The sequence below is a fragment of the Methylobacillus methanolivorans genome (assembly GCF_054588515.1).
Genome location: NZ_BAAILT010000004.1, coordinates 1 through 56,458, shown reverse-complemented (window position 1 = coordinate 56,458; position 56,458 = coordinate 1). Strand labels below are relative to the sequence as shown.

General features: G+C 52.9%; 59 protein-coding genes, 1 tRNA gene and 1 pseudogene (1 of these 61 cut by a window edge). 28 read left to right on the top strand and 33 right to left on the bottom strand.

All coding sequences use genetic code 11. The annotated features are described in order from the left end of the window. Positions 1–944 carry the 5' portion of a DNA polymerase IV gene (gene dinB, locus LG202_RS10230; protein ID WP_230348347.1) on the bottom strand. It extends 214 nt beyond the left edge of the window, so only the first 944 of its 1,158 coding nucleotides appear in the window; its start codon is at positions 942–944; its stop codon lies beyond the left edge, outside the window. A 140-nt stretch (positions 945–1,084) separates the two neighbouring features. On the opposite strand from dinB, the gene LG202_RS10225 reads away from it, so the two are divergent. Both LG202_RS10225 and LG202_RS10220 read left to right on the top strand, forming a co-directional pair. Beyond that, positions 1,085–1,160, top strand: a tRNA-Glu gene (locus tag LG202_RS10225). Positions 1,161–1,233: 73 nt separating this feature from the next. Then, a complete protein-coding gene (locus tag LG202_RS10220) occupies positions 1,234–2,121 on the top strand; it encodes an alpha/beta hydrolase family protein (protein WP_268867646.1) in 888 nt (295 codons plus the stop codon). 54 nt (positions 2,122–2,175) lie between these two features. Here the strand turns inward: LG202_RS10220 and LG202_RS10215 are convergent, their stop codons facing one another. The 4 genes and pseudogenes from LG202_RS10215 to msrB all read right to left on the bottom strand — a co-directional run bounded on the left by LG202_RS10215 (position 2,176) and on the right by msrB (position 5,373). Then, positions 2,176–2,481 carry a BON domain-containing protein gene (locus tag LG202_RS10215; RefSeq protein WP_230348345.1) on the bottom strand — a complete coding sequence of 102 codons (306 nt, stop codon included), beginning with the start codon at positions 2,479–2,481 and terminating at the stop codon, positions 2,176–2,178. Positions 2,482–3,050: 569 nt separating this feature from the next. Further along, positions 3,051–4,553, bottom strand: a pseudogene (gene mqo / locus LG202_RS10210) (malate dehydrogenase (quinone)); the annotation flags it as partial. A 63-nt stretch (positions 4,554–4,616) separates the two neighbouring features. Beyond that, entirely contained in the window at positions 4,617–4,967 is a 351-nt protein-coding gene (locus tag LG202_RS10205) for a DUF4186 domain-containing protein (protein WP_230348343.1), read from the bottom strand. Positions 4,968–4,980: 13 nt separating this feature from the next. Beyond that, entirely contained in the window at positions 4,981–5,373 is a 393-nt protein-coding gene (gene msrB, locus LG202_RS10200; RefSeq protein WP_230348342.1) for a peptide-methionine (R)-S-oxide reductase MsrB, read from the bottom strand. Between the two features lie 51 nt (positions 5,374–5,424). Between msrB and LG202_RS10195 the strand changes: the two genes are divergently transcribed. Both LG202_RS10195 and LG202_RS10190 read left to right on the top strand, forming a co-directional pair. Further along, positions 5,425–5,820 carry a hypothetical protein gene (locus tag LG202_RS10195; RefSeq protein WP_230348341.1) on the top strand — a complete coding sequence of 132 codons (396 nt, stop codon included), beginning with the start codon at positions 5,425–5,427 and terminating at the stop codon, positions 5,818–5,820. Positions 5,821–5,833: 13 nt separating this feature from the next. Further along, on the top strand, positions 5,834–6,277 hold the full coding sequence (locus LG202_RS10190) for a GNAT family N-acetyltransferase (protein WP_230348340.1): 444 nt from the start codon (positions 5,834–5,836) through the stop codon (positions 6,275–6,277). Positions 6,278–6,340: 63 nt separating this feature from the next. On the opposite strand, the gene LG202_RS10185 is transcribed toward LG202_RS10190, so the two are convergent. Continuing rightward, positions 6,341–6,613 carry an HU family DNA-binding protein gene (locus LG202_RS10185; RefSeq protein WP_230342959.1) on the bottom strand — a complete coding sequence of 91 codons (273 nt, stop codon included), beginning with the start codon at positions 6,611–6,613 and terminating at the stop codon, positions 6,341–6,343. A gap of 214 nt (positions 6,614–6,827) precedes the next feature. After that, the gene (locus tag LG202_RS10180) at positions 6,828–6,974 is read right to left on the bottom strand and encodes a DUF3096 domain-containing protein (RefSeq protein WP_230348339.1); all 147 of its coding nucleotides are present in this window, start codon (positions 6,972–6,974) and stop codon (positions 6,828–6,830) included. A 283-nt stretch (positions 6,975–7,257) separates the two neighbouring features. Here LG202_RS10180 and LG202_RS10175 point away from each other — a divergent pair, with 283 nt between their 5' ends. The 4 genes from LG202_RS10175 (at position 7,258) to LG202_RS10160 (ending at position 12,768) form a co-directional block, all read left to right on the top strand. Next, positions 7,258–7,764 (top strand): sigma-70 family RNA polymerase sigma factor, encoded by a 507-nt coding sequence (locus LG202_RS10175; RefSeq protein WP_230348338.1) that lies wholly within the window; start codon positions 7,258–7,260, stop codon positions 7,762–7,764. Further along, the gene (locus LG202_RS10170) at positions 7,761–8,726 is read left to right on the top strand and encodes a FecR domain-containing protein (RefSeq protein WP_230348337.1); all 966 of its coding nucleotides are present in this window, start codon (positions 7,761–7,763) and stop codon (positions 8,724–8,726) included. Before LG202_RS10175 ends, LG202_RS10170 begins: the two co-directional genes overlap by 4 nt. Positions 8,727–8,832: 106 nt before the next feature. Further along, positions 8,833–11,286, top strand: a complete 2,454-nt coding sequence (locus LG202_RS10165) for a TonB-dependent siderophore receptor (RefSeq protein ID WP_230348336.1) — start codon at positions 8,833–8,835, stop codon at positions 11,284–11,286. Positions 11,287–11,526: 240 nt separating this feature from the next. After that, positions 11,527–12,768: a mechanosensitive ion channel family protein gene (locus LG202_RS10160; protein ID WP_230348335.1), complete on the top strand. Its 1,242-nt coding sequence runs from the start codon at positions 11,527–11,529 to the stop codon at positions 12,766–12,768. Between the two features lie 5 nt (positions 12,769–12,773). Here the strand turns inward: LG202_RS10160 and LG202_RS10155 are convergent, their stop codons facing one another. Then, positions 12,774–13,949, bottom strand: a complete 1,176-nt coding sequence (locus LG202_RS10155; protein WP_230348334.1) for an HPP family protein — start codon at positions 13,947–13,949, stop codon at positions 12,774–12,776. A 147-nt stretch (positions 13,950–14,096) separates the two neighbouring features. Here LG202_RS10155 and LG202_RS10150 point away from each other — a divergent pair, with 147 nt between their 5' ends. Then, positions 14,097–15,008 (top strand): hydrogen peroxide-inducible genes activator, encoded by a 912-nt coding sequence (locus LG202_RS10150; protein WP_230348333.1) that lies wholly within the window; start codon positions 14,097–14,099, stop codon positions 15,006–15,008. Positions 15,009–15,076: 68 nt separating this feature from the next. On the opposite strand, the gene pqqA is transcribed toward LG202_RS10150, so the two are convergent. The 9 genes from pqqA to cutA all read right to left on the bottom strand — a co-directional run bounded on the left by pqqA (position 15,077) and on the right by cutA (position 22,430). Beyond that, on the bottom strand, positions 15,077–15,148 hold the full coding sequence (pqqA, locus tag LG202_RS10145) for a pyrroloquinoline quinone precursor peptide PqqA (protein ID WP_081774944.1): 72 nt from the start codon (positions 15,146–15,148) through the stop codon (positions 15,077–15,079). A 180-nt stretch (positions 15,149–15,328) separates the two neighbouring features. Continuing rightward, positions 15,329–16,357 (bottom strand): zinc-ribbon and DUF3426 domain-containing protein, encoded by a 1,029-nt coding sequence (locus LG202_RS10140; protein ID WP_230348332.1) that lies wholly within the window; start codon positions 16,355–16,357, stop codon positions 15,329–15,331. Positions 16,358–16,366: 9 nt separating this feature from the next. Next, the gene (gene prmA, locus LG202_RS10135) at positions 16,367–17,254 is read right to left on the bottom strand and encodes a 50S ribosomal protein L11 methyltransferase (RefSeq protein ID WP_230348331.1); all 888 of its coding nucleotides are present in this window, start codon (positions 17,252–17,254) and stop codon (positions 16,367–16,369) included. Beyond that, positions 17,254–18,603 carry an acetyl-CoA carboxylase biotin carboxylase subunit gene (accC, locus tag LG202_RS10130; RefSeq protein ID WP_230348330.1) on the bottom strand — a complete coding sequence of 450 codons (1,350 nt, stop codon included), beginning with the start codon at positions 18,601–18,603 and terminating at the stop codon, positions 17,254–17,256. The genes prmA and accC overlap by 1 nt, the downstream gene beginning before the upstream one ends. Before the next feature lie 11 nt (positions 18,604–18,614). Next, complete coding sequence (gene accB, locus LG202_RS10125; protein WP_230348329.1) at positions 18,615–19,067, bottom strand: acetyl-CoA carboxylase biotin carboxyl carrier protein; 453 nt, start codon at positions 19,065–19,067, stop codon at positions 18,615–18,617. 31 nt (positions 19,068–19,098) lie between these two features. Further along, positions 19,099–19,557, bottom strand: a complete 459-nt coding sequence (aroQ, locus tag LG202_RS10120; RefSeq protein ID WP_230348328.1) for a type II 3-dehydroquinate dehydratase — start codon at positions 19,555–19,557, stop codon at positions 19,099–19,101. Between the two features lie 128 nt (positions 19,558–19,685). Then, positions 19,686–20,246, bottom strand: coding sequence for a TlpA family protein disulfide reductase (locus LG202_RS10115; protein ID WP_230348327.1), 561 nt, complete (start codon positions 20,244–20,246; stop codon positions 19,686–19,688). Beyond that, positions 20,230–22,110: a protein-disulfide reductase DsbD gene (dsbD, locus tag LG202_RS10110; RefSeq protein WP_230348326.1), complete on the bottom strand. Its 1,881-nt coding sequence runs from the start codon at positions 22,108–22,110 to the stop codon at positions 20,230–20,232. Before dsbD ends, LG202_RS10115 begins: the two co-directional genes overlap by 17 nt. After that, positions 22,083–22,430, bottom strand: coding sequence for a divalent-cation tolerance protein CutA (cutA, locus tag LG202_RS10105; RefSeq protein ID WP_230348325.1), 348 nt, complete (start codon positions 22,428–22,430; stop codon positions 22,083–22,085). Before cutA ends, dsbD begins: the two co-directional genes overlap by 28 nt. Between cutA and LG202_RS10100 the strand changes: the two genes are divergently transcribed. Together LG202_RS10100 and LG202_RS10095 are read left to right on the top strand one after the other, a co-directional pair. Next, positions 22,429–22,878: an FxsA family protein gene (locus LG202_RS10100; protein WP_230348324.1), complete on the top strand. Its 450-nt coding sequence runs from the start codon at positions 22,429–22,431 to the stop codon at positions 22,876–22,878. The two genes, cutA and LG202_RS10100, sit on opposite strands and share 2 nt — an antisense overlap. A 141-nt stretch (positions 22,879–23,019) precedes the next feature. Continuing rightward, on the top strand, positions 23,020–24,048 hold the full coding sequence (locus LG202_RS10095; protein WP_230348323.1) for a CDP-6-deoxy-delta-3,4-glucoseen reductase: 1,029 nt from the start codon (positions 23,020–23,022) through the stop codon (positions 24,046–24,048). A gap of 65 nt (positions 24,049–24,113) precedes the next feature. Here the strand turns inward: LG202_RS10095 and LG202_RS10090 are convergent, their stop codons facing one another. The 6 genes from LG202_RS10090 to LG202_RS10065 form a co-directional block, all read right to left on the bottom strand. Further along, complete coding sequence (locus LG202_RS10090; protein WP_230348322.1) at positions 24,114–25,295, bottom strand: heme biosynthesis HemY N-terminal domain-containing protein; 1,182 nt, start codon at positions 25,293–25,295, stop codon at positions 24,114–24,116. Beyond that, complete coding sequence (locus tag LG202_RS10085) at positions 25,295–26,389, bottom strand: uroporphyrinogen-III C-methyltransferase (protein WP_230348321.1); 1,095 nt, start codon at positions 26,387–26,389, stop codon at positions 25,295–25,297. Before LG202_RS10085 ends, LG202_RS10090 begins: the two co-directional genes overlap by 1 nt. Beyond that, positions 26,382–27,149, bottom strand: coding sequence for a uroporphyrinogen-III synthase (locus tag LG202_RS10080; RefSeq protein WP_230348320.1), 768 nt, complete (start codon positions 27,147–27,149; stop codon positions 26,382–26,384). Before LG202_RS10080 ends, LG202_RS10085 begins: the two co-directional genes overlap by 8 nt. Positions 27,150–27,157: 8 nt before the next feature. Further along, entirely contained in the window at positions 27,158–28,090 is a 933-nt protein-coding gene (gene hemC / locus LG202_RS10075; RefSeq protein ID WP_230348319.1) for a hydroxymethylbilane synthase, read from the bottom strand. A 96-nt stretch (positions 28,091–28,186) separates the two neighbouring features. After that, positions 28,187–28,933, bottom strand: coding sequence for a LytR/AlgR family response regulator transcription factor (locus LG202_RS10070; RefSeq protein WP_230348318.1), 747 nt, complete (start codon positions 28,931–28,933; stop codon positions 28,187–28,189). Then, positions 28,930–29,952 carry a sensor histidine kinase gene (locus LG202_RS10065; protein WP_230348317.1) on the bottom strand — a complete coding sequence of 341 codons (1,023 nt, stop codon included), beginning with the start codon at positions 29,950–29,952 and terminating at the stop codon, positions 28,930–28,932. The genes LG202_RS10070 and LG202_RS10065 overlap by 4 nt, the downstream gene beginning before the upstream one ends. Before the next feature lie 57 nt (positions 29,953–30,009). Here LG202_RS10065 and argH point away from each other — a divergent pair, with 57 nt between their 5' ends. Then, complete coding sequence (gene argH / locus LG202_RS10060; RefSeq protein ID WP_230348316.1) at positions 30,010–31,416, top strand: argininosuccinate lyase; 1,407 nt, start codon at positions 30,010–30,012, stop codon at positions 31,414–31,416. A gap of 64 nt (positions 31,417–31,480) precedes the next feature. On the opposite strand, the gene LG202_RS10055 is transcribed toward argH, so the two are convergent. The 7 genes from LG202_RS10055 to LG202_RS10025 form a co-directional block, all read right to left on the bottom strand. Then, positions 31,481–33,124 carry a GGDEF domain-containing protein gene (locus LG202_RS10055; RefSeq protein ID WP_230348315.1) on the bottom strand — a complete coding sequence of 548 codons (1,644 nt, stop codon included), beginning with the start codon at positions 33,122–33,124 and terminating at the stop codon, positions 31,481–31,483. A 91-nt stretch (positions 33,125–33,215) separates the two neighbouring features. Continuing rightward, positions 33,216–34,406, bottom strand: coding sequence for a radical SAM family heme chaperone HemW (gene hemW, locus LG202_RS10050; protein WP_459724940.1), 1,191 nt, complete (start codon positions 34,404–34,406; stop codon positions 33,216–33,218). After that, positions 34,402–34,635: a hypothetical protein gene (locus LG202_RS10045; RefSeq protein ID WP_230348314.1), complete on the bottom strand. Its 234-nt coding sequence runs from the start codon at positions 34,633–34,635 to the stop codon at positions 34,402–34,404. The genes hemW and LG202_RS10045 overlap by 5 nt, the downstream gene beginning before the upstream one ends. Next, positions 34,632–35,237 carry an RdgB/HAM1 family non-canonical purine NTP pyrophosphatase gene (rdgB, locus tag LG202_RS10040; protein ID WP_230348313.1) on the bottom strand — a complete coding sequence of 202 codons (606 nt, stop codon included), beginning with the start codon at positions 35,235–35,237 and terminating at the stop codon, positions 34,632–34,634. The genes LG202_RS10045 and rdgB overlap by 4 nt, the downstream gene beginning before the upstream one ends. A 2-nt stretch (positions 35,238–35,239) precedes the next feature. Continuing rightward, on the bottom strand, positions 35,240–35,956 hold the full coding sequence (gene rph, locus LG202_RS10035; RefSeq protein WP_230348312.1) for a ribonuclease PH: 717 nt from the start codon (positions 35,954–35,956) through the stop codon (positions 35,240–35,242). A 100-nt stretch (positions 35,957–36,056) separates the two neighbouring features. Then, entirely contained in the window at positions 36,057–36,980 is a 924-nt protein-coding gene (locus LG202_RS10030; protein ID WP_230348311.1) for a PP2C family protein-serine/threonine phosphatase, read from the bottom strand. Positions 36,981–36,994: 14 nt separating this feature from the next. Continuing rightward, positions 36,995–37,930, bottom strand: coding sequence for a serine/threonine protein kinase (locus LG202_RS10025; RefSeq protein ID WP_230348310.1), 936 nt, complete (start codon positions 37,928–37,930; stop codon positions 36,995–36,997). Positions 37,931–38,045: 115 nt separating this feature from the next. Here LG202_RS10025 and LG202_RS10020 point away from each other — a divergent pair, with 115 nt between their 5' ends. The 15 genes from LG202_RS10020 to erpA all read left to right on the top strand — a co-directional run bounded on the left by LG202_RS10020 (position 38,046) and on the right by erpA (position 50,992). Beyond that, positions 38,046–38,912: a YicC/YloC family endoribonuclease gene (locus LG202_RS10020; RefSeq protein WP_230348309.1), complete on the top strand. Its 867-nt coding sequence runs from the start codon at positions 38,046–38,048 to the stop codon at positions 38,910–38,912. A 65-nt stretch (positions 38,913–38,977) separates the two neighbouring features. Beyond that, positions 38,978–40,024: a DUF475 domain-containing protein gene (locus LG202_RS10015; RefSeq protein ID WP_230348308.1), complete on the top strand. Its 1,047-nt coding sequence runs from the start codon at positions 38,978–38,980 to the stop codon at positions 40,022–40,024. 32 nt (positions 40,025–40,056) lie between these two features. Further along, entirely contained in the window at positions 40,057–40,665 is a 609-nt protein-coding gene (gmk, locus tag LG202_RS10010) for a guanylate kinase (RefSeq protein ID WP_230348307.1), read from the top strand. 51 nt (positions 40,666–40,716) lie between these two features. Further along, positions 40,717–40,929 carry a DNA-directed RNA polymerase subunit omega gene (gene rpoZ / locus LG202_RS10005; protein ID WP_230348306.1) on the top strand — a complete coding sequence of 71 codons (213 nt, stop codon included), beginning with the start codon at positions 40,717–40,719 and terminating at the stop codon, positions 40,927–40,929. Between the two features lie 101 nt (positions 40,930–41,030). Next, on the top strand, positions 41,031–43,256 hold the full coding sequence (locus LG202_RS10000) for a RelA/SpoT family protein (protein WP_230348305.1): 2,226 nt from the start codon (positions 41,031–41,033) through the stop codon (positions 43,254–43,256). A 59-nt stretch (positions 43,257–43,315) separates the two neighbouring features. Beyond that, positions 43,316–43,702 carry a RidA family protein gene (locus LG202_RS09995; RefSeq protein ID WP_230348304.1) on the top strand — a complete coding sequence of 129 codons (387 nt, stop codon included), beginning with the start codon at positions 43,316–43,318 and terminating at the stop codon, positions 43,700–43,702. Between the two features lie 45 nt (positions 43,703–43,747). Further along, a complete protein-coding gene (gene recG, locus LG202_RS09990) occupies positions 43,748–45,808 on the top strand; it encodes an ATP-dependent DNA helicase RecG (protein ID WP_268867645.1) in 2,061 nt (686 codons plus the stop codon). Between the two features lie 12 nt (positions 45,809–45,820). Next, positions 45,821–46,405 (top strand): chorismate--pyruvate lyase family protein, encoded by a 585-nt coding sequence (locus tag LG202_RS09985; RefSeq protein WP_230348303.1) that lies wholly within the window; start codon positions 45,821–45,823, stop codon positions 46,403–46,405. After that, a complete protein-coding gene (gene ubiA / locus LG202_RS09980; RefSeq protein ID WP_230348302.1) occupies positions 46,406–47,275 on the top strand; it encodes a 4-hydroxybenzoate octaprenyltransferase in 870 nt (289 codons plus the stop codon). A gap of 118 nt (positions 47,276–47,393) precedes the next feature. Continuing rightward, positions 47,394–47,834, top strand: a complete 441-nt coding sequence (gene rplM / locus LG202_RS09975; RefSeq protein ID WP_230348301.1) for a 50S ribosomal protein L13 — start codon at positions 47,394–47,396, stop codon at positions 47,832–47,834. A gap of 12 nt (positions 47,835–47,846) precedes the next feature. After that, a complete protein-coding gene (rpsI, locus tag LG202_RS09970; protein ID WP_230348300.1) occupies positions 47,847–48,239 on the top strand; it encodes a 30S ribosomal protein S9 in 393 nt (130 codons plus the stop codon). Positions 48,240–48,377: 138 nt separating this feature from the next. Beyond that, a complete protein-coding gene (gene argC / locus LG202_RS09965) occupies positions 48,378–49,430 on the top strand; it encodes an N-acetyl-gamma-glutamyl-phosphate reductase (protein WP_230348762.1) in 1,053 nt (350 codons plus the stop codon). A gap of 7 nt (positions 49,431–49,437) precedes the next feature. Next, the gene (locus LG202_RS09960; protein ID WP_230348299.1) at positions 49,438–50,142 is read left to right on the top strand and encodes a DUF6776 family protein; all 705 of its coding nucleotides are present in this window, start codon (positions 49,438–49,440) and stop codon (positions 50,140–50,142) included. A gap of 36 nt (positions 50,143–50,178) precedes the next feature. Then, positions 50,179–50,583: a bactofilin family protein gene (locus tag LG202_RS09955; protein ID WP_230348298.1), complete on the top strand. Its 405-nt coding sequence runs from the start codon at positions 50,179–50,181 to the stop codon at positions 50,581–50,583. Positions 50,584–50,638: 55 nt separating this feature from the next. Then, positions 50,639–50,992, top strand: coding sequence for an iron-sulfur cluster insertion protein ErpA (gene erpA / locus LG202_RS09950; protein WP_230348297.1), 354 nt, complete (start codon positions 50,639–50,641; stop codon positions 50,990–50,992). 71 nt (positions 50,993–51,063) lie between these two features. On the opposite strand, the gene gltA is transcribed toward erpA, so the two are convergent. Genes gltA through LG202_RS09935 form a run of 3 tightly spaced genes read right to left on the bottom strand, consistent with a single transcriptional unit; the run spans position 51,064 to position 54,845 of the window. Further along, positions 51,064–52,359, bottom strand: coding sequence for a citrate synthase (gene gltA, locus LG202_RS09945; protein WP_400881964.1), 1,296 nt, complete (start codon positions 52,357–52,359; stop codon positions 51,064–51,066). A gap of 30 nt (positions 52,360–52,389) precedes the next feature. After that, complete coding sequence (locus tag LG202_RS09940; RefSeq protein ID WP_230348296.1) at positions 52,390–53,496, bottom strand: anhydro-N-acetylmuramic acid kinase; 1,107 nt, start codon at positions 53,494–53,496, stop codon at positions 52,390–52,392. 2 nt (positions 53,497–53,498) lie between these two features. Beyond that, positions 53,499–54,845, bottom strand: a complete 1,347-nt coding sequence (locus LG202_RS09935) for a peptidoglycan DD-metalloendopeptidase family protein (protein WP_230348295.1) — start codon at positions 54,843–54,845, stop codon at positions 53,499–53,501. A gap of 107 nt (positions 54,846–54,952) precedes the next feature. Here LG202_RS09935 and tyrS point away from each other — a divergent pair, with 107 nt between their 5' ends. Further along, a complete protein-coding gene (gene tyrS / locus LG202_RS09930) occupies positions 54,953–56,152 on the top strand; it encodes a tyrosine--tRNA ligase (RefSeq protein WP_230348294.1) in 1,200 nt (399 codons plus the stop codon). Positions 56,153–56,458 lie beyond the last annotated feature (306 nt).

Below are 56,458 nucleotides of genomic sequence, written 5' to 3'. Positions count from 1 at the left end.
TTGATGCCGACAGTGTGGCCCTGATAGCGTTTCTGTTGCAGGTCTTGCGCTACACGTTCGCATAATGCGGTGAATGCGCGGCTGAGATAGTGCTTGTCCTGGTGTGCGTGCATGTCACGCTCAAACGTGGTTTCTCGGCTCATGGATTTGGGCGTAGAGCTAGTGACAACCACCCTGTCGTCTTGCCCCTGGGCGACACGCATCAGCCAATGGGCATAACTTTGGCCAAAATGCTGCAACAGGATATCCGCCTTCGCAGAGGCGAGGTCTGCAATCGTGCGGATATCCAGTTTCTCCAGCTTCAATGCGGCCTTGGGGCCTATACCGTTGATCTTCTTGGCCGCCAGCGGCAGGATGCGCTCCTGAAAAGCCTGGCGATCGATGATGGTGAGTCCATCAGGTTTGTCGAGGTCTGAAGCTATCTTGGCGAGCAATTTATTAGCGGCAATGCCAATCGAGCAGGATAGGCCTGTGGCATCGAACACGGCAGTTTTCAGGCGCTGGGCCAGGGCATCCGTGTCTTCCTCAATGGTACTGAGATCAATATATATCTCATCAATCCCTCTATTCTCGATATCAGGGGCGATTGACATGACAGCTGCCTTGAACAAGCGCGAATAGTGACGGTATGACTCAAAGTCTGCTGGGAGCAAAATGGCATCCGGTGCCAGTTGTGCGGATTTCATCAAGCCCATGGCAGAAAAGACGCCCAGCGCCCGGGCTTCATAGGTGGAGGTGGTGACGACTCCGCGGCCATTGTATTCCCCCAGGCGTGCAAATTGATGGCGGCCATTGGCAAGTCTGCGTGGCTGCGGGGTAGAGCGACCACCAACCACCAGGGCCTGCCCGCGCAACTCAGGGTAGCGTAGCAACTCCACTCCGGCAAAGAACATATCCATGTCGAGATGGGCAATACGGCGGTCTGGGAAACGAACATCTTTCATCTGGTCGCTATGCTAACAATGATCAGGCAAGACCGCATCACCTCTGGAATGATGCAGTGTGGAATATTTTTTCAAAATAAGCTGGCGTTCGTCAGGGTTTTTGGTTAGAATTCGCACCCTCTAGAAACATTATGTTTCATGTCCCCATCGTCTAGAGGCCTAGGACATCGCCCTTTCACGGCGGTAACCGGGGTTCGAATCCCCGTGGGGACGCCAATTCCAATAAAAGCAGACCATAAAAAGTCTGCTTTTATTTTGTCTGTATATTTATCAACTAATTGATTTTAATATGTTTGTTGGTGTGAAAGAACTGAAGCTGCAAGATGAAGCGCACGGACTTTCGTTTCCTGCGCTGGTCATGTATCCGACTCAGCAGAAGCCAACCAGCCACGCATTTGGCCCTTATGTGATGGATGTTAGCCTTGATGCTCCCGTCGCACCCGGGCAATATCCCCTGATCTTGGTCTCTCATGGTAGCGGCGGTTCACATCTGTTGTACCGGAGTATGACGACTTATCTTGCCCAGCACGGTTATATCGTCGCAATGGTTGAGCATCCGGGCAACAACCGCGTTGATAATCAATTCATGGGCAAAGTGGAAAACCTGCAATACCGTCCACGCCATCTTCGGCTCACGGCAGATGCCCTCCATGAGGATGCTAGCTTGGGCCCGCATTTACAGTCGCGACAGCTTGGCGTCATTGGGCATTCGATGGGAGGATATGCTGCGCTTGCACTTGCAGGGGGTAAACCATGGTATCCGCCAGAGGCATTTAAGCCTGATTATGCTGGGCCAGCACCTAACAATGTGGAAGTGGAACATGACGACAGGGTTCAGGCACTGGTGTTATTGGCACCGGCAACAATATGGTTCATTCCGGAAGACGCTCTCAAACATGTCGATGTGCCTATCTTGATGTTGAGTGCGGAGCATGACCCTTATACGCCAGGTTGGCATAACGAGATTGTGCTGAAGGGTGTGCCAGACATCACCAAGGTGACCAGCCGCTGCGTGAAGAATGCTGGGCATTTCTCTTTTCTTAGTCCGTTTCCCCCCAAGATCAAGCAGGGCGGGGCATTGCCAACGACAGATCCCGAAGGGTTTGATCGTGAAGGCTTTCACGAACAGCTCAAACAGGAAATCCTGGTTTATCTGAATCATCGTTTCAAATCATGACAGGCATAAAAAAATGGGGCAAAAGCCCCATTTTTATTCATGGATCTTAATGGCTTAAGGTGCAATGATGTCGTTCTTCACAGCAGTAACGCCCTTGACGCTTTTGGCAATTTTCACAGCCCGTTCAGCTTCTGCCTTGCTCTTGGCGGTTCCGCTCAGTTGAACCAAGCCATCGCTATCGGTTTCCACCTTGATGTCGGTAGCGCTCACAAGCTTATCCTTGGCAAAAGCAGCCTTTACCTTGGTGGTCACCACGGAGTCGCTCAGCTTGGTTTCAATGCTATCGCCCTCTGCCGCAAAGCTGGCTACTGGCATCATCAACGCACCGATCAGAACAAGGCTTTTAAAATTCGCTTTCATTTAAGACTCCTTTTTGGATTTAATTATCGAGAACACGAGTTCATTCTATAAAGCCATGTTAGAGCGATTAATCAGCAAGTTACTGAAAGCAATGTAGGAATGAGCTTACTGGGCGCACCAGCCTAAGTTTAGGTCAATAAAGAGGTAAATGTTGCTGAGGCAAAGATATGGAGATGCTATTGGGAGTGGAAGAGAAGGTTGTTGAAGCAGCCTGTGCTGGCATTTGCCTGGGAGATTTCACATGCTCAAGGCATTTTTCTATGAAATCGCCCGGATCAGCATAATGAGGGGGACGGACAGTCGCTAATCCTGACAAATGCCAGCGGCTCGCAAAACTGGCAGGGCTTAACCGAATATAAAGCCCAATGCAATCGGGCCAAACATGACGGTGACGAGCACCAGATTCAATAAGGCATGCATAATGGATTCCTTTATGTATGTTGCTTAAGAATGTGGGGCTACTATAGCGTTGGTGTCAGGGACGTGTTATCTGGAAAATTCTGATATCCGTGTAGGACAAACGGAAGTGGCTGAGCATGAGGCTCAGCCAAAAGCAATGGAATGGTGTGTTAAGCCAGTTTCAGGCGAGTCAAAGTACGTTGTCTCACTGTGTGTAGCAACGTAGCGTCATCAAGCAGGGATTGGCCATAGGAAGGCACCATTTCGCGCATGCGCTGTTGCCATGTTGTACTTTGTAAGGATTTGCCAAAGCAGCGTTGCAAGACATCCAGCATTGCGGGCACTGAGGTAGAGGCACCAGGCGATGCACCCAGCAAGGCTGCCAGGCTACCATCTTCCGCGGAGACAATCTCGGTGCCAAATTCCAGCTTGCCACCTTTCTCGTCACAGCCCTTGATAATCTGTACTCGCTGGCCTGCCGAAATAAGTGACCATTCACTTTCTTTGGCGGCTGGGTAGAAATGCTTCAAGGCTGCCACACGTTGTTTATGGCTTTGGAACACCTCTCCAACCAAGTAACGGGTGAGGTCCATGTTATGCCGCCCTGCGCCCAGCATTGATTTCAGGTTGCCTCGCTTGACCGAGCTGACTAGGTCAAGCAATGAACCTTGCTTGAGGAAGCGAGTGGTAAAGCCGGCAAACGGGCCAAACAGCAACGCAGGCTTACCGTTGATGATGCGGGTATCCAGATGGGGGACTGACATGGGCGGCGCGCCTATAGGGGCCTTGCCGTAGACCTTGGCGTGGTGTTGCTCAATCACATCCTGATTGTGACACACCAGCCATTGCCCGCTGACCGGGAAGCCGCCATAGCCTTTAGCCTCTTTGATGGCGGATTTTTGTAGCAAGGGCAGGGCTGCACCGCCAGCTCCGAGAAAAACGAAATCAGCATGGATGGTGATCGGCTTGCCTTTGGCCAGGTCTGCCACTTTCACTGTCCAGCGGCCTTGTTCCTGCTTGAGGTCGGTCACTGCATGGCGGGTAAGCAGCTTGAAGTCTGGTAGGGTTTGCAGGTGTTGTACCAGTTGACGGGTAAGAGAGCCGAAATCGACGTCGCTGCCATAGGCAACGCGTGTTGCGGCGACTGGGGCATCCATGTTGCGGGTTGCCATGACCAGGGGCATCCATTGCTGCAACACGGTCGGATCCTCACTATATTCCATGTCAGCGAACAGGTGGTGCGCGCTTAATGCCTGGTGGCGGTTGCGCAGGAAAGCTACATCCTTTTCCCCCCAGACGAAACTGGCATGGGGCGTGGGATTGATAAAGCTGGCGGGTTCTTTCAGTATGCCCTGCTCAACCAGCCAGGCCCAGAATTGCAGGGACTCTTCAAAGGCTGCATTGATCCTAAGTGCGCGCGCAATGGAGACGCTGCCATCTGAATTTTGCGGCGTGTAATTAAGTTCACAATACCCGGCATGGCCTGTCCCGGCGTTGTTCCAGCCATCGCTGCTTTCCGTCGCGACTTCAGCCTGTTGTTCCACCAGTGTGATACGCAGGTCTGGATTGAGCTGATGTAACAAGGTGCCGAGGGTGGCACTCATGATGCCGCCGCCAACCAGCAGGATATTGGTGTCTAAGGAAGTGGTCATGTCAGGCCGGGAATTGTTCGTTACTGTAGTCTTGGGTCGCCATGATAGGCATAAGCCGTGCTTCTGTAAAACCCTGTTTTCATGTCAATAAACCTTTTCCAGCCAGTGCATCAGTACTTGCAAGACATATTCCTGCTCATCTGTGCGCAAGGCACGTCCGGCAGGAATCAGGTGCCACTTCTGCAGGCAGCCCCGACAACAGCAAGCGGTGGCGTGCTGTGCCACGAATACTGGATGGCCTCGAAAAGGGGTTTGCTTGCCGTCGTTTGCGATCAGCGCAGGTGCCAGGCGCTTGGTAATGAAATCTCGCGCATGATCCTGTATGACTGGTAAGCCTTTGGCATGCAGGTAAGTATTATCGTGCGCATTGAGCTGGAACGAACTGCGAAAGCGGGAACGTCCCAGGGCCGCAAACAGTTCGTCCAGTTCTCGCATGTGGAATATGTGTCTAGCGTGGCTCGAAGCGCAACGAAGCGGAGTTGATGCAGTAACGTAGCCCGGTCGGAGGAGGGCCATCAGGGAATACATGCCCCAGGTGTGCATCGCAGACATTGCAGATCACCTCTGTGCGTACCATGCCGTAAGAGGTATCTTCTTCTTCGCGGACATTATCCGGGTCCAGAGCTGCAAAGTAGCTTGGCCAGCCGCATCCAGCGTCAAACTTGGTATCAGAAGCAAACAAGGGCGTATCGCAACAGACGCAATAATAGATGCCATGCTCGAAATGCTGGTCATATTCTCCAGTGCCTGCGCGTTCGGTTGCGGCGTGGCGCGTGACTTCATACTGTATCGGACTAAGTTGGTGACGCCATTCGGCATCGCTTTTTACCACTTTGGTCATGACTTCCTCCTCATGAGTTGATGCGTTATTTGTCTGTGTAAAACCAGTACAATGCTGGATTTAGTCAGTAAGGACACTGTAGTGACGCAACAGGGTAAAGCCATCAGCATCCAAGGGGTCAACGTCATTTTGTTTGACATCGATTACGGCGAATCGCGTGACAATGACGCTGCAATCCCCCATTTTAATATCAGATTCGATCTTGAGTTGGGCCAGCAGCAGTTTTCACTTGTCTATAGCAAGCCAGTGGGCAGCGACGACCACTTCGGCGTATCAGGTGACGATTACGAGCCATTATTACAGGCTTTGGAAATCGACCCTGCTTTGACCGCACAGCAACAATATAGTGTCATCACCGAGCAAGCCCTGCACGAAGCGTTGCTACCTATCGCAGAATCGGTATATGAAGATATTGAGTTCCACTCTCCCGACCAGGATGAGGAATAAGCCTCACGATGGAATGATTGTCGAAGTCTGCCAGATGGCAGATGACGATATGCAGGCACTATTGGCCAGGCTGGAGCACGAGCTTTATCAGCTCTATCCTGCCATGCCCAAGCCAAGCATACTGCAGCCAGCACTGACATTGATCGCACGGGATAATAGCCAGCCGGTGGGATGCGTTGCCTTGATGGTGCTAGACGAGGATATTGCTGAAATCAAGCGACTATTTGTTGTATCAGCAGCCCGTGGCTGCGGCGTGGCCAAGAAATTAATGGCTGTGTTGGAACAATGGGCAAGGCAGCAGGGAATCAAGCGCATCCTGGTGGAAACCGGGAATCTGCAATCGCCTGCCATGTCCTTGTATCAAGGCTTAGGCTATCAAGCAATTGCGCCATTTGGGCCTTATATCGGCAACCCGGTGAGTTGCTGCTTTGAAAAGCGCTTGTTGCCGCAACAATAACAATAAAAAACGCCAGCATGGGCTGGCGTTTTCGCTCAATTGAATCAGTCTTGATTCAACGTCTTAGTTCAAAGCATCCTTCAGAGCCTTGCCAGCCTTGAAGCTAGGAGCCTTGCGAGCAGCAATCTTGATTTCCTTACCGGTTTGAGGATTGCGACCAGTGCGAGCAGCACGCTCGGAAACGCCAAAAGTACCGAAGCCGATCAGTGTTACTGTATCGCCACCCTTCAGGGCTGCAGTTACGGATGCAGTGAATGCATCAACAGCTTTACCAGCAGCAGCCTTGGAAATTCCTGCTTCCTTGGCGATTTCTTCGATCAGTTCTGTCTTGTTCATAAGTTATCCAGTCCTTGTGTATATTGGGTTATCAATCTAGTTTTGGTAAGGCTGATACTTCGCCTCGTTACCAGGTTAAATAGTAACAGGGGAGAAAATATCACAACCTGCGCCCGATGAAACCCCTTTTCGCTACAAACTGGCTAAATTTTTCACCTCAGAAGCCCGTAGTGACGCCGTTTTGCGACAAGTCGTCGTGGATTTTCCCTGGAATTTACAAACTGGGTGGGCCAAACAAGCCAATCAGGCCGATAATGATCAGGTACAAAGCCACGATGTAATTGAGCAATCGTGGGATCGCCAGGATCAATATTCCGGCAATCAGGGAAATAAGCGGGGTCAAGCTGACATGGATATCCATCGTATTATCTCCAGGTAATCGTGGATGAGCGCTTTAAGCCTTGCGCAGATACGATTTCGCAATGCGTTTGACAACAAAAGTCACGAGGGCAGCCTTGATCAGAAACTTCATGATGATTCTCCTGTGCAATTTGAAGCACCATCATCGCCCAGCCTCAGCCTTAGCAATATCGGGTAACTACTGATGTTAGTGTAGGACAACACCGCATGCCACCCACTGGATGAAGATTGCAGCACCTGATTCCGGGCTGGTATGATGAGAATAGTTCTCAGTATTGAAAATCATGACCGTTTACGATCCCTCCTTAACGCAGCTTTATCAGCACCACCATGGCTGGCTGTATCAACTTCTGCGCCGAAAACTCGGTGATGCCGAGTATGCTGCTGATCTGGCCCAGGATACGTTCATGCGAGTGTTGCATGCGGATAGCCTGGTGGAGATTCGTGAGCCGCGCGCTTATCTCAGCACGATTGCACGTGGCTTGATGGCAGACATGTTTCGTCGTCGCGCGCTGGAGCAGGCTTATTTGGATGCGTTGGTCGCGTTTCCTGAGCCGTTGACTATTTCTCCCGAGCAGCGCTTGCTGGTACTGGAAACCTTGATGGAAATAGATCGCATGCTTGATGGTCTAGGGCCACGTACACGCGATATATTCCTGTTAGCGCAGCTGGAAGGCTTGACCTATCCTGCCATTGGCCAACAACTTGGCGTCTCAATCACCACGGTCAAGAAACACATGGTGCGTGCCATGACCCACTGCCTCATATTGCTGGATGACGCGCCGGAATGAGTACAACACTGAGCCCAGCATTGCTAGAAGTGGCTGCGGAATGGTATGTACGTCTGCATGAGGAGATGCAGGCAGAAGCTGCCCAGCAGCAAAGGTTGTTATTTAACGATTGGCTAGAGGCCGATCCTCTGCACCGCCAAGCTTGGGCGCGGGTGGAAAAGCTTGAACAGCGCTTTGGCATGGTGCCCGCCGATATCGCAATACCTACATTGCGCGATGCTGCTGCCAAGCGGCGTGCTGTACTGAAAACTCTGGCTTTACTGAGCATCACTGCACCGGCGGGTTGGGGTGCCTATGAATACCTGCCGTGGTGGATGGTAGCGGCAGATTACCGCACCGCGACCGGCGAGCAAAAAACAATCAACCTGCCAGATGGCAGTATCTTGGTGTTAAATACTGCGACAGCCGTGGATGTAGATTACCGCGCTGAGAAACGCTTAATTCACTTGCATGAGGGCGAAATCTGCATTACTACCGCAGCCGATAGGGCGCAGCGTCCATTCGTCGTGCAAACCATCCATGGTGAAATCCGTGCCCTAGGTACGCGGTTTACGGTGCAAAGCGATACCCAAGCTGCACAGGTGGCTGTGCTGGAACATGCAGTGAAAATCCGCTTGGCGGATCAACAACACGAAAGCCTGCTGCTAGAGGCTGGCCACCAAGTGCAGTTTAATCGTGGTCATGCAGGCCAGGTAAGCGATGTGAGTGCTTATCAGGATGCCTGGATACGCGGCATCATGGTGGTGGAAAACCAAGCTTTAGCAGAGTTCATCAAAGCGTTGTCACGTTATCGCCCTGGCATATTGCGATGCGACTCGGCCGCTGCCGATATCCGTATATCAGGCGCTTTCCGGGTGCAGGATACTGACGAAGTGCTCTCCAATATTGCCAACACGCTGCCTATCAAGGTGGTATATCGCACCCGCTACTGGGTCAGCGTTACTTTGCGTGAGCAAGTATAAAAAAACTTTCATTTAGGGTTGCTGTTTCTGATTCTCATTCGGCTTAACAGATGGAGCGTTGTTTTCTACGCTTAATCCAATCTATCAAGAACGAAAGGGAGTCTTCATGTCGCAGCGTAATAAGCGCTCGTCTCATCCATCACAAGGGGAGGATTTGTTCAAGACCAAACCTCTGGTGCAAGTCATTGCCCGGGCTGTTTTCGGCATGTCCATGTTTGCGCTATCTGCACAAGTGACAATACCTAGCCTAGTAATTGCCGCAGAAGTTTCCCCAGCCCGGCAATATCAGATTGCCTCCGGCCCATTGGGTGCTGCACTCAGTGAGTTCGCTGCTGCTGCAGGCGTTACACTTTCATTCGATCCCTCCCTGGTGGCGGGGCTGCACTCACCAGGCCTGCAAGGCAACGTGAGCATCAAACAAGGCTTTGACCGGATTACGGCAGGCAGTGGCTTCGAGGCCGTGGCACAAACTGAAACCAGCTATTTGCTGCGTAAGATTCCGGTGCAGAACCTTACGCCACGGGATGCTGCTGTTTCTGTACTGCCTGAGCTGGCAGTCAGTATTTCCGGCAAGGCACCGGGCTCAACAACAGAAGGTACAGGTTCTTACACCACTTGGTCGACCAGTAGCTCGACACGGCTTAATCTGACCCCGCAGGAAACGCCACAAGCAGTTACTGTGATAACACGGCAGCGCATGGACGATCAAAAGCTCCACACACTGGTCGATGTGCTGGATGCCACACCGGGTATTATTGTTCAGCGGCCCATGGTGGGTGAGGGCATAGACGGTACAGATATCTACGCGCGTGGTTCCCGTCTGCGCAACTACCAGATCGAAGGTGTGCCGACATCGCTTGCGGTTGGCCCTCTGCTATCCAATACGGCGGCCTATGACCGCATAGAAGTGGTGCGAGGAGCCACCGGTATTATGAACGGACTAGGCACGCCAGCCGCGACGATCAACTTGATCCGCAAACGCCCGACCGCCACGCCACAGCAATCTGTTAATGTTCAGACTGGCAATTGGGATCGCTACGGCATTGGCATGGATATCTCCAACCCGCTGAACGAAAGTGGTACTGCACGTGCCCGCCTAGTAGCTAACTATGGCAATGAGGGTGCCTGGGCAAAGCGCTTCGACCAGAGGAACCTTGCGCTTTACGGCATTGCTGAGTTTGAGCTGGGCGACCATACCCTGCTCACGGCCGGTTTCAATCATCTGGACCAGAAGACAGATTCGACCATCCTGGGACGCCCGTTATTTTTCACCAATGGCCAGCGTATCAAGCTTTCGCCATCGAACGATGACACTCCTTCGTGGAGCTATTACAACCACGAGTCGAACAATGTTTTTGCCTCGCTCGAACACCGCTTCGGGGCACACTGGATCGGCAAAGTTGAGTACAGTCAGACGCGCTACGACGACGATGCCATTACAGTGGGAATTGGGCAGAGGATTGATGCTGCAACTGGAAATGGTGCGGAGATCTCACCGTATCGCTGGAATAGCAAAACCCGTCAGAACAACCTCGATGCTTACGTAAGCGGTGTGTTCTCGTTGTTCGGGAGGGATCACGAGCTGATTGGTGGGGTTACGTTGTCGCGCAGTCGTTCTTCTACTACGCTTTACGATTACGACTGGGCAAACTACCCGACTGATTTCAATATCTTCGACTGGACTAGTACCGCACCAGCTCCCGCCTTTTTCAAGGCAGGCAGGGGGAGCTTTCAAGAGCGGCAGTACAGCGGCTATTTGAACGCACGCTTCCAGCTCAGTGACGCCACTAGTTTCTTGCTCGGCGCCCGTAGTACTCACTGGCAGCTGGATGAAGGCTTGAGCAAGCGCGAGGAAAATGTCTTCGTACCCTATGTAGGCCTTGTCCATGCACTCAACGATACTTGGTCGGTATATGGCAGCTACACCAAAATCTTCCAGCCGCAAGAGGGTGTCGTATTTTTGTATGGCCGCCCAGGTGCTTCGCCGGATCCAGAGCAGGGTGAAGGTTATGAGGCGGGTGTCAAAGCCAGCCTGAATGGCGGCAAGCTGACCGCCAACCTGTCACTATTCCAGATGGACGTTGAAAACTTGGCCTTCTGGAACCCGAATGTGCGTTTTTACGAAGTGCAAGGTGAAACTCGCACGCGCGGTGTGGAGCTGGAACTCAATGGCGCCCTGACCGAAGGCTGGCAAGCTGGGGCCGGCTATGCTTACGCGCGTACTGAAAACGAGAATGGCGAACGCACCTTGACCCGTTTACCGTTGAATAGCCTGAAGTTGTTTACCACCTATCGACTGCCAGGCGCGTGGAACAAGCTGACGCTGGGCGGTGGCGTAAATTGGCAAAGCGCCATTCACAGCGGCAGTACCATTGATTACAGGCAGAGCAGCATGGCGTTGGTTAACTTGATGGCGCGTTATGAGGTGAGCAGCCATCTATCCCTTGCCCTGAATGTGAACAATGCGCTGGATAAAGAACACTATTCGACGGTAGCCGGAAATTACGGCACTTTTGGCGCTCCGCGTAATTTCATGGCGTCAATGAAATATACTTTTTAGCGACGGTTCAAAAGATAGGTGCCGGTTCAAGTCCGGCACCTTGTTGAGTTAAGTGAGTCCATATTTTTCTGAACCTATCCAATCTCCTGCGTACTAACAGGCTGTTCCCTAACTCATCCATTGGCTGCCAATCCTTGCTGTGCAAGGCTGTTGGCGTTTTTGCTTTTGTGTTGCGGGAACCTCCGACGTGGCTGGCTATGTTTCAGTCACACGTGTTGTAACAGGTAGGAAAGATAAAAAATGACAGAAGATTGGAATGGTGTATTGGCGTGGCTACAGGGCCATCGCGAAGTGTTCAGCTTGGTGTGTGTCACACTCTTGTTGTTGGGGGCATGGATCGCCAACTGGGTGGTCAAGCATATCTTGGTGCGCGGTTTGCACAAGATTTTACGTTCAGCTACTGTGGGGCAATCGATTGCGCGAAACCGCGTAGTGGCAAGGCTTTCAAATATTGTGCCTGCCTTGATTATTTCAGTTGGCATTGCCTGGATCCCTGAGTTGCCAGAGGCCGTGGTCACGGTGGTGCGCAACGTGGCGCATGGCTTTATCGTCCTGACGATAGGTTTGGCGATTGCAGGTGCGCTGGATGTGATCAATGATGTGTGGCAGCAGCGGCCTGATGCACACCGCAAGCCGATCAAGGGTTACGTGCAGGTGGTGAAGCTGGTGATTTACATCTTGGCGGCTATCCTGGTAGTGGCAACGCTGATGGATCGCTCGCCAGTGATTCTGTTGTCTGGGATCGGCGCGATGGCGGCGGTGCTCATGTTGATTTTCCAGGATACCTTGCTCTCGCTGGTGGCGAGTGTGCAGATCAGCTCCAATGACATTATCCGTGTGGGAGATTGGGTGGAAATGCCGCAATTGAACGCTGATGGCGATGTGATCGACATTGCGTTGCATACGGTCAAGGTGCAGAACTGGGACAAGACCATTACGACAATCCCCACCAAGCGTTTCATCACTGATTCATTCAAGAATTGGCGTGGCATGTTCGAGTCTGGTGGTCGCCGCATCAAGCGCAGTATCTTCATCGACCAGAACAGCATCCACTTCCTAACGCCGGAAGAGTTGCAACATCTTCAGGAGTTCAGCCTGTTGGATGATTACCTGAAGAAAAAACAGGGCGAGCTGGAGGAGTGGAACAAGGCCTTGGGGGAAAGGGGCAAGCGGCCAATCAATACGCGCCGCGTAACGAATATTGGGACATTCCGTGCGTATGTGGAGCAATATTTGAAAACGCATCCACGAGTGAACCAGAACATGACCATGGTGGTGCGCCAGCAGAACCTTTCTGCAGAAGGTATTCCGATTGAAATATGGTGTTTCACTAACACGACGGTCTGGGTGCAGTACGAAGCGATCCAGTCAGATATCTTCGATCATCTGCTCGCGATACTGCCTGAATTTGGCCTACGTGTATTCCAAAACCCAAGTGGAGCCGATTTTCAGGCGTTGCGTCCGGTAGCTCAAAGCGCTTGAACTGGTTAACCGGTAGCCTGGCTGCCGGTTTCCTCAAGCCGTCCACGATAGAGTGCGGCGATCAAATCGGTCTGGGTTACGATGCCCACCAAGCGGCGTTCGTGATCTAGTACCGGGATATGGTGAATCCCATGTTCAGACAGCAATGGTACCAACTGCACGATATGGGTATCGGTGTTGGTAGTGAGCACTTTGCTGGTCATGATTTGGCCGACCACTTCCGGGTGATCGGTTTCTACCCGGAAGGTACGCCGTACAAACTTCCGCAATTTTTCTTCCAGGCCTGGATAAGCATCAAGATTGGCGTGCTTGAGAAAGTCAAAGCGCGTGACGATGCCGATAACACGTTGTGCTCGGTCAACAACAGGCAATGCCTTGATGTGATGGTTGAGCAATAAGGGCCACGCTTCTTCCAGCAGTGTGCCGTATTCCACGCTGACGACATCGCGCGACATGATATCGCCACAGGTGATTGTCCCAAAGCGGCGCTTATATGCCTGCATCTCGGTTTGTAGGAAAAGATTTTCCAGGTCGTCCCGTGCAACATCCAGTACCTGATTGTATTCCTTGAGGACAGCATCCAGATCGGCAGTGGTGAATCCTACCCGGTGCCCTGGACTGATGTCATGGGTTTTATGCAGGTGTGTTTCAGTTCTTGCCTGGTGGGGATAACGGCGTTTAGTGACATTGTTGTAAAGCAAAGCTACCAGGAGCAGAAGTCCCGAGTTGATCGCGACCAGTGCTAGGAAATAAGCGCTGTGCTCTAGCGCCAACGGGCCGGATAGCACGGCGGTCAATGCCACGGCGCCGCCGGGCGGGTGCAGGCAACGTAATGCAAACATGAGGCCGATGGATAGCGCAACTGCAATCGCAGCTGCTACTGGGATACTGGCAATCCAGTGCAGGCAGAGGATACCGACGAGCGCCGATACCATATTGCCTCCCATGATAGACCATGGCTGTGCCAGTGGGCTGGCAGGTACGGCGTAGAGTAGCACTGCGGAAGCGCCTAATGGCGCAATCAGGAAGGGCAGGCTTTCTACGCCCAGTAACCAAGCGCTCATAAGCCCACTGATCAGGATGCCAAGCAAGGCACCCAGGCACGCGCGCAATTTCTCTTGGTGATTGACTGGGCTTTGCTGTGGCTTCCAGCCCTTGAACCAATTCAGTACCCCAGACACAGGTGTAACCTTAATATTTGCAAAGGGTGCAATCTATCATCAATGCCTACCCTTGGCGATGCTTGGGAATATGGGTTTTTTTGATAAGATATATTTAACGCTTATTAATATATATCATTTGATTGATATTAGTTATCATTACCCAATATGACACTCAGTGAACTTAAATTTATTGTTGCGGTGGCGCGCGAGCGTAATTTTCGACGCGCAGCGGAAAAATGCTTTGTCAGCCAGCCAGCGCTGAGCTTGGCGGTGAAAAAGCTGGAAGAAGAGCTGGGTGTGACGCTTTTTGAGCGTAGCCACAAGGATGTAGCGATGACGCCGATTGGAGAGCAGATTATTGCCCAGGCAAGCCGCACCCTAGAGGAGTCCAACCGCATCAAGGAAATCGCGCGTATGGGCAATAATCAGTTGGCGGGCCCTTTCAAGCTGGGTGTGATTTATTCTACTGGTCCTTATCTGTTGCCGGAGATTATCCCCGCCTTGCGTCAATTGGCACCAGACATGCCCTTGGAAGTAGAGGAAAACCTGACGGCTAATCTGGAAACTCAGTTACGCAACCGTGTGATTGATGCGGCTATCATCGCCTTGCCATTTGATGTACCTGGCATACGTTGCGAGCCTTTGTATGACGAGAGTTTTGTGGTGGCGGTGCCAGATATTCATCCTTGGGCTGGTCGCAAGGAGATTCATGCCGAAGAGTTAGCTGATGAAAAGGTGCTTTTACTGAATAGTGGACATTGTTTCAGCAACCAAGTGGTCCTAGCTTGCCCGGAGCTTTCCCGTCATGGCGAGGTGTTGCAGGGAAACTCGCTAGAAACGATCCGCAATATGGTGGCTTCCAATCTGGGCATTACTGTATTGCCTTGTAGCGCCGCGGTGGAGCGCTACCAGAACCCACTGATCAAGACTATTCCATTTACTCACCCTGTCCCCACAAGGCGTATGGCGTTGGCTTGGCGCAAGGGCTACACGCGCGAAAAAGCGATTGCATGTTTGGTAGAGGCGATACGTGCGCTCAAGTCACCGTGTTTGCACGCGATCATAGAGGTTGAATAAACGCGATCAAAGGAAAAGCGAAAGGGGCCTGGCGGCCCCTTTTACGTACGGAGATGAGCAACAAATGATTAACGGTTGCAAACGTACATGGTTACTTCAAAACCAAAACGCATTTCAGTCACTTCTGGCTTGGTCCACATGATGAATCTCCTTTAAGTTTGGGGTAGAGGGTGCGTGGTAATCACTCTTAACCGCGCAATCCATGATTCACATCATATAGATCAAAATTAGGGATGCCATGCGTAGCATCATGATCTGTGGCTCATGATTTTCATGAGAGTGGTGTAAGACTATATTGTTGTGGTCAGCGGTTTGTAGCTCTAGTACGTAACGAATACGCGATAGCCTGATACAGTTTCGCCGCTGGTGGAAAATGCCAGATTGATCTGGATTTCCTCACCCGCAGGTAAGCCTGCCTGAAGATCGGTACCTGCGGGCAGGTATTCCTCGGGTGCGAAGATACGGCGCAGCTTGGGCTTGTCGTCTTCATCTGTCAGTGTCAATTCCAGCATGGGATAGGCTTGCGTATAGCTGGCATTATTGAGCAGCTTGGTAGCGAGCTGGATGACATCTGGATGCTCAAAATCTTCCTGTAGGTCAGAGTCGTCCAGGGCGAGTAATTCAGCATTACGAGGCAAAGGCACTGTGCATCCGAACCATTGGCAGGTAGCGCTGAGAGCGGGTCTGCTGGCTGGCCAATAACCCGCGATCTGGCTGCGGAATAGATAAGCGGCTTGGGCGAGTAGGACCAACACGAGCAGCAGGCTCAGCGGGATGGTCAGCCAGGGAGTAAATCGACGTTTACGACTGGGCTGCTCCGGTGCAAGGAAACTACTGGTAACGGGCGGCTCTATTGGTTCTTCCGCAATCTTTGCCCTTGGCATATCCAGAGATTGGTCGTCTGTATCTGTATCAACAGCCAAGACCGGTTCGGCTTCCGCCTCGGTATCTACAGACTCTCCCTGATTGATATTCAAAATCCTTGCCAGGGCGGCATCAATATCGGCAATGGCGTCAGCATCATCGGCTGATGCAGGTGGAGTAGTGCTTGCTGGTGTTGAGTCAACGACGAATGCGCTATCGTCCTGAATAGTCTCTGCGTGCAGGGGAGAGACTTCATCGAAAGTTTCAGTAGACGATGCATCTGGTGCAATGGCCACATCGTTTGTGATGTGGTGCTCAGGTAGTGGAACCAGGCTTTGTGGTGGCAGAACTTCATACAGTCTGGCGCCTGCATTGAAGACATGCTGACATTGACCGCAGCGCAGGTCGCCAGCATGGGCTGCCAGTTGTTCCGGCTTGACGTGAAATCGGGTGTCGCACGCTGGGCAGGAGGTCACTAGCTGCATATCAGTAGGTCACCTTCTGCTTCCCGTGAGCAACACCCAGCTATCCATGAATGTCGGTGTGTTCATGTCGAACCATTCCTGGTAAATGGCGCTGACCTGTTCAGCTTGTTCACGCAGGATGCCTGACAGCGCAATCTTGCCACCAGGGCTGGTGGCGCGTGCCAATGCCGGTGCAAGCACCGATAAAGCGCTGGAGAGGATATTCGCAACGACCATGTCAAACTGCCCGCTAGGCAAGTCATTGGCGAGATAGAAGCTGGCATCCGTCTGGTTTTGTTCGGCGTTATAGACGCTGGACTGAATGGCCTGGGCATCAATATCCACGCCGATGACCTTACCAGCACCTAGCTTACGTGCAGCAATCGCCAAGATGCCAGAGCCGCAGCCATAATCAAGCACGCTGATATCAGGTGTGACGGTGTTGGCAAGCCAGCTCAGGCACAAGTGCGTGGTCGGGTGGCTGCCGGTACCAAAGGCCAGGCCTGGGTCCAGCACGATATTAAGTGCATCGGGATTGGGCGCATCGTGCCAGGAAGGGACGATCCAGAGATCATCGCGGATACGGATAGGCTCAAACTGGGATTGTGTTGCACGTACCCAATCCTGTTCAGCGATGGTTTCGGTGCTATAGCGGAAATCCGCAATACCCGTCGCGGCACTGAGCTCATGTAATAGAGCAGCCACGTCGGCATCTTCATCCAGCAATGCACTGACAACATTTTGTTGCCAGATGCCCGGCGGTGGATCACCGGGTTCGCCGAAGATGGGTTGCTCGTCCGGGGTTTCGGCGTTGGCGTCCTCAATACTGGCAGAGAGGGCGCCAAGTTCCATCAGGCTATCGCTCAAGAGCTCGGCGTTATTGTCCTGAGCCTCGATTTTGAGTGAAATCCAGCCCATTACTTGCTTGCAATGCCTAGTTTATGTTCCAGGTAGTGGATGCTGGTGCCACCTTGATGGAAGGCTGCATCCGCGAGCAATTCCTTGTGCAAGGCTACATTAGTCTTGATTCCCTCAATCACCATTTCCGACAGAGCGATCTGCATGCGGGCAATCGCTTGCTCACGTGTATCGCCATAGGCAATCAGCTTGCCGATCATGGAGTCATAGTTGGGCGGTACCATGTAACCTTGGTAGGCATGGGTATCAACACGGATACCAGGGCCACCAGGCATGTGGAATGTGGTGATACGGCCTGGAGAAGGCACGAAGTTGAACGGGTCTTCGGCATTGATACGACACTCAATCGAATGCCCGGCCAGCTTGACATCTTTCTGCTTGATACTGAGTTTTTCGTTAGCTGCAATCAGGATCTGTTGTTGCACGATATCGATGCCCGTGACCATTTCTGTGACGGGATGCTCTACCTGCACGCGGGTGTTCATCTCAATAAAGTAAAACTCGCCATTTTCGTAGAGGAACTCGAAAGTACCGGCGCCACGATAGTTGATACGTTTGCAGGCCTCGGCACATGCTGTGCCGATTTTTTCGCGCAAGGCCAGGCTAATGCCGGGTGCTGGGGCTTCTTCCAGCACTTTTTGGTGGCGGCGCTGCATGGAGCAATCGCGTTCACCTAGGTAAATAGCATTGCCATGCTGATCAGCCAGCACCTGGATCTCAATGTGGCGAGGCTGTTCAAGGAACTTTTCCATGTAAACCATGGGGTTGCCAAAAGCGGCTTGGGCCTCGGCCTTGGTCATGCTGATGGCATTCAGCAATGCGGCTTCGGTATGCACCACGCGCATGCCGCGACCGCCACCACCGCCAGCGGCCTTGATGATGACCGGGTAGCCAATACCTTTGGCAATGCGCAGGTTTTCATCTGCATCATCGGTGAGTGCGCCATCTGAGCCTGGTACGCAAGGTACTCCAGCTGCCTTCATGGTGTCCTTGGCGCTGACCTTGTCGCCCATGAGGCGGATAGTCTCAGCACGTGGGCCGATAAAGGTAAAGCCGCTTTGCTCGACACGCTCGGCAAAATCAGCGTTTTCTGAGAGGAAGCCATAACCAGGGTGGATAGCTTCAGCATCGGTGACTTCTGCCGCACTGATGACTGCGGGAATATTCAGGTAACTTTGGCCAGAGGGAGCAGGGCCGATGCAGACAGATTCATCGGCGAGCTTGACGTACTTGGCTTCACGGTCAGCTTCGGAATGCACCGCAACTGTCTTGATGCCGAGTTCGCGGCAAGCGCGTTGAATGCGCAGGGCGATTTCCCCTCGATTGGCAATGAGGACTTTATCAAACATGAGGATATTTCCTAGCCAATGATGAACAGGGGTTCACCATATTCCACGGGCTGGCCATTCTCGACCAGGATTGCCTTGATCACGCCACTCTTGTCGGCTTCGATCTCGTTCAGCAGCTTCATGGCTTCGATAATGCAGAGAGTATCGCCAGCACTGACGCTGCTACCTACATCAACGAATGTCTTGGCATCAGGGGAAGGTGCGCGGTAAAAAGTGCCTACCATCGGGGATTTCACAACGTGGCCTTCGATCGCAGGGGCTGCATTTTCAGCCGCTGCTACGGGTGCCGCAGCTTGAGGTGCGGCAGGGGCAGCGATATAAGGTTGTGCAAATTGAACGGGTGCCTGGCTGTTGGGCAGGTGGCGAGAAATGCGCACCTTTTCTTCGCCTTCGGTGAGTTCTAGCTCGGAGATGCCAGACTCTTCGACCAGGTCGATCAGTTTCTTCAGTTTGCGTAAATCCATGGTTAACCTCTAGATGTATATGAGGTGCCGATCAGGCACGGGTAATGTTATTGATGGCGTAGTCCAGCGCCAGTGCATATCCACGTGCGCCCAAGCCACTGATCACGCCGACCGCAAGATCGGAGAAATACGAGTGGTGACGGAAGGACTCGCGCGCATAGATATTGGAAAGATGGACTTCAATAAAGGGAATCTTCACTGCGGACAATGCATCACGCAAGGCCACTGAAGTATGGGTAAAAGCTGCGGGGTTGATGATGATGAAATCGACAGGCGTATGTGCCAATGTGTGAATTTTCTCTATCAACACGGCTTCATCGTTACTCTGGAAGGCTTCAATATCAATGCCAGCGGCATCAGCCTGTTGCTTGAGCTGAGCATTGATACTTTCCAGGGTGTCCGAGCCGTAATGGTTGGGTTCACGTAATCCCAGCAGGTTCAGGTTGGGTCCGTGCAATACCAGTACGGTTTTGGAGGATGGTTGGGCCATGAATAGGGGCGGTTTGACCGCCAATGCAACTTTAATGGCTGCAAGTTTGCCGTAATTTGGGGTATTTTGTCTAGAGAATTGACGAAATTTAGCGAACTTGCCTGATATTGTCCTGCATGAGGGAAAGTTCAGGAGTTAAGCGCTGGTTGCAGGGTTTGCAGCAATAGTGGCTTGGTAATACGACCAAAGTAACTTTTGAGGATTTTACCATCGGAATCGATGATCACGGTATGTGGCACCACACTATTCAGGTTGCCTAATGATGCACTCAACTTCATACCTTCGATATCCGCTGATAGCAATGGGTATGGCATTGGTGTCTGCTGGGCAAAAGCCTGCATTTTTTCTGCATCATCCAGCGAAATGCCAAGTACGGTGACTTTTCCCGCGAGTTCTTGTGACAAAGCTGCCAGCTCTGGCATTTCTTCGCGGCAGGGGGCGCACCAGGTCGCCCAGAAGTTCACGACCAGTAATTGCCCCTGCCATTGTGACAGCGCTTGTTCAGTATGCTGGAGATCGGTGGCATGAGCGGCAAAAAATGCGGCGGTCGAGGCAAATGTTTCGACTGGCTGCGCTATCCGGGGCGAGCTGCCGTATTGTTGAAGCAATAATATGGCGGCAGCAAATATCAATGCCAGCAAGGCAAAGCGGCCTTTGCTCACGCTAGTTTTGTTATTGGGTGTTGTCATGAGTGGCTTTTACTGAATTCAGGCTGGCGAGGAATTGCTGGCTGTCTTGATAGCCGATCACCCTGTGTTGCTGCAATTCCTGGCCTTGATGATCAAAGAAGATAATGCCGGGAGGACCAAACAGACCAAAGTGCTTTAGCAGTACCTGGTCGTCAGCATCGTTGGCAGTGACGTCGGCCTGTAACAGGATAAAATCCTGCAAGTTGGCGCGTACTTCGGTGTTGGTGAAGGTAAAGTGCTCCATTTCCTTGCAAGATGCACACCAATCGGCATAAAAATCCAGCATGGCCAGCTTACCAGGGTTTTGCGCCAATATTTGCTCCAAGTCAGCGAGGCGTTTGATGCGTTGGAAAGGCAGGCTGGCACTTGCCTGCGATATTGTCAGGCCTTCCAGTGGACGTAAGGCCGACTTGGCGCCTGATGCTGCACCAACGACTAGGGTAGTACCTGCCAGTAGCATAAGGATGGCGATGCCTTTCCAGAAGCGCTGCCAAGCCGTGGCGGTATCCGGGAGCCTGTCCAGTGCTCGCATGAAGACGGCGGGTACGATGAGCAGCGCGGCCCAGAGCAATAGTTGCAGACTGGTTGGCAGCAATGGCGATACGATCCAGAGGGCGACAGCTAGCATGAATACGCCAAACGCTTGGCGGATAGCCACCATCCATGGCCCTGCCTTGGGAAGCAAAGAGCCCGCAGAAGCACCTATTAACAGTAAGGGAACGCCCATGCCGATAGACAAGGCAAACAAGGCGGTTGCACCCAGCATGACGTCCTGTGTTTGGCCGATATAAATCAAGGCGCCCGCGAGCGGAGCTGCGACGCAGGGGCTAACGATCAGCGCAGAGAGTGCCCCCATGACAAAGACGCCCAGCAAATGTCCACCTGGCAAGCGATTGCTGGCATTCACTAAGCGGTTTTCGAGGGCAGAGGGTAATTTTAGTTCATAGAAACCGAACATCGATAGCGCCAGCAGCACAAAAACCAATGCGCTGCTGCTGAGTACCCAGGCATTTTGCAGGGCCGCGCTCAGTAGCTGGCCGGAAAGCCCAGCCGCTACGCCTGCTGCGGTGTAACTCAATGCCATGCCCAAGGTATAAGCCAGTGACAGCCAGAAAGCGTGCAAGCGGCTTTTGCGCTGGCTGCCAACGATGATGCCGGAAAGAATCGGGATCATCGGAAGCACGCAAGGGGTAAATGAGAGTAGCAAGCCAAAGCCGAAGAAGCCGACAATAATGAGCCAGAGCTTGCCGCTGGCGAGCAGGTTGCTAGCGCGGTCGTGTTCGGCCTGGGTCGGTTTGGTGGAGGAACCTGCGCTGTTGCTTGTGGTCGCATGCAGGGAGCCTAAAGCAATGGTTTGGTGTGTGGGGGGGTAGCACAGGCCCTTTTCGCTACAGCCCTGATAAGTGGCCTTGAGTGTGAGGTTGCCTGCTGAAGTGGAAGCGAGTGCCAGCCTTAGTTCGGCAATGAAGTCGCGGTGAAATACTTCAGTGCGGCCAAATGTGGGGTCTTGTTTCCAGTCACCAGCGGGCAGCAGGATTTCACGGACGCCATGTGCTGCCGGTTCAAGCTCGAACTTGATTCTGTCTTTGTAGAGGTAGTGCCCTGGGGCTATTTTGAACGCTGCTTGCAGGTGGTCGGCATCAATTAATTCGACCTGGAGCTTGAAAGCTTGCTCAGGCGGCAGAATATTGTCGTTGTTGTCCCCGAGAAAAGCATTCCGTCCCTGGTTCAGCCATTCGCCAAATTGGCTATTGCCAGCAGCCAGCGCCATATTGGTGCTGAACAGTAAAGTGCAGAGCAACAGGATGAATGTGAAACAGCGCTGTAATGCAGAGTTCAAGCCTGGGTTTCCTGGTGTAGCCATGTAAGATAGGCTGGTAGCCCGCCCGTGACTGAGACACGAATAATCTCGGGAAGTTCGTAAGGATGCAGCTCGTGGATGGCTTGCTCAAGTTCAGGATAGCGCAGGCTGGTGGTCTTGATGAGCATGGGCGTTTCCGTTGCGGTTTCCAGTTTGCCCTGCCACTGGTAAAACGATTGGCAAGGAGCGAGCAGGTTGACGCAAGCTGCCAGCTTTCTGCTGACCAAGGTGCGGGCCATGGTTTCTGCGCTGTCTTGATCTGGCATATTGGTCAATACCAAGACAGCCTCAATGTTTTCTAATGATGGAGATTGAAGTTTCATGCGTTTTCTTTTCCTCTTGCTGATTTTACTCGCTTTCCCTCTCGCTGAGATATGGGTGCTGGTGGAGTTGGCTGCAAGATATGGCTGGTTGGTGCTGGCTTATCTGATTTTGATTGGTATCCTGGGCTGGCGTTTGATCCAGGATGAAAAGCTGTTGATGGTGGGGCGTATGGCACAAACCCTGCAAGCAGGTGGAACGCCTCTGCGAGCCGTGTTTGGTAGTGCCAAGAACTTGTTGGCGGGCATCCTGCTGCTGATACCCGGTGTAATCAGTGATGTATTTGCCGTGATCCTGTTGCTGTTGCCTGGAGGTGGCAAGCTACCGCAAGCTGCCAATGACGATGATGTCGTTTCACGTGAAACCAATCAGCGTGAATATCAACAAGAAACTACTCGCTCGCCATCCGCTGGCGATGTGATTGAGGGTGAGTACCGCCGTGAAGACTAGCGCTATGCTAGACTTGCAAGCTTTTTCTGGCCTGTTGATCGCCTGTTTATTTTCTTTAGTATCGCCTAGATGTTGAGACTTCAAACTAAAGAACAGTGTGGTACAGGGACATGGCCAAGCGCATAGGTTCAGGATTCCTTCATGTCTTTTCAAGTCATCATTAAGCCCAGCGACCGTGTTTTTACGGTGGATGAGGGCGATACCGTATTGGATGCTGCGATTGATGCAGGGATTAACCTGCCTTATGGCTGTCGCAATGGTACCTGTGGTGCCTGCAAAGGCCAGGTGTTGGCAGGAGAGGTGAGTGATGGCGAGTATTTTGATAGTGCGCTGAGCGAGGATGAGAGGAAAACAGGCAAAGCCTTGTTTTGCTGTGCCCAGCCTTTGTCTGACCTGGTGATTGAGTGCCGGGAAGTTGCGGGCGAAGGCATTCCACCGCGGATTATGCCGGTACGTGTAGAAAAGCTGGAAAAACTCTCCCACGATGTCATGGGAATGACGCTCAAGTTACCTAGCAATGAACGTATGCAGTTCATGGCCGGGCAATATATCGAATTCCTGCTCAAGGATGGTCGTCGCAGGGCATTCTCGCTGGCCAATGCCCCGCATCATGATCGCTTCCTGGAATTGCATATGCGTTTGGTGCCCGGCGGTCAATTTACCCAATATGTATTCAATGAAATGCAGGAAAAAACCATCCTGCGTATTGAAGGGCCTTTTGGCACATTCTTTCTGCGCGAAGACAGTACATGCCCGGTGATCCTGGTCGCTGGGGGAACTGGATTTGCGCCGGTCAAAGGTATAGTCGAGCATGCTCTGCAGTTGGGCATCAAGCGCCCGATAACGCTGTATTGGGGTGCCAGAACGCGCGAAGACCTTTACCTCGATGACCTGCCGCAACGGTGGCAGGCAGAAAACCCCTCATTCCGCTATATCCCGGTACTGTCTGACCCTGCACCTGACGATGCCTGGCAAGGGCGTACTGGATTGGTTCACCAGGCCGTGCTGGAGGATCATCCGGATATGCAGGGTTATCAGGTTTATTGTTGCGGTGCGCCGCAAATGGTGGAGGTGGCTCACCGTGATTTCCAGAGCCATGGTTTGCCTGAAGAGGAGTTTTTCTCCGATGCGTTTACCTTTGCCAATCCGGTAGCAAAGGTGACCGTCTAGATTGACCTGCGATAGCGAGTGAGTAAGTGCTGGCAAACACCTTGTTCGCCAGCACTGGTAAGCTGCTATTTATCTTCGCGGCAGAATTGCACGCTCAAGCGGTAATGCTGGTTGGCGGCATCGCTTTCGCCACGGCTTTCCAGCAATCGCGCCAAGGTGAGGTGGGCTTCGGCAGAAGGTTGCACACTGATACTGGCCTCCAGGTAACTTTGCGCCTTGCCCCACAGGCTGAGGCGAATACACATCTTACCCAGCGATAGCAGCAGGTTTGCATCCTGCTCATGACTCAGCAACCAGTGCTCTGCTTGTTGCAACTGTTTGTGTGGATTGGTGCTGCTGCAATCGCCCAGCTTGCCAGCAAGCTCGCTGTCCCAAGTCTTGGTCAGGCTCATTTCCAATACCTCCTGAGCCTGGTTGCCTGCGTTCAAGGCAATAAAGGCATCAGCGGCCATGCTGGCAATACGCGAATTGAGCTTGTCATCCTCCGGCACTTTTTTCCAGTAGGCCATTAGCGTGTTCAAGTCCTTGCCGTGACGCTCAATCAAGTATTGGTGCGCTTGATGACGGATTTCCCTGGCTTGCCAGCTTTCCATGCCATCATGTTTTTCCAGCTGTTGCAACAGCACCAGGACTTGCTCCCAGTTGTTGAGGCGTATCTGCACTTTCAGCTCAAGCCGCATGCCAGGGACAAATTTCGACTCTAGTTTCTCGATCTTGTGCAGCACATCCAAGGCCTGGCTATACAAGCGGTCATCAACCAGTAGCTCTGCTTGCAGCAAGAGGCGTGCGACGGCGGCCTCGGGTGCCAGGCGTTCTGCCTCAGCGAGGTAATAATCACGCTGGCCTTTTTGCTTGAGCTTGTGTGAGGCGCGCGCGGCCAGCAGTGCAGTCAAGCTGGGGTCTTCACCGTAATCAAGTGCTTTTGAGGCGGCTTTTTGTGCCGCCTGATAGCGGCCTTGGCTCATGGCATGCAAGGCCTCCAGCAAGGCGGCATGACCCAGGCGAATGCGGCGGTTTTCCTTGTAGGCGCGCACGTTAGCGGGCAAGTCACGGGCATAATGGATAAAGCGCAACAGCAGATGCAGCGAGGCAAATGCCAGCACGACCAAGATAAGCAGCAGGTTGAGTGACAGCTCCAGGCGGTAGGGTGGCCGAACAATCAGCACATAGCCTTCGTTATTTCCCGCTAGTAGTGAAACACCGATAGCGAGCGCCAGTATCAGCAGGATCCAGATCAATACGCGCACTATTCACCTCGTTCCAGGTTGACGCGGTCATTGGTTCGCTCAGAGTTGTTAGCGCGCTCCAGGGTCAGCTTGTATTTGCTTGCCAGGCCCAGGGTCTCGGAAATGTCCGGTAATTGGATCACGATGCTGCTGGCGGAAAGCTGCTTCAATGTATCAAGGGCTGCAATGGTACTTTGTTCACGCAGGTCGAAATAATTGCGTATCCAGTGTTCAGCCTGGTGTAGATCGGCGCGGTAAGAGCTTTCATCATGCTGTAGCAAGGCTGTTCTGGCGGTGAGCAGGTGCAGCTTGAGGTTTTCGCGCAGGAAGAAGGTCTGGTCTGGTGCCAGTAATGGCGGCTCTGGCCGGTCAACTCGCTCAAGGCGGATCATGTGTTTGAGATCGTCCCAGATTTCGCGGAGTAGCCTGCGAAACTGGTTTTCTTCAGCCATGGTGGCTTCGGCAATCGTGGCTTTCGGGTGGCGGTCACTGACCAAAGGCAATTTGTTGATGCCTTCAATGAGGTTTTCCAGCTTGAGGCTGATGCCGATGGTATCGATCTGCGGCAGCTCTTGCAGACGTTGAATATCCTTGGCAATCGCTTTGCGTAACTGCACAGCGGGTACGCTATCCATTTGCTGCAAGCGCGAATCCGCTGTTTGCAGTGCTAGCAGCGCAGGTTTGATATTGCCTGCGAGCTGTAGTTGTTGGTTTGCGATGACCAATAATTGCTCTACTTCGGCAATCACGCGTTCGTCGTGATTGTTGACCAGCTCCAGGTATAGTGTTTGTAGGGCTTCCTGCTGGTCGCGTGATTCTGCCAGTTGTTGCTCTAGGCGGATGATGCGGCTGGTGGCCTCCGTGCTACGCTCGTCAGCGTTTTTGGCCAAGGCCAGGCTTTGTTGATTGCTGCCGTTGAACTGTTCCAGACGTTGCGTTAATGACTGTTCCAGGCCATTGAGGCGCTGGCGCGTATGCAGCGCTTGCCAAGAAATAAAGGCAATGGCACCAAGAGCCAATAGCAGGGCGATCCAGGCAAGCGAAGAGGGCTTGCGCGATATCTGGACCGGCGCAGGTGATGGTGTCTGGGTATCAGGCGATTGTTGTTCAGTCATGGTTTACTTCACTTATACATTGCAGCATGGCGTCATCCCCGGGTGCTGTCGCAACCCGTACACGCAGGCCCAGGCTAGCTGGCAGTTCGGCGATGCGGGCATGGTTGACGCAGATTGTGGTGCCACGCAGCCACTCTGCGCTGCCATTGCTGGTTAAGGCAAGCAGGTGGCGCATGGCTTCGCTACTGGTTACCACGATGGTATCCAAGTGCCCATTGTGCCATAGCGTTTGCAATTTTCCTGCATCTGTTTGCGGGTTGATACGGCGATAGCATTCGGCAAAGCGCACTTCGGCACCGCGGCTGCGCAAGGTGTCGGCCATCAGTTCGCGACCACCGATACCGCGCACGATCATCATGCGTTGTCCCTGCACTGCTTGCATGTCCGGCAGGGCAAGCAGGGATTCGCTGTCAAAGCGGTGCTCGGGTTGCAGAACATTTGTCACGCCATATTGCATCAGTTCAGCCGCCGTTACCGGGCCTATAGCGGCAAAACGCGGTTTTCGGGTGCATGGCTCAAGCCTGGCCTGGATGCTGGGCATGCCGTATTGCACGGCATTGGAGCTGATGAAAATCAGCCAGTCTTGCGCAGCCACGTTATCCAGGGCGTGGATAAAGGCGCTGTTATCTTCTAATGCAGTAATGGCGATCAGCGGAAAGCTGGTGGTATCACCGCCAGCGGTAGCTATCATGCGGCTCAGGCGCGTGGCCTGGTCCAGCGGCCGCGTAATCGCAATATGGCGGCCTGTTAAATCAATCATGAGGGCAATCAGTCATGGGCAAGTGCGGCAAGAATACGGTCTGCACCGCGTGCCACCAATTGCGCAGCCAGCGCCTGGCCCAGTGCTTCGGGTTGATTGGCACGGCCTTGGGCAGACTCACGTAATAGCTCCTTGCCGTCGATGCTGGCGACAAAGCCGGTCATATGCAGCGTATCGCCTTGTTGCTGTGCAAACGCACCTAGCGGCACCTGGCAACTGCCCGCCAGTGCGCGGCTCATACCGCGTTCCGCCTCCACACAGGCGGCGGTCTCGGCATGGTTGAGTGGTGCCAGAATATCCAGCAGATCATGGCGTTCGGCATTGATTTCGATGCCCAGTGCGCCTTGCCCGACTGCGGGTATGCTCTGGTCAGGGTCAATGGCTTCGCGAATACGGTCTTCCAGCCCCAGGCGCTTAAGGCCGGCAGCGGCGAGGATGATGGCAGCATATTGGCCTTCATCCAGCTTGCGCAAGCGGGTTTGCAGGTTACCACGCAGGGATTCGACTTTCAGGGCAGGAAAACGCGCCTGTAGCTGGCTCTGGCGGCGCAGGCTCGAGGTGCCGACGATACTGCCTGCGGGCAACGATTCTAGGTTGGGGTAATTGTTGGATACAAAAGCATCACGCGGGTCTTCACGCTCGCCAATCGCTGCCAAGGCAAAGCCTGGCGGCAAGTGCATCGGGACATCCTTCATGGAGTGTACTGCCAAGTCGGCCCGACCATCTGCCAATGCCTGCTCCAGCTCCTTGACGAACAAGCCCTTGCCGCCAATTCGGGCAAGCGGGGAATCGAGAATCTGGTCGCCGGTGGTGGTCATGCCGAGGATAGTGACTTGAGTGTCTGGGTATAGGGCCTGCAGGCGGGCCTGTATATGTTCTGCCTGCCACATGGCCAATGCGCTTTCACGCGAGGCGATCACCAGTTTCTTGGGAGCATTCATCAGTGAGTGGGGCTGGTGGGCGATGCGCTTACAGCCAAGTTGTTATTGAAAGCGCCATTTTAGCATAGGGCCTGAGAGGCTTAGCGCTGCGGGTTGCTAGTGGGCAGCCAGTTTGCGCAACAGGTGATATTGCCGTCGGCTGACAGCGATGGTGTCCGGAATGTCCCTGAGGATGGCGTGCCAGCCGCTTTCGCCATTGAGCTCACGTTTTTCATAGCCGCTGATGCTGGATTGTGCCACCAGGCAATTGCGGTGTAGGCGCAGGAACAGGTGCCCCAGTTCCTGTTCCAGTTGAGTGAGGGACTCTTCGATCAGGTATTCCTGCTCCTTGGTGCGCAACGTGACATATTTAAGCTCGGCGCGCAGGTAAATCACTTGATGCACCGGGATGAGCAGGATGCGGCCATGATGGTTGACGCTGAAATGGGTACGTGTACGCTGCAAGGGTTTGAGTGCTTCAACCTGGGCTGGCAACAATACGCGCGCCTTGTGCAGCGCCGCTCCCAGACGTTCTTGTCGAATGGGCTTGAGCAGGTAATCGACTGCATTCATCTCGAATGCCTGGATGGCATAGCCATCAAACGCCGTGGTGAAAATGATGGCAGGCGGCTGAGGGAGTTTTTGTGCATGTGCGGCTGCTTCAATGCCATCCATGTTGGGCATGCGGATATCCAGTAGTAACACGTGCGGCTTGAGCTGTTGTGCAAGCTCCAGTGCCTCATTGCCATGTCTGGCCTCGCCTACCAGTGTGACACCGGGAATCTCAGTCAGCAGTTCGCGCAGGCGGTTGCGCGCAGGCGGCTCATCGTCGGCGATGACGATATTGAGCGGGGCATGCATCATGCGGCTGCCCTGTGGCGATATGGGATAATGATATGCACGGCGTAATGTCCATTATCCTGGCGGATATTAAGGCTGGCCTCGACATCAAAGTGGAGCTGCAGGCGCTCGCGGATATTGCTGAGCGCCATGCGATTGCCCTGATGATGGGTTGAGCCAGGCTGGTAAGGATTGCGTAACTGAATATGCAATTCGTTGCGTGTGCTGTGTAGCTGGATGCTGATGGTGCCACCATCAGCCAGCGGTTCTATGCCATGGTACACCGCATTTTCCAGCAAGGGTTGCAGGATGAGCGGTGGAATCAGGGCGTCTTGCGGCATGTTGTCGACCTGCCAGTTGAGATTGAGCCGGTGTTCCAGGCGCAGTTTCTCCAGCGCCAAGTATTGCCGACAGAGCGCCAGCTCCTGCGCCAGCGGTACCAGTTCACGATTATCCGCCATCAAGACACGAAACAGGTCGGCCATGTCCATGAGCGCGGTTTCTGCCTGCTTGCTATCGCTACGTACGATCGAGAGCACGGCATTGATGCTGTTGAAGAGAAAGTGCGGGCGTATCCTGGCTTGCAGCGCCTGTAGACGCGCCTCGGCAATCGCCGGGGTAAGGGCGCGCTGACGTAGCTGCAAATAAAGCAGGGTGATGGCCGTGATGCTGGCGGTGAGGGTGAGCGTGCGCAACAAGCTGCTGGCGAGATCAATGTGCAATATCTCGCTCGCAACGACATGGGCTAACAGGCTGAAGGTGACCGGTATCAACAGGGCAATAGGGTAGGCGATGTAGCCATGTAGCTTTGCCAGCCAGGGTTGGATGGCATATACAGCGAGCAGGCTGAGCAGAAGTACAGGCTGCATGAGGGCGCTCCAGCGGGTAAAGCCTGGTAACCATTCTGTCAGGTTGTTACTAGCTGCCAGCGAGGCAAACAAGCCCAACAGGTTGGCGACGACCAATATGCGCAGACAGATGCCGAGATTGCGGAAGTCTGGCAACTTCAAGGAATGAATGGCGTTTTGCTTTATAATAGCCATGGTTTATCGCACTATTTTCACATTCTAATCAGCATCGTGAGTTCATCACGCGACATCATGACAGAAAAGTCCAATCACTTGAATCAACCCTCTTCCAAAACCTGGTCTGGCCGGTTTAACGAGCCTGTGGCCGAACTGGTCAAGCAATATACCGCATCTGTAGGATTTGACTATCGCCTTGCTGAATACGATATCCAGGGGTCGCTGGCACATGCACGCATGCTGGGTGCACAAGGCATCATCAGCCAGGAAGATGTCGCCAAGATAGAGCAGGGCCTGGGCGAGATCATGCGCGAGATACACGATGGCCAATTTACCTGGTTGCTTGACCTGGAAGATGTGCACCTGAATATTGAAAAACGCCTGACTGACAAGATAGGCGATGCAGGTAAGCGCCTACACACTGGTCGCTCCCGTAACGACCAGGTGGCAACTGATATTCGCCTGTGGCTACGCGCAATGGTAGATGATGTTGTAGCCCGCATTCGCAAATTGCAGGCCTCATTGGTGGATCTGGCTGAGCAGCATGCAGATACCGTCATGCCCGGCTTTACCCACTTGCAGGTGGCGCAGCCCGTGACTTTCGGACACCACCTGTTGGCTTATTTCGAGATGCTGCAGCGGGATGCAGAGCGCTTGATGGATGCGCGTAAGCGTATCAACCGCCTGCCACTGGGTGCGGCAGCTCTGGCTGGTACCAGCTACCCTATTGATCGTGAGCGTGTGGCGCGTGATCTGGGCTTTGAGGCTGTGTGCGAAAACTCGCTGGATGCAGTATCTGACCGTGATTTTGCCATTGAATTTACTGCGGCGGCATCATTGATCATGACGCATTTGTCTCGTCTGTCAGAGGAGTTGATTCTCTGGTCCAGCCCACGTTTCGCGTTTGTTGATATTGCTGATCGCTTCTGTACTGGCTCTTCCATCATGCCGCAGAAGAAAAACCCGGATGTGCCTGAGCTTGTGCGCGGCAAGACTGGGCGCGTCAATGGACACCTGGTGGCGTTGCTGACGCTGATGAAGAGCCAGCCTCTGGCTTACAACAAGGATAACCAGGAAGACAAGGAGCCACTGTTCGATACCGTGGATACCTTGCTGGTGACGCTGGAAATCTATGCTGACATGTTGCGCGGCATCAAGGTGAACAAGGACGCCATGCGCCTGGCTGCGGCAGAGGGTTTTGCCACGGCGACAGACCTGGCAGACTACCTGGTGAAGAAAGGCATGCCTTTCCGCGACGCGCATGAAGTTGTTGCACTGGCCGTGCGCCATGCCGTGGAGCAGGGCTGCGACTTGTCTGATCTCTCCTTGCCGCAGCTGCAGCAATTCAGCCCGCAGATTGCAGAGGATGTATACCAAGTATTGACGCTGGAAGGTTCGCTGGCAAGCCGTAACCATCGTGGTGGCACTGCACCAGCCCAGGTGCGGGAAGCACTTAAGCGGGCTAAAGCTCTGCTGGCTTAAATGTACTCAACAATAAGTGTTTGATGGAAAAAGCCCCGCAATCGCGGGGCTTTTTTGTTGTCTTCTACTGGGGGGGAATGGGTTTGTCGAGATTGCTGGCACCGATGACGCGATTGCGCCCACTGTTCTTTGCCTGGTACAAGGCTTTGTCTGTACGCCCGATAATCGAGTCGGCTGCCTCATTTTCCTGACGCTGGGCAACGCCTGCGCTAAATGTGATCAACACATGGCTGTCATTGTGCAGGAAAATATTGCGAGTCAATTCGCGTTGAGCACGTGTAATGACGCTGATGGCATCTTGTTCCGTTGTGCCTGGCAGCAAAATGATGAATTCCTCGCCGCCATAACGCGCAATCACATCGGTCGTGCGCAAGGCCTCCTTGATGACGGAGGCTAGGTGAGCTAATGCCTGGTCGCCGGTGGCATGGCCCATATTGTCGTTAATCTGCTTGAAGTGATCGATATCCATCATGGCAATACTCAAAGGCATGCCAAAACGGTCTGCGCGATTGAACTCCCTGAGCAAGGCCTCATCCATGCCTCGACGGTTCAGTGTTCCGGTCAGGTAGTCCTCGTGTGCAATTTCGTTGATATGATCGAGTTGCAATGTCAGTTCGTAAATTTGCTTTTCAGCCTCTCGCACCTTGTTTTGCGCATCTAGTATCTCGTTGCGGGAATTTTGCGTGATCGTGCTGATGGCCTGGGTGTCTTCCAACAGACAATGTAATACGTGGTTAAGATCTTGTATCTCATCGCTATGGCTGATTTCCTCGCGATAGCCTTGCAACTTGGTTTGGTACTCATCCGTGGCCACGGTAATCTCGGACAGTTGCGTGACAAAAATCTCTGCCATCTTTTTTAAGGTTTTCTTGGCTTCGATCAATCCAGGCCTGAGCTGGCCTTGCATGAAGATAAGGTCTTTAAGCGTATCTTCTGCCTTGGCTAGAGAGTCGACATTCAATGGCTGAGTGAGGATGTCGCGAATCGCCGTCGTCGGGCCTTGTAGCCAGCGCTCTTCCAGCACGAGTGCTTCCATGCTGACCAAGAGCAGGCGCAATAGCTGCAACAGGCGTAGTTGCAGCTGGCTCTGGCTATCTAAGTGCATTTCCAGATTGAAGAGAATGTTCTTCAATGCATCTTCCAGCGCAAGAATTTCATCACGGTGCTGAGCCCTCTGCGTCGCTTCCAGCAAGGCAGTTGCTCGAGACTGAGCCTCAGGAAGCTCCTTGAGCTGTGGGATGATGACTAAGTCCAGCGTCCTGATCAGCATATTGCGCCAGAGCGTCATGATGTCGCTGATGTCATGCTGGGTGGACGGTGTCTGAAAATGTGAATGGCTGCTGTCTGGAGAGGGTAGGTGTGCCAATAACTGGCGCAATGCAGTGTCCAGGCTCCGCCAGTTTTGGCCTTCAAGCTGGCTCAGGATGTGGTGAATGCTGGTTGCATAGTGAGGTTGTTGTGTACTGACCTCTTTTAGCACGTTGCCCAGAAGCTGACCTATGGTGGATGTGCTATCGGCGACGGTTTCGCCATTAATGGCGGTATAAACTTTGCGATAGTTGTCCGGTGTCGGCGCTATCCGGCTTTTTGCAAGCTGGATAAGGGTTTGTCGTGCAGTTTCAACGGATTTTTTATGTTGATCCATAGCTGACTCGAATTGTGTCGGTGTCCCTGAGAGTTCTGGGTGTGCGGCAACTTTTATCCCCATGATTGTTGCTCTCTACTTCCAGAATCGCTGTATTGTAATACAGGGAATCTCTTACAAAGCAATTCTTAAATATGGAAGCATCGGGTTGATATCAATCAAGGAATAGTTGCAGCAACTCGTTGAGGAACCGTTGTCCTAGAGGTGTGGGTGCGATACGGGTTGGACTGAGGTCTAATAGTCCTTTTGCAACAGCATGTTGCAAGATGGGGGAGATGTGTTCCAATGGCAGTCCAGTGCGTATCTTGAACAATGCAGGATCCACGCCATCAGTTAATCGTAAGGCATTCATCATGAACTCAAAAGGCAACTCATCCCTGGCAATCTGCCATTGTTGCTCTACGGCATGGCCTTGACCCGCATGCTCCAAATAGCGTTTGGGGTGCTTGTGGCGGCTTTCGCGCGTGATGCGGTCATGAAAGCTTAATTTGCTGTGCGCTCCTGCGCCTATGCCAAGATAATCGCCAAACTGCCAGTAGTTGCGGTTATGACGACATTGCTTGCCTGGTTGAGCAAACGCCGAGGTTTCATAATGTGTGTAACCATGTTGGCCCAATAAGTCTTCAATGGCTTCCTGCATGCTGGCGCTGGTGTCATCGTCCGGCAAGGCTGGCGGGGTGCGGTGAAATGGGGTGTTGGGTTCCAGCGTCAGGTGATAGAAAGATAGGTGCGCGGGGCCAAGGTCGCAGGCGCGTTGCGCATCTGCCAAGGCGTCTCTCAGGCTTTGGCCGGGCAGGGCATACATCACATCGAGATTCACTGAGTCGAAGGTGCTAAGTGCCAGTTCTGCTGCGGCGACTGCCTGGGTTTCATCGTGGATGCGGCCAAGCTTGTGCAGGTAATCACTATCAAAACTCTGGATACCGAGCGAGAGGCGGTTGACGCCTGCCGCGCGATAACCGCGGAAATGCGCAGCATCGACGGTGCCAGGGTTGGCTTCCAGCGTGATTTCGCAATCCACGCTCAAGGGCACCAATGCCCGTACATTACTGAGTATGCGATCAATTGCTTCGGGAGAGAACAGGCTGGGTGTGCCACCGCCGAAGAAAATGCTGTGTACGCGCCGTCCCCAGATGCGGGGTACTGATTGCTCGAGATCGGCAATCAGGGCATCGACATAAGCTGCTTCAGGAATCTCCGTGCGCGATTCATGCGAATTGAAATCGCAATACGGGCATTTACGCACGCACCAAGGGATATGGATATAAAGCGATAGCGGCGGTGGCTCGGTCGGGGCAGATGGCAGTGTTTCTTGCTTACCCCCCTGGCCAGGAAGATCGCTAATCGCCTTGATTTCGATGGGTGTGCTGATAGGGGTTCACCAATTCGTCAATCAGGCGATGCAGGGCATCGCGCATTTGTGCTTCAGAGACTTCCATCAACAGGCCGTCTTCCAGGGCATCCTGGGCAATCTGTTTGAGTTCGTCGAAGTTCTCGGTCATCACCTTGACTTTTTCCGTGCAGGAGACGACGCTGCCGTCGTCACGCAACCATTTCGGCCAGTTTCCGCTCATAGCGCCAGCCTTTCCAATTGTTGCACCAGTTTAGTCAGGGCATGGCCACGATGGCTGATGCGATTCTTGATCTCGGCGGGCAACTCGGCAGCGGTCTGGCCGGTCTTGGCATCCAGGAACAAAGGGTCGTAGCCGAAGCCTCCCTCACCGCGCGCTGCGGTCAGGATTTCTCCCTGCCAGGCGCCTTCTGCAATCAGTGGTTGCGGGTCATCGGCATGGCGTACCAGCACCATGACACAATAATAGTAAGCGTGCCTGTCATGCAGGCCATCCAGGCTTTGTAGCAGCTTGTCATTATTGCGCTGATCGGATTTGGGTTCACCAGCATAGCGCGCAGAGTAAACGCCAGGGGCCCCTTGCAGGGCATTGACGCATATACCCGAATCATCGGCCAGTGCAGGCAGGCCGGTATGGCGACTGGCATGGCGGGCCTTGGCTAGTGCGTTTTCGACAAAGGTCACAAATGGCTCTTCTGCCTCTGGCACATTGAGTGCAGATTGCGGCAGTACCTCGACCGATAGCGGCGCAAGCAAGGCCTGGATTTCCTTGAGCTTGCCTTGGTTGTTGCTAGCAATGACGAGTTTCTGGAACGGCATCGCCATATTTATAGCCCCAGCGCTTCTTTCTGTTTGAGCAATAGGGTGCGGATGCCACTCTCGGCCAGTTCCAGCATGCGGTTCATGGCATCACGCTGGAATGGCTCACCTTCGGCAGTGCCCTGGATTTCGACAAAGCCGCCGCTTCCGGTCATGACGACGTTCATGTCGGTATCGCAGGCGGAATCTTCGATGTAATCCAGATCCAGCACGGGGTTGCCTTGATAAACGCCGACAGAGATAGCGGCTACTGCGTCACGCAGTGGCGATTCCTGGATCAGTCCCTTGTTCAGCAAAAAGCTGATGGCATCATGCAAGGCGACATAAGCGCCGGTGATGCTGGCAGTGCGCGTCCCGCCGTCAGCCTGGATGACGTCGCAATCCAGGTGGATGGTGCGCTCGCCGAGCTTTTCGAGGTCAATCACGGCGCGCAGGCTGCGGCCAATCAAGCGCTGGATTTCCTGGGTGCGGCCGGATTGCTTGCCGCGCGCGGCTTCGCGGTCCATGCGGCTGCCAGTGGAGCGGGGCAGCATGCCGTATTCGGCGGTGGTCCAGCCTTGGTTCTTGCCACGCAGGAAAGGCGGGACTTTTTCTTCGACACTTGCGGTACACAGCACATGCGTATCACCGAACTTAACCAGCACAGAGCCTTCCGCATGTTTGGTGTAGTGGCGGATGATCTCGACGTGACGTAATTGGTCTGGGGCACGGTTGCTGGGACGCATGGTGTTTCCTGAATTTTCAAAGCGCATATTATAGCGCGATGCCTATGACTTAAGTGACGCTCGACGGCGGCGTTGCGCGAGGGCGCGGCCAAGCAAGGCCTTAAGGCAACTTGCTGCGTTTGATGGCAGCGTTGATTTCGGCAATGGCACGCTCTATATCTTCTTCATCAAGGTCTGCAGCCGTTGCGGGAATACTGTGCTCATCAGGCTCTGTTAGCCCGAGGATAGTGTGTGACTGAGCGAGTGACATCTCCAAGGTGGAAATCGTCAGTGACTGTTCAGACTTGCTCTCCCACTGCACGCCGACGGCACTCAGGTTGTCCATGTTTTTTCCGCCCAGTTTTTCTGCCGTGTCCAGCAGGCTAGGCACCGAATGTGCGACACCAAGACCTGTGTGGAGGATATCCTGTATCCGTTCATCGCTGAGTTGTGACCATAGGCCATCGCTGCATAGCAATATTTGGTCGCCGGCTTGGAGCAGGCGAGGCGGGGCGATCTCGATGGTGGGTGGGAGTTCGCTACCCAGGCAATTGTAGATCTTGTGTCGGTCAGGGTGGTGTATGACGGAAGCTGCATCCAGCTTGCCTTGTTTCAACATCATTTGCACGATGGAGTGGTCTTCAGTACGGAACAGGCGTTTGCCGTGACGGAAGTGATACAGGCGTGAGTCGCCTACATGAGCGCAGTACAGAGTATTGTTTTGCAGGATACCCACCACCAGTGTGGTCTTGGGCGTTTCATCCAGGCCACGGTTTTCCGCCAGTTGATGAATGGCCTCATGCAGTTTCACGATCTCGGTTTGCAGGAAGACTGTGACATCGTCCAAGTCCGGCTTGGCAGCTCGCTGGAATGCACCTGTCAACATCTTGACGGCCAGTTGCGCCGCGACTTCGCCATGGTGATGCCCACCCATACCGTCGGCGAGCACCAGCAGTACGGCGTTCTTGCTGTAGGAGTAGGCAACTCGATCCTGATTGACCGGGCGTCCGCCGCTGCGGCTACTTTGGTGAATCGTGAATTTCATGGATGAAACCCCTCTTAATCCTGGGTGAACAGCGAGGTAATCTTGTGCAGCCAGCCGTGGCGTGCGGGCAATGGCACAGCTTCCAGCAATGATTTCTGCAAGGCAAACACACTAGGCGGGCGTTCCATATAATCCAGAGCCATGCAACTATCAATAATCCCCAGCAGATTGCGGGAGTATTTTCCCTTGCCTAGTTTGCTGGCAGGAATCAACAAATCCTTGTTAACGCGCTGATCAGCGGCCTGGGGCGCTGCTTGCAGCAAGCAGGCATACATGCTGGCGCCGATGCTATAGACATCGCTCCAGGGGCCAAGTTGCTTGCGGTCGCCATATTGTTCGGGAGAGGCAAAGCCAGGGGTGTAGCTGGGTGGTAGCTTGTTGGATGCCTCGTTGAGTGCCATGCGGGCAGAGCCGAAATCGAGTAATACTGGTGAGCCATCCAGGCGGATATAAATATTGGCGGGCTTGATGTCGAGATGCAGTAGCTTTTGTGCATGTACTTCACGCAGGCCATTCAGCAATTGGCTGAAAATACTGCGCAGCATGGTTTCGGGGAGGGCGCTATCGCGCGCGAGTACATATTCCTGCAGGGATTTCCCGCGCTCGTAGCGCATTACCATATACACCGTATCATTGGCGCGGAAGAAGTTTTGCACGCGCACGATATTCTTGTGCTCAATGTTCGCCAGCGCCCGGCCTTCCTCGAAAAAACATTTCAGGCCAAAACGGAACCCTGCTGCCGCTTCATTGGTTGGGATGCGTACTTGATCGCCCTCCTTGCGCAAGGCGAGCATATTGGGAAGATATTCCTTAATGGCGACAGTGCTGTCGTTTTCCAGGTCGCGGGCAATATAGACGAAGCTGAATCCACCGGCACTGAGAAGCTTTTTGATTTCATAGCCCTGCAATTGATAGCCTGGCGGCAGGGCAAGATTCTGGTTGGCATGCATGGGTGGCTGACTAAGTAAGCGGCAAGGGTAAAACCTATAATTTGCAGGCTATTCTGTCATGAAACGCTCGGGATTTGATACCATGGGCCAAATTTAATCAGGAATGTGCATCAACATGATTTTCAGCATGACCGGATATGCTTCGCTGGAGCAAGAGATTAACCATGGTGTTCTGGTGCTCGAGTTGCGCTCGGTCAATCATCGTTACCTGGAGCTGCAACTCAAGCTGGATGACAATGTGCGCATGTTCGAGCCGCAGGTGCGTGAGCTGATTAGCAGCCGCCTTAAGCGCGGCAAGGTGGAATGTCGCATTAGCCTGGTACACCGGGCAGCTGAACAGCGTCAGGTGCAATTGGATGACACGGTCTTGCAGCAATTGGCGCAGATGACCGTCAGTGTACAACGCCACTTTCCGGAAAGCCGTCCATTGAGCGTTGCCGATATCCTGCGCTGGCCTGGTGTGATATTAGGCGAGGGCACAGACCATGAAGCGCTGGCGGCGGCGATACAGGATAGCTTGCTGAAGCTGGTACAGAAAATGACAGAGGCACGTGCTCGCGAGGGCATCAAGCTCAAGGCCATCATCCTTGAACGCCTGGCGGAAATGGAAGGCCTGGTTGCCAAGGTACGTCCCTTGTTGCCCGAACAGGTGAAAATCTACCAGGAACGCCTGACAGCCAAACTCAAGGAAGCTTTAGGCGCGACAGATGAAGAGCGCGTGCGCCAGGAGCTCACCATCTTTGCCCAGCGCATTGATGTAGACGAAGAACTGAGCCGCCTTGGGGCGCACATTGAGGAAGTCAAACGCATACTGGAGGCAGGTAGCCCAGCAGGCAAGCAACTGGACTTTCTCATGCAGGAGTTGAACCGTGAAGCCAATACACTGGCCTCCAAGTCCGTGTCCACAGAAGTATCCCAGGTTGCCATGGCGCTCAAGCTGCTGATTGAGCAAATGCGCGAACAAGTGCAGAACATCGAATAATCATCCCGACGGCTTCAGCTTGTGGTGTCAGGCCGTGAACATCATTAGATCCGGAACTTAAAGCAATGCGCGATTTCAGATATTCTTTTTTTGTCACTTTTCTATGTTTAGGGCTGGCTGCGCTCTGGGGCTATGAGCTCAAGGGCGGGGTGGCTGGTATTTGGCCAGCGTTAAGTGTGGCATTGATCCTGGGTATCATGGAAGTTAGCCTGTCTTTTGATAATGCCGTGGTCAATGCCTCTATCCTCAAGGAAATGGATGAAAAATGGCGGCATATTTTCCTGACGGTAGGCATATTGATTGCGGTATTCGGCGTGCGCTTGCTGTTTCCTTTATTGCTGGTGGCGGTGGCGACCGATCAAGGGTTGATGGAGGTCGCGAACATGGCGATCAACAACCCAGTGTTGTATGCGGATTACCTAGATGACGGCCACGATGCGATTGCAGCGTTTGGCGGCTCTTTCCTGTTCCTGGTATTTCTCAGTTTCCTGTTTGATCCCGACAAAGAGTTGCATTGGTTAGGCCGCCTGGAAGCCGTGTTTGGCAAGCTGGGCAGTATGGAATCTATCAAGATCATCGTGATTTTATTGATCTTGCTAGGTTTGCAGAATTTCCTGCCCATTTCTCAGGCTGAGCGCCTGACTATCCTGCTAGCAGGCCTGAGCGGGGTGGTCTTGTATGTTGTGATTGATAGCCTGAGCGGATTTTTCTCCTCGCAGGCCGAAGGCGATGCTTTTGCCAAGACGGCAAAGCGTAATGGCGCAATGGGTTTTCTCTATCTTGAAATCCTCGACGCCTCGTTCTCATTTGATGGTGTGATCGGTGCATTCGCGATTACACGCGATGTGGTCATCATCATGCTGGGCCTGACCATAGGCGCAATGTTCGTTCGCTCCATGACCGTGCGGCTGGTATACAAGGGTACGCTCGACAACTATGTTTATCTGGAACACGGGGCGCATTATGCGATTGGGGTTCTGGGGCTGATCATGTTCTATACCATCTACCGGCCCGTGCCTGAAGTGGTGACTGGGCTCATCGGCGTGGTATTCATCATGGCGGCTTTCTTGTCATCTATTTTCTACAAGCGCAGACTGGCGCAACGGGTCTAATTTTTTAAGTTTGCACGACGGAACACAAGGCTATGAAAGGCAATCTATTTATCATCACTGCTCCATCGGGTGCCGGGAAAACTTCGCTAGTGCGTGCCCTGCTTGATGGTGACGAGCATATCAAGCTCTCGGTATCCCACACGACTCGTCAGCCACGGCCTGGCGAGGAAGATGGCGTGCATTACCACTTCGTTGAGGAGTCGCGGTTTGTGGAATTGCTCAACCATGGTGACTTCCTGGAAAGTGCCCAGGTGCACGGTGCGTATTACGGCACCTCGCAGTCTACGGTGAATTCTGTGCTGGCAGCGGGATATGACTTGATCCTGGAAATCGATTGGCAAGGTGCCCAGCAGGTACGCAACCAATATGCCGAAGCGATCAGTATCTTTATCTTGCCGCCTTCGATGGAGGCGCTGGAGCAACGCCTGAACAATCGTGCGCAGGATAGTGCCGAGGTGATTGTCCGCCGGCTTGCTGCCGCGCGGGATGAGATGCGCCACGTGGCAGAATTCGACTATGTTACAATTAACGACAGATTCGAACATGCGCTGGAAGATCTGCGTGCGATTATTCGCAGCCAGAGATTACGGCGTGAAAAGCAGCTTGTCCGTTACCAAGATGTAGTGCAAAAACTACTTTGAGCTGCCGACTGTGCATGGCAATGATGACAAAATTCAGGAGATATTCGTAACATGGCCCGTATTACCGTTGATGACTGTCTGGAAAAGATTCCTAATCGTTTCCAGTTGACCCTTGTAGCCGCTTACCGTGCACGTCAGCTTGCGAATGGCTCCGAGCCGTTGGTGAATGCGCATGGTAGCAAGGACAAGCCTACTGTATTGGCCCTGCGTGAAATCGCAGCCTCCAAGGTGGGTCTGGAAGTATTGAATCGCGGACAGGCCTAACGCCAACCGTGTAGTGATGCGAGCTGGTGATGCAACCGGGATGGTGCCAGCGCATGATCCCGGGTTTGCGACGATGTAGCATTAAGTAATTACTGGAATTTATGCCCAAAACCGCAGCCAAAAGACCAGCCGAACCAGTTATACCCCCACCTTTGCTGCCAGCCGACAGCGAAGACTCCCAACTCACCCTGCGCCTGCGGGAATACCTCAAGCAAGATGACATCGACCATATCTGGGATGCCTACCGGTTCAGCGCTGCTGCGCATGAAGGTCAGGTACGCCGCAGTGGTGAGCCTTATGTGATTCATCCTGTCAGTGTCGCTGGCATTCTGGCGGAATTGCATCTTGACCCTCCCACATTGATCGCCGCTTTGCTCCATGATGTAGTAGAGGATACCGGCGTTACCAAGCAGGAAATTGGCGAGAAGTTCGGCAAGCAGGTGGCCGACTTGGTGGATGGCTTGTCCAAGCTGGACAAGATCGAGTTCCAGAGCGCAACCCAGGCGCAAGCGGAGAATTTCCGCAAAATGTTGCTGGCCATGTCGCAGGATGTGCGCGTGATTTTGGTCAAGCTGGCTGATCGCCTGCATAACATGAGCACGCTGGATGTCATGAAGCCGGAAAAACAGCGGCGCATTGCGCGTGAAACGCTGGATATCTACGCGCCGATTGCCAACCGTCTTGGGCTCAACGAGATTTACCAGACGCTGGAAGACTTGAGTTTCAAGTATCTTTACCCCATGCGTCATCGCGTCATTTCCAAGGCCGTCATGGCGGCGCGCGGCAACCGCAAGGAAGTGGTCGGCAAGATACTCGATGCCATCAATCAGCGCCTGAAAGATCAGCATATCGACGCCGAGGTAACTGGGCGCGAGAAACATTTGTACAGTATCTACAAGAAGATGACCGGCAAGACCGTCACCTTCTCGCAAATCTACGATATTTATGGCTTCCGCGTCATTGTACGCGATTTGCCTACCTGTTATGCCGCACTTGGCGTGCTACACGGCTTGTACAAGCCGATTCCTGGCAAGTTCAAGGATTACATTGCTATTCCTAAAGCTAACGGTTACCAGTCATTGCATACGACTTTGTTCGGCCCGTTCGGCACGCCGATAGAAATCCAGATCCGTAGCCGCGAAATGCACAATATCGCCGATGCCGGTGTGGCGGCGCATTGGCTTTACAAGACTACTGATGCCCATTTGACGGCCTTGCAGCAGCAGACGCACCAATGGTTGCAGCGTTTGCTGGACATCCAGAACGAGAGCTCGGATTCGCTGGAGTTTCTTGAGCACTTCAAGGTGGACCTGTTCCCGGACGAGGTATACGTCTTTACGCCCAAGGGCACCATCATGGCCTTACCCAAGGGGGCGACAGCCGTGGATTTTGCCTATGCGGTTCATACCGACATCGGCAACCGCTGTGTGGCCGTGAAAATCAACCAGGAGCTGGCGCCGCTGCGTACCGAACTACACAATGGCGACCACGTCGAGATCATTACCGCAGCTCACGCGCATCCCAATCCAGCATGGCTAAATTATGTGCTGACAGGCAAGGCGCGTGCGCATATCCGCCATTATCTCAAGTCCATGCAGTCCACCGAGTCGGCATTGCTGGGTGAGCGCATGTTGAATCAGGCGCTACGCGCACTGCATGCTAACCCGGCGACGATAGACGATGCTGCCTGGCAACGACTGGTGCGCGACTATGGCGCCAAGAGCAAGGATGAAATCCTTGCAGATATTGGCATGGGGAAACGTCTCAATGTGATGGTGGCACACCAATTGATGGCACAGGCGGGTCAGCAGGAAGTTGTGACCGAGCAACAGCAGAAAGTGTCTGCCAAGGTGCTGGATACCATTACCATCCGTGGTTCCGAAGGGATGGCAGTACAATTTGCACAATGCTGCCGCCCCATCCCTGGTGATCCTATCCTGGGTTTCATCAACAAAGACAAGGGACTGGTGATCCATACCCATGATTGTCCGGCTATCCGTAAATTCCGCCTTGACCCCGATAAGTGGCTGGATGTGGAGTGGGACCCGCAAGGACACAGGCTATACAAGGTAAGCCTCAAGCTGGTGGTAGCAAACCGCCGCGGCATGCTGGCAAAGATTGCCTCCGGCATTGCCGAGGCCGGCTCAAATATTGACAATGTGAGCATGGAAGAGGCAGACAACAGCACTTATACCAATATGAACTTCACCGTGCAGGTGGAGAATCGCGTGCATCTGGCCGAACTCATGCGGCGCTTGCGCAAGATTCCCGATGTCGTCCGCATCAACCGCGTCAAGGGGTCGGGTGCGGAACAGCGTGTGCAGTAGTGCTCACTTACGTCGCAATTCAACAATTTCAATAAACTTAAGCAATTCAGGAGAGATTCATGGCAAAGCAAATCATCCATACCGATGGCGCACCACAGGCAATCGGTACCTATTCCCAGGCAGTCAAGGTCAACGGCAGCACAGTATATCTGTCCGGCCAGATCGGTCTTGATCCCGCTACGATGGAAATGGTGGATGGTATTGAGGCGCAGGTGCATCGCGTATTCAAGAACCTTAAGGCAGTGGCAGAGGCCGCTGGTGGCTCGCTGGCCGATGTGGTCAAGCTCAACATCTTCCTGACAGATCTTGGCCATTTTGCCTTGGTAAATACCATCATGGCAGAGTATTTCACCCAGCCTTACCCTGCACGTGCCGCTGTTGGTGTGGCGCAGTTGCCACGCAATGCCTTGGTTGAGGCAGATGGCGTGCTGGAGATTGGTGCTTAATCACCGGCAATAAATCACGCCAGGATCAGCCCTTTCCCCAAGATCATGGCGCCCACATTACCCGCCAATAGCAAGCTTGATGGTATCAAAGGCATGACGCCTGCATTGCAGGGGCGTCTTGCTAAACTCGGCATTGTGAATGTGCAGGGTTTATTGCTGCACTTGCCGTTACGCTATCTTGATGAAACCCGCATTACGCCCATTCGTGAACTGCGTGCTGGCGAGCAAGCTCAGGTGCAGGGCGAGATCGTACATGCCGAAGTCCAGTATCGTCCGCGCAAGGCCTTGATTTGCCGATTGCGCGATGATACCGGCCAGCTGGTGCTGCGATTCCTGCATTTTTACCCCAGCCAGGTCGCCAGCCTGAAGGAGGGTAAACATATTCGCGCCTTCGGTGAGGTCCGCGGTGGTTTCTTCGGTTGGGAGATGGTGCATCCGCAATGTAAACAGGCCGAAGAGGATGCACCGGTTGCCGAGGCATTGACGCCTTTGTATCCGACAACGGCTGGCCTGAGCCAGGCGACACTGCGTAAATGGATAAGCTGGGCATTGCAGCAGGCAGATACCGCAGAAATCCTGCCTCCTGCCATTTATCAACCGCTAGGCTTACCTGCTTTTGCAGATAGCCTGCGGCAACTGCATCATCCTGAGCCGGGTGTTGATCTGGGGAGTATAGAGTCACGTGATCATGTAGCCTGGCGCAGGCTAGCCTTTGATGAGTTGTTGGCACAACAGCTTTCTATGCTGAAGCATCATGCTCGGCGTAGACATCAAGGTGCGCCAGCATTGGCCCAATCCAAAAGCTTGGTGACTGCACTATTGCGTAGCTTGCCTTTTGCCTTGACCCAGGCCCAGCAACATGTGGCAGTGGAAATCAGCTGCGACTTGCAACAGCCACATCCCATGCAGCGATTATTGCAAGGCGATGTAGGCAGTGGCAAAACGATCGTCGCTGCCATGGCGGCTTTACAAGCGATTGAGAATGGTTGGCAGGCTGCCATCATGGCACCTACCGAAATCCTGGCCGAACAGCATTACCAGAAAATGCAGGGCTGGCTGGCACCGCTAGGTATCCAAGTGGCTTGGCTCTCTGGCAGCCAGGGCAAGAAGGAGCGGCGGGAAATGATGGCCGCAGTGGAGAAAGGTGAGGCGCAGCTGGTGATCGGCACTCACGCCTTGTTTCAGGATCAGGTCGTATTCCAGCGGCTGGCGTTGGCGATCGTCGACGAACAGCATCGGTTTGGTGTGCAGCAGCGGCTTTCCTTGCGGCAGAAGGGTGTGCAGCCACATCAGTTGATGATGAGTGCTACGCCTATCCCACGTACCTTGTCCATGAGCTACTTTGCCGATTTGGATGTCTCGGTGATTGATGAATTACCGCCAGGGCGTACGCCTATCGTCACCCGCTTGGTGTCGGATGCACGGCGCGACGAAGTGCTGGAGCGAGTGCAGCAGGCTTGCATGGAAGGGCGGCAAGCCTATTGGGTATGCCCCTTGATTGAAGAGTCCGAGGCGCTGCAATTGCAAACCGTGACCGATACCTATGAGAGCTTGCGCGAGACTTTTCCGCAATTGCGTGTGGGCCTAGTGCATGGTCGCATGAAGCCTGCCGAGAAACAGGCTGTGATGGCAGCCTTCAGTGCAGGTGAAACCCAATTGCTGGTGGCGACTACTGTCATTGAAGTAGGCGTGGATGTGCCTAATGCCAGTTTGATGGTGATCGAGCATGCCGAGCGCATGGGGCTTGCACAGTTGCACCAGTTGCGTGGCCGTGTCGGGCGTGGCGCCGCCAAGAGTAGTTGCATCTTGCTGTATCAGGATGGCAAGCTCTCCGAAACTGCGCGGGCGCGCCTTAGGATCATCTATGAATCCAGTGATGGTTTCGCTATCGCACAGGCTGACTTGGCGCTACGTGGTCCTGGAGAGTTCATGGGGGTGCGGCAGAGCGGAGTGCCCATGTTGAAGATTGCCGACTTGGAGCGTGACCAGGATTTGCTCGAAGTTGCTCGTGATATCGCAGCAGAATTGCTGGAGCAAGCGCCACAGGCGGCAGAGGTGCATCTGGCTCGCTGGCTTGGCCATGCGGAAGAATTGGTTAAAGTCTGAGATAATCACTCGGTGAAAGTCTTTGCCCATTTCCCGCAGATGCGAGACCGCTGGCTCAAAAAGCCGATTGGATCGCAGCATTATCGTCACTGGCTGAGTGAGCGCGGTTCACTAACGCTGCGTTTGCAGCGACATAGTCGCAAGTTTGCTGTACAGCCTGTGCGGCAGGCAAGGGCAAAACCACCTTTCCATGAGGCGCAGATGCTGTATGCGCTGCCTAGGCAGCATAGCCTGTTGCGGGATGTTATCTTGCGCTGTGATGGGGAGGCAGTTGTCTTTGCCCACAGTGTATTGCCCAGGCAGGCGATGCGTGGTGCCTGGCGCGGCTTGGGGCGACTTGGCAACCACTCATTGGGCAGTGCCTTATTTGCTGATCCATGCATGTGCCGTGACGAATTGCAATACAAGAAGCTTTCTCCCCGGCATTTTCTCTACCGCCTGGCCGCTGCGCATATTCCACAGCTCTATGGGCCAGTGTGGGCCAGGCGCTCAGTTTTTAGGTTGCATCAAGGTGCAGTGCTGGTGACCGAGCTATTTTTGCCTGCTGTGTTGACGCTACCTGAAGCAGATAACAAAGCCCTACAACCATCTAAATAAATGAATCTCTCACCTTTGCAACGAAAGCTGAATGCTTATTACCGCCTGACCCGGCTGGATAAGCCTATCGGCATCCTGTTATTACTCTGGCCGACATTGTGGGGCATATGGCTCGCCAGTCCCGCCTGGCCGGATAGCTTGGTATTGTTTGTCTTTATCATCGGTACGATATTGATGCGCTCGGCTGGCTGCGTCATGAACGACCTGGCTGACCGCAATTTTGACGGTCATGTGGAGCGTACACGCCAACGCCCCTTAGTGACCGGAGATGTGACGACGAGGGAGGCAATTGGGCTCGCAATGGGCTTGAGTCTGGTTGCGTTTGCATTGGTGTTGCAGTTGAATACCTTGGTGGTGGCGTTGTCATTCCCAGCCTTGTTCCTTGCCGCTAGTTATCCATTGACCAAGCGCTTCCTTTCCATTCCTCAGGCTTATCTTGGCATAGCATTCGGTTTTGGCATCCCGATGGCATTTGCTGCCATCACTGGTCAATTGCCGCTGGAGGCCTGGGTGCTGCTATTGGCGAATATATTCTGGGCTATTGCCTATGACACCGAGTACGCCATGGTCGATCGCAACGATGACCTCAAGATAGGCATCAGGTCTTCCGCTATTTTCTTTGGGCGGCTGGATATTGCTGCCGTCATGTCGTGCTACATCGTGTTCTTGGGACTGATGGCGTGGGTTGGGGTGCGCTTGCTGCAATCCTGGCCGTATTTCGCCGGATTGGTGGTTGCAGTATTCATTGCGCTATATCATTACACCTTGATCCGTGAGCGTGATCGCATGTCCTGCTTCAAGGCTTTTTTGCATAACAACTGGCTGGGTGCCGTGGTCTTTGCGGGCGTGCTAGCAAGCGATTATCTTTAAGCATGCATTTTAAGTATCTATGCAGATTGAAAAATCTAGCTCATAAATGTTTGACAAAGCGTGAAGCCTTGACTTACAATCCGCCTCTTAATTTTTTCAGCGAATATTGGTTTGTCCGATGAAGACCTTTTCTGCAAAAGCGCATGAAGTAAAGCGCGACTGGTTCGTAGTTGATGCTACGGATTTGGTGCTGGGCCGTTTGGCGAGTGAAATTGCGCACCGCCTGCGTGGTAAGCACAAGACTATTTACACACCGCACGTAGATACGGGCGATTATATTGTTGTGATCAATGCCGACAAGATCAAGGTAACTGGCAACAAGGCGCTGGACAAGAAGTACCACCGCCACAGTGGTTACCCAGGCGGTATTTCCACAACCACTTTTGGCAAGATGCAAGAGCGTTTCCCAGGCCGTGCCCTGGAAAAAGCTGTCAAGGGTATGCTGCCTAAGGGTCCATTGGGTTATGCGATGTTCCGCAAGCTCAAGGTCTACGCTGGCGAGAAGCATGACCATGCTGCACAACAGCCGCAACCATTGGTACTCCAAAGTCAAGCGTAAGGATAAGCAGCGATGATTGGTAAATATAACTACGGTACTGGCCGCCGCAAGAGTTCGGTAGCTCGTGTATTCCTGAAGTCCGGTAGCGGTAACATCGTTGTTAACGACAAGCCTGCTGACGAGTATTTCTCCCGCGTGACATCACGCATGATCCTGCGTCAACCATTGGCTTTGACAGAAAACGAAGCGAGCTTCGACATTCTGGTGAACGTCACTGGTGGTGGCGAGTCCGGTCAAGCTGGTGCAGTGCGTCACGGTATCACCCGTGCACTGATCGATTACGATGCTGCTCTGAAGAGCGCCCTGTCCAAGGCAGGTTTCGTCACTCGTGATGCACGTGAAGTTGAACGTAAGAAAGTCGGCCTGCGTAAAGCGCGTCGTCGTAAGCAGTTCTCCAAGCGCTAAGCTTTACTGCCGTATCATCAAAAAAGCCGCACTTGTTGCGGCTTTTTTGTTTTGGCTGTTTTCAAAATGTCTTGGGGTTTTGTTACTATAGATTTCCTGTGGATATGCCATGGGGCATGCGGAAGGTAAGTTCAAGTGATGCAAAGCAAAAAGATAAAGGTTGGCATTGTTGGCGGTACTGGATATACCGGTGTCGAGTTGTTGCGACTCTTGGCCCTACATCCGGATGTAGAGTTGAGTGTGATTACTTCACGCGGCGAAGCGGGCCTGCCAGTGGCGGATATGTTCCCCAGCTTACGTGGGCGTGTGAATCTTGCGTTTACTGATCCGGCACAAGCTGATCTGACTTTGTGTGACGTTGTGTTTTTCGCGACACCGCATGGTGTTGCTATGAGTCAGGCCAAGGCACTAGTGGCTGCGGGAGTAAAAGTCATTGATTTGGCTGCGGACTTCCGCTTGCAGGATACGGCAGTATTTGAGCAATGGTATAAGCTGTCCCATAGTTGCCCGGAGCTTTTGGCAGATGCCGCCTATGGTATTCCTGAGCTATATCGTGACAAAGTGCGCGCTGCACAAGTAATTGGCAATCCAGGATGCTACCCGACCACCGTATTGCTGGGGCTGGCTCCTCTATTGGAGCAAGGGTTGATCGATCTATCCGTCCCTATCATCTCCGATTCCAAGTCTGGCGTATCTGGCGCAGGTAGAAAGGCAGAAGTTGCCACCTTGTTTGCAGAGTCCAGCGATAATATGAAGGCTTATGGTGTTGCGGGACACCGGCATCATCCTGAAATTCATGCGCAGCTGCAGCAACTTGCAGGTGCGCAGGTGCAGTTTATTTTTGTGCCGCATTTAATCCCGATGATCCGCGGTATGTTGTCCACTATGTATGTCAAACTTTCGGCATCGGGTTTGAACACTGATATTCAGGCGTTGTATGAAGCGCGTTATCAGGGAGAGGCGTTTGTCGATGTATTGCCTCCAGGTAGCTTGCCTGAGACGCGATCAGTGCGTGGGGCTAATCAATTGCGTTTAGCGCTCTATCCCCAAGCAGATAGCGGTTATCTCACGATTATCGTAGTGCAGGATAACTTGGTGAAGGGAGCCGCAGGGCAGGCAGTGCAGAACATGAATATCATGTTTGATCTGGATGAGCAGGCCGGGTTGAATATTGTGCCGTTGCTACCTTGAGCGTTAGATGAAGCGACTTTCACGCCGCGTTAAGCGTCATTTTCATAAGCCAACTAAGCCGGTAGCCATCAAGTCTCACCGTGCCTGGTATTGGCGCTGGATCATGATCGTGGGGCTCGTCATCGTGGGTTATCTGCTGGCTTATTGGCGCTTGAGTGTCACTGGTACCCTAGGCATGGTGGATGCAAACGAGCCGAGCAAGCAGGAGCTGATAAGTCGTGCTGTCATGGCGGAGCGGCAATTGCAGGTACAACGGGCAGCTCAGGACAAGCTGGCAAATGATTTCGAGCAGGTACAAGATGAATTAATCAAACTCAAGGAAGACTTAGCGTTTTATAAAAGCATGCAAAATGGTGATGCTGTTGCTAAGTCGGTGAAATTGACTCGCTTGTTCGTCGAGAAGGCCAAGGAGCCCGGGCATTACCAATATCACTTGGTGCTATCCCAGCAAGGCAATTCCAGCAAGCCGGTGCAGGGTAATTTAAGTTTTATCGTGCAGGGCCATAACCAGCAAGGGCAAGTGGTCAAGCTTCCGCTGATATTACAGCCTGCCAATAGCAACCAGGCAAAAGTAAATTTCCGTTATTACCAACGCATGGATGGCAGCTTCGCCTTGCCAGACAACATCACGGCTGAAGAGGTTGAACTCAGCTTTCTTGAAACCGGGGCGACACAGCCCAATATTAGCCAGAAGGTAGAATTACCTGGATGAGGCTGATATGCATCACTTCTGGAAAAAGGTAGACGCATGTTCTTCAAGAGCAAGAATAAACCACAAAGCCGCATCGATACCTTGATCAGTACCGATACACGCATTGAGGGCAATATTACATTCAATGGCGGCTTGCGTGTGGATGGTCAAATCAAGGGAGATGTGAGTGAGTCTTCTGGTACTCCCAGTACGCTGGTATTAAGTGAGCAAGGACGCATAGAAGGCGCTGTGACTGTGGCTCGCATAGTATTGAATGGTGAAGTGCAAGGGCCGGTACGCTCAAGCCATTATCTGGAGTTGCTCGCGAAATCCAGAATTAGCGGGGATGTGTATTACAAATCTCTGGAAATCCACACCGGTGCCATTATTGAGGGCAAGCTGGTTTATTTGGGGGATGCTGCCAAAGCAGAAAGCCCTATTGTGCCCGAGGGCAAAGATTGACCGCGCGAGCCGCGCGCAGGATAATGAATTCAATTAGTTTAAGGAGTTACCTATCATGAATGCTGTTACAGAAGAAATCCCAAGCCCATTAGTCTTTACCGACAATGCGGCACGCAAGGTAAAAGAGTTGATTGATGAAGAAGGGTCGCCGGATCTTAAGTTGCGCGTATTTGTGAGCGGCGGTGGTTGTTCTGGCTTCCAGTACGGCTTTACTTTTGAGGAAATCGTTAACGACGATGATACGACCGTTGACAAGGATGGTGTCACATTGTTGATCGACCCCATGAGCCTGCAATACTTGGTAGGTGCTGAGATTGATTATCAGGATAGCCTGCAGGGTTCCCAGTTCGTGATTCGTAATCCTAATGCAACGACGACTTGTGGGTGTGGATCATCGTTTTCTGCCTAATGGCAAGCTAGCACGTGAATTAAAAAAGGGGCCGTAGGCCCCTTTTTCTTTTGCATCATCGCGTTAACTTCTTAACGCTGATCAATCGGTACAAAGTCACGACGTTCCGGGCCCATGTAAAGCTGGCGTGGGCGACCAATCTTTGAGCCGGGGTCGGACATCATCTCATTCCATTGTGCAACCCAACCGACGGTGCGCGCCAAGGCGAAGATGGCCGTGAACATAGAGTTCGGGATGCCCATCGCGCGCATGACAATGCCGGAATAGAAGTCGACATTAGGATACAACTGGCGGCTGACGAAATATTCATCTTCCAGTGCGATCTTTTCCAGTTCCAGTGCCAGTTTGAACATGGGGTCGTCATGCAGGCCCAGTTCGTCCAGTACTTGGTGACAAGTCTGGCGCATAATGGCTGCCCGTGGGTCCATATTGCGATAAACGCGATGACCAAAACCCATCAGCCGGAATGAGTCAGTTTTGTCCTTGGCGCGCTTGATATATTCGCCAATGCGGCTGACATCGCCAATTTCTTCCAGCATTTTCAATGTGGCTTCATTAGCACCACCGTGTGCGGGACCCCATAAGGAAGCAATCCCTGCTGCAACGCAAGCAAACGGGTTAGCACCACTGGAACCTGCGAGCCTCACGGTTGAGGTCGAGGCATTCTGCTCATGGTCTGCATGCAAGATCAGAATGCGTTCAAAAGCTTTTGCCAGCACCGGGTTAGGCTCATAGTCCTCGCATGGGGTAGCAAACATCATGTGCATGAAGTTTTCCGCATAGTTAAAGCGGTTCTTCGGATACATGAACGGCTGGCCAATATTGTACTTGTAGCTCCAAGCTGCAATTGTCGGTACCTTGGCCAGCAAACGATGTGCTGCAAATTCGCGATTTTTCGGATCGCTCACATCAATCGCTTCGTGGTAAAAAGCCGACATGGAGCCAACTACGCCTACCATGACCGCCATTGGGTGCGCATCGCGGCGGAAACCGCGGAAAATGTGCGTGAGCTGGTCATGCACCATGCTATGGCGCGTGATGGTATTGGTAAATTTGGTCTTTTGCTCAGCATTCGGTAATTCACCATGCATCAGCAGATAGCTAACTTCCATGAAGTCGGAGTGTTCTGCCAGTTGCTCAATGGGATAACCGCGATAAAACAGCAAGCCCTGCTCACCATCAATATAAGTAATATTGGAGTCACAAGAAGCAGTGGAAAGAAATCCAGGATCGTAAGTGAAATAGCCATGCTTGCCCAAGGAGCGAATGTCGATGACACTAGGCCCTAGCTTGCCGGGCAGGATGGGCAATTCGATGGGTGCAGAACCGTCATCGAAGGTAAGAGTGACTTTGCTTGGTTTCATCATTATTGAGTCAAGAGGGTTATTAGTTACAAATTACGCAGCATAAACTGCGCCAAGTATTCTCGGGCCGCGTGCGCCAGTGACAGCAGGCAGGTTGCTGGGCAGGCCCTCCAGGGTTTGCCTGGCTAGCCAGGCAAAAGCGCTAGCTTCTACGGCATTGACGCTAAGGCCAAGCGTATCGCTCAGTGCAATGGCTACCCGTGGCAGCAGTTTCTGTAATCGTTGCAGCAAGGCTTCATTATAAGCGCCTCCGCCACAGACATACAGCTCATCAACATTACCGCAATACTGTGTCACTGCGATGGCAATCGTCATCGCAGTCAGCTCCAAAAGCGTGCGCTGTACATCTTCTGGTGGCGTTTTATCCTGCATCTGGTGCAGGTGTCGTTCCAACCAGGCAAGATTGAAGGTATCACGCCCTGTACTCTTCGGTGGCGGCATTGAGAAGAAAGGATCCGCAAGCATCTGGTGTAGTAGCTGGGGAATTAATTTGCCACTGCTAGCCCAATCCCCATTCGCATCGTAATCCTTGCCTTGATGTTTGTGGATCCATGCATCCATCAACATATTGCCAGGGCCGGTATCAAAGCCAGTGATCTCCGCACTGTTGGTCGGTAGATTGGTCAGGTTGGCAATGCCGCCAATATTGAGCACCACGCGGTGCTTATCGGTGGACGAGAATATAGCGGCATGGAAAGCAGGAACCAGAGGTGCGCCGTGACCGCCGGCAGCAATGTCACGGCTACGGAAATCAGCAATGACTCGGATGCCAGTCAGCTCGGCTAATAATGCGGGGTTGCCTATCTGCAATGTAAAACCGAGTTCGGGTCGGTGACGTATAGTCTGCCCGTGGCAGCCGATGGCAGAAATAGCCGTGCGATCAATCCTGGCATTCTGTAAAAGTGTTTCAATGTTCTGGGCATACAACCGCGCAAGCTGATTGCCTAGCAGTGCGGCAGTTTCCAGTTCATTATGGCCTGCATCGTGCAGCACCAATAATTGTTGTTTTAGCGTGGCTGGATAGGGCGTGAATTGTTGCGCGATGACTTGGCAGTGATGTTGATCAACAGATGCAATGACGCTGTCGGCACCATCCAGGCTGGTGCCTGACATCAGGCCAATAAAAAGCTTAGCCTGCACTACTAGTCAAGCGACGCGACGTTGCTTGCACTCAGCAATTGTAATTGGGCGCTTAAATTGGCACTGTGAGTGAGGAAGGCATCACGATATTGTGGTGCGAGTGGCTGGGCCGCAGGCAGTGCTACCTTCAGAGGATCCCTGTGGATGCCATTGAGCAGGAATTCATAGTGCAGATGTGGCCCGGTTGCCATGCCTGTCATGCCAACATTACCAATGATGTCGCCTTGGGACACTTTCATGCCATTGCGCAAGCCAGGTGCAAAGCGGGAAAGGTGACCATAGACAGTGGTGACGCCATTGCTATGTTGCAAGTAAATCACGTTGCCGTAACCACCTTTAACGCCAACAAACTGCACAACACCGTCTGCAGGTGCCTTAATGCGTGTGCCGATAGGGGCTGCAAGGTCAACGCCTTTATGAGCGCGCATTTTCTGTAGAATCGGATGGAAGCGACCCATGGTGAAGCCGGAACTGATACGCGTGAACTCCAGTGGGGAGCGCAGGAAAGATTTATGCAAGCTTTTGCCTTCGGGTGTGTAGTACGCGACTTTACCTTCGGGATTGCGATACATAATCGCTTTATAGGTCTTGCCTTGATTGGTGAATTCAGCAGCTAGAACTTGGCCGGTGTTCACCAAGTTGCCGTTATTGTATTTCGCTTCGTAAATGACGACAAAGCGATCGCCTTTGCGCAAGTCGCTATGGAAGTCGATATCGGAAGAGAAAATCTCTGCCATCTGGATGGCGATTGAATCTGGAATGTCTGCCGCATCGGTAGCTGCAAATAGTGAACTACGAATTTCAGCTGTTTTCAGTACATTATGAATTTCAAAGGTCGGCTCACCAGTCTTGGCCTGGTAACCGGAATCGGTGCGCTCTACGGTAAGAGTAGAAGTTGGGCTGAGTTGGTATTGCAGTTTGAGCAACTCGCCATTGCCGTTGACTTGGGCTTGAATGGCACGTCCTGGCCGCAGTTGGGAAGCGAGTGCGCTCGCTTCGGCGTTTCTGCGTAAAAATTCCAGGGCCTCGTTATTCTGTACATTCAACCGGGCCATCAGGCTGGATAAGGTGTCATCGCGGCGGACTTGATCTGCTTGCCAATAGTTTTCGCTTTCGAGATTTTCTGAAACTAGCGGGGTAGAAATCTCAGGGAGTGCAATATCCTCAATAATGGTGGAAATCGCAATATCCTGCGTAGAGGTTTGTGGCGCAATACCAAAAGCAGTAATGATACCGAAGAGTGGCAGGCTGGAAATGGCGAGCAACCAACGCAGGCGTAGCTTGCGTTCTTTTAATGCTGGGTTTTGCGTTAAAATAACTTCCTTTTGGCTCTGCTCAGTTTGCTGCACTGGTCACTACCTCATTACTGTTACAAATCAACGATGAGGCATGCTAACAGAAAAATTCTGCATGGTGAAGGCAAAAAAGCATCCTAAGATACGGATAATTATCAGATATGGCGAATTTGAACGATGACTGGGCGCTGATAAAGCGTGGTATTGATGACCTGATTGGCGAGCAGGAGTTGATTGAGAAGCTGAAGTCTGGGCGACCATTAAAGGTAAAGGCAGGCTTCGACCCGACTGCTCCTGATTTGCATTTGGGGCATGCGGTATTGATCAATAAATTGCGTCAGTTTCAGGATCTTGGTCATCAGGTACTTTTCTTGATTGGTGATTTCACCGGGATGATAGGAGACCCTACTGGTAAGAGTGCTACCCGCCCGCCATTAAGTGCTGAACAGGTGCAGCTCAATGCGCAAACCTACCAAGAGCAAGTTTTCAAGATACTCAAGCCTGAGCAGACTGAGGTGGTGTTCAACTCAAGTTGGATCAATGAGCTTGGTGCCGCGGGCATGCTTAAGTTGGCAGCAACACACACCGTGGCACGGATGTTGGAGCGTGATGACTTTGAAAAGCGTTACAAGAGCAACCAGCCAATTGCCATTCATGAGTTCCTCTATCCTTTATTGCAGGGGTATGACTCTGTAGCCTTGAGGGCGGATATTGAGCTTGGCGGTACTGACCAGCGCTTTAACTTATTAATGGGTCGTGAATTGCAGAAGCATTTTGGTCAGGCCCCACAGTCTGTTCTCACTGTTCCATTGCTTGAGGGCTTGGACGGCGTTAATAAGATGTCCAAATCTTTGGGTAACTATATAGGTATTGCTGAACCAGCCAATACTATATTTAGTAAGCTCATGTCAGTGTCTGACGAATTGATGTGGCGGTATATTACCTTGTTGTCATTTGAGTCAATGGCCACTATTGAGCAGTGGCGCGCCTCTGTGGCAGCAGGTGAGAACCCGCGCAATATTAAGGTGCGCTTTGCGCAGGAAATCGTCGCACGATTCCATAGTAAGCAAGCTGCTGTTGATGCACTTGCCGATTTTGAGTTGCGTTCAAAAGGTGGAATTCCTGAAGATGTGCCAGAAGTGAGTGTGACTATCCAAGAGGCTGCAATCGCCATTGGTCCCTTATTGAAGCAAGCGGGCTTGGTTGCTAGCACCTCCGAAGCCTTTCGCATGATAGAGCAGGGTGGAGTGAAGTTGGATAGCGAGAAAGTTACGGATCGTAACCTTCAGTTACCTGTGGATGCCGTGGTGGTCGCTCAAGTGGGGAAGCGCAAATTTGCACGTATTACTATTAGTAAGTAATGCAGCTGCAATAGTCCCAATTGTAATTATTTTGTAACGGTCGTAAAAAGGGCTTGACCAGGAAATTGGCGTGAGTAAAATGCGCACCTCGCTTGAACGGCGGGGCTCGCAGGAGAGTTTAAAGAAATGAAAATTCTCCTTGACCGATTTAAAAAGGTCTGTAAAATGCGCGGCTTCGCTGAGAAAGCGAAGCGCTGTTAAGCAAGTTTTGAATGAAGTTAAAAAAACTGCTTGACTGGATCGAAAAGGTCTGTAAAATGCGCGGCTCGCTGAACGAGGTGATGTGAAGCGAAGTTAGTTAGAAAG

Bases quoted from the DNA above. Each gene is read 5' to 3' on its own strand.
- LG202_RS10220 (WP_268867646.1), top strand. From the start codon at position 1,234: ATGTTTGTTGGTGTGAAAGAACTGAAGCTGCAAGATGAAGCGCACGGA.
- LG202_RS10215 (WP_230348345.1), bottom strand. From the start codon at position 2,481: ATGAAAGCGAATTTTAAAAGCCTTGTTCTGATCGGTGCGTTGATGATG.
- LG202_RS10205 (WP_230348343.1), bottom strand. From the start codon at position 4,967: ATGCGAGAACTGGACGAACTGTTTGCGGCCCTGGGACGTTCCCGCTTT.
- msrB (WP_230348342.1), bottom strand. From the start codon at position 5,373: ATGACCAAAGTGGTAAAAAGCGATGCCGAATGGCGTCACCAACTTAGT.
- LG202_RS10195 (WP_230348341.1), top strand. From the start codon at position 5,425: ATGCTGGATTTAGTCAGTAAGGACACTGTAGTGACGCAACAGGGTAAA.
- LG202_RS10190 (WP_230348340.1), top strand. From the start codon at position 5,834: ATGATTGTCGAAGTCTGCCAGATGGCAGATGACGATATGCAGGCACTA.
- LG202_RS10185 (WP_230342959.1), bottom strand. From the start codon at position 6,613: ATGAACAAGACAGAACTGATCGAAGAAATCGCCAAGGAAGCAGGAATT.
- LG202_RS10180 (WP_230348339.1), bottom strand. From the start codon at position 6,974: ATGGATATCCATGTCAGCTTGACCCCGCTTATTTCCCTGATTGCCGGA.
- LG202_RS10175 (WP_230348338.1), top strand. From the start codon at position 7,258: ATGACCGTTTACGATCCCTCCTTAACGCAGCTTTATCAGCACCACCAT.
- LG202_RS10170 (WP_230348337.1), top strand. From the start codon at position 7,761: ATGAGTACAACACTGAGCCCAGCATTGCTAGAAGTGGCTGCGGAATGG.
- LG202_RS10165 (WP_230348336.1), top strand. From the start codon at position 8,833: ATGTCGCAGCGTAATAAGCGCTCGTCTCATCCATCACAAGGGGAGGAT.
- LG202_RS10160 (WP_230348335.1), top strand. From the start codon at position 11,527: ATGACAGAAGATTGGAATGGTGTATTGGCGTGGCTACAGGGCCATCGC.
- LG202_RS10150 (WP_230348333.1), top strand. From the start codon at position 14,097: ATGACACTCAGTGAACTTAAATTTATTGTTGCGGTGGCGCGCGAGCGT.
- LG202_RS10140 (WP_230348332.1), bottom strand. From the start codon at position 16,357: ATGCAGCTAGTGACCTCCTGCCCAGCGTGCGACACCCGATTTCACGTC.
- prmA (WP_230348331.1), bottom strand. From the start codon at position 17,254: ATGGGCTGGATTTCACTCAAAATCGAGGCTCAGGACAATAACGCCGAG.
- accC (WP_230348330.1), bottom strand. From the start codon at position 18,603: ATGTTTGATAAAGTCCTCATTGCCAATCGAGGGGAAATCGCCCTGCGC.
- accB (WP_230348329.1), bottom strand. From the start codon at position 19,067: ATGGATTTACGCAAACTGAAGAAACTGATCGACCTGGTCGAAGAGTCT.
- aroQ (WP_230348328.1), bottom strand. From the start codon at position 19,557: ATGGCCCAACCATCCTCCAAAACCGTACTGGTATTGCACGGACCCAAC.
- LG202_RS10115 (WP_230348327.1), bottom strand. From the start codon at position 20,246: ATGACAACACCCAATAACAAAACTAGCGTGAGCAAAGGCCGCTTTGCC.
- dsbD (WP_230348326.1), bottom strand. From the start codon at position 22,110: ATGGCTACACCAGGAAACCCAGGCTTGAACTCTGCATTACAGCGCTGT.
- LG202_RS10100 (WP_230348324.1), top strand. From the start codon at position 22,429: ATGCGTTTTCTTTTCCTCTTGCTGATTTTACTCGCTTTCCCTCTCGCT.
- cutA (WP_230348325.1), bottom strand. From the start codon at position 22,430: ATGAAACTTCAATCTCCATCATTAGAAAACATTGAGGCTGTCTTGGTA.
- LG202_RS10095 (WP_230348323.1), top strand. From the start codon at position 23,020: ATGTCTTTTCAAGTCATCATTAAGCCCAGCGACCGTGTTTTTACGGTG.
- LG202_RS10085 (WP_230348321.1), bottom strand. From the start codon at position 26,389: ATGACTGAACAACAATCGCCTGATACCCAGACACCATCACCTGCGCCG.
- LG202_RS10080 (WP_230348320.1), bottom strand. From the start codon at position 27,149: ATGATTGATTTAACAGGCCGCCATATTGCGATTACGCGGCCGCTGGAC.
- hemC (WP_230348319.1), bottom strand. From the start codon at position 28,090: ATGAATGCTCCCAAGAAACTGGTGATCGCCTCGCGTGAAAGCGCATTG.
- LG202_RS10070 (WP_230348318.1), bottom strand. From the start codon at position 28,933: ATGATGCATGCCCCGCTCAATATCGTCATCGCCGACGATGAGCCGCCT.
- LG202_RS10065 (WP_230348317.1), bottom strand. From the start codon at position 29,952: ATGGCTATTATAAAGCAAAACGCCATTCATTCCTTGAAGTTGCCAGAC.
- argH (WP_230348316.1), top strand. From the start codon at position 30,010: ATGACAGAAAAGTCCAATCACTTGAATCAACCCTCTTCCAAAACCTGG.
- LG202_RS10055 (WP_230348315.1), bottom strand. From the start codon at position 33,124: ATGGGGATAAAAGTTGCCGCACACCCAGAACTCTCAGGGACACCGACA.
- LG202_RS10045 (WP_230348314.1), bottom strand. From the start codon at position 34,635: ATGAGCGGAAACTGGCCGAAATGGTTGCGTGACGACGGCAGCGTCGTC.
- rdgB (WP_230348313.1), bottom strand. From the start codon at position 35,237: ATGGCGATGCCGTTCCAGAAACTCGTCATTGCTAGCAACAACCAAGGC.
- rph (WP_230348312.1), bottom strand. From the start codon at position 35,956: ATGCGTCCCAGCAACCGTGCCCCAGACCAATTACGTCACGTCGAGATC.
- LG202_RS10030 (WP_230348311.1), bottom strand. From the start codon at position 36,980: ATGAAATTCACGATTCACCAAAGTAGCCGCAGCGGCGGACGCCCGGTC.
- LG202_RS10025 (WP_230348310.1), bottom strand. From the start codon at position 37,930: ATGCATGCCAACCAGAATCTTGCCCTGCCGCCAGGCTATCAATTGCAG.
- LG202_RS10020 (WP_230348309.1), top strand. From the start codon at position 38,046: ATGATTTTCAGCATGACCGGATATGCTTCGCTGGAGCAAGAGATTAAC.
- LG202_RS10015 (WP_230348308.1), top strand. From the start codon at position 38,978: ATGCGCGATTTCAGATATTCTTTTTTTGTCACTTTTCTATGTTTAGGG.
- gmk (WP_230348307.1), top strand. From the start codon at position 40,057: ATGAAAGGCAATCTATTTATCATCACTGCTCCATCGGGTGCCGGGAAA.
- rpoZ (WP_230348306.1), top strand. From the start codon at position 40,717: ATGGCCCGTATTACCGTTGATGACTGTCTGGAAAAGATTCCTAATCGT.
- LG202_RS10000 (WP_230348305.1), top strand. From the start codon at position 41,031: ATGCCCAAAACCGCAGCCAAAAGACCAGCCGAACCAGTTATACCCCCA.
- LG202_RS09995 (WP_230348304.1), top strand. From the start codon at position 43,316: ATGGCAAAGCAAATCATCCATACCGATGGCGCACCACAGGCAATCGGT.
- recG (WP_268867645.1), top strand. From the start codon at position 43,748: ATGGCGCCCACATTACCCGCCAATAGCAAGCTTGATGGTATCAAAGGC.
- ubiA (WP_230348302.1), top strand. From the start codon at position 46,406: ATGAATCTCTCACCTTTGCAACGAAAGCTGAATGCTTATTACCGCCTG.
- rplM (WP_230348301.1), top strand. From the start codon at position 47,394: ATGAAGACCTTTTCTGCAAAAGCGCATGAAGTAAAGCGCGACTGGTTC.
- rpsI (WP_230348300.1), top strand. From the start codon at position 47,847: ATGATTGGTAAATATAACTACGGTACTGGCCGCCGCAAGAGTTCGGTA.
- argC (WP_230348762.1), top strand. From the start codon at position 48,378: ATGCAAAGCAAAAAGATAAAGGTTGGCATTGTTGGCGGTACTGGATAT.
- LG202_RS09960 (WP_230348299.1), top strand. From the start codon at position 49,438: ATGAAGCGACTTTCACGCCGCGTTAAGCGTCATTTTCATAAGCCAACT.
- LG202_RS09955 (WP_230348298.1), top strand. From the start codon at position 50,179: ATGTTCTTCAAGAGCAAGAATAAACCACAAAGCCGCATCGATACCTTG.
- erpA (WP_230348297.1), top strand. From the start codon at position 50,639: ATGAATGCTGTTACAGAAGAAATCCCAAGCCCATTAGTCTTTACCGAC.
- gltA (WP_400881964.1), bottom strand. From the start codon at position 52,359: ATGATGAAACCAAGCAAAGTCACTCTTACCTTCGATGACGGTTCTGCA.
- tyrS (WP_230348294.1), top strand. From the start codon at position 54,953: ATGGCGAATTTGAACGATGACTGGGCGCTGATAAAGCGTGGTATTGAT.